Raw genomic sequence first — 56,983 nt, 5'->3', positions numbered from 1 at the left:
CAACATGCCTCCCGCCGAGGCGCAAGCGCGCTATCATGCCCAGGCCGAGGTCCAAGCCTTGGCCGCCTGACCCAAACCAAACGGCCTCCGAAAATCCCGGCGCGGTTCACGCTCGACCGTGCCGTTGGCCTTTGGCGTGTCGGGCCGGGTGCCCTTGTGGGTGATGCCGAGCGATCGCAGAATGTCCGCTTCACCGCCTTGCCCGCCCCCAAGAAGACCGGCAGCTATCGGCCAGCTTCGGCCGCCACGCGGGGCTCGCGTGAGTGTCTCAGATGGGTGGTTTACCGCCGGTCTGATTTCAGGAATCAAAGCTGAGAAACCGGACGTTCGCTCGAATCGCGACGCATGACTGCTTCGAGCCCATCCCGGCCGCTCAGCCGATGCAGGCGGCTTGTCCGAAACGGACGGTACAGCAGCCCAGCTTATCGGTCTGCGGAGCGCCAACAGCGGAAGTTGGCTGGAGGCGCGACAGCCGACATTCGGTTTCGAATGACCGGCCGCTTGGTATCGACCGTTCCCGGACTTTCAGAAGGTCTGCTTGCGCTGCAATCCGGCGACGCAGGATCGTCAGCGAAGAAGGCCCGGGGGCACCGGCGGACTCGCATTGAGCAGGGTGATCGTCACCCGTCGGTTCGGCGCGATGTAGGGATTGTCGGGGAAAACCGGCTCGGTGTCGGCGCGTCCCACCACGGAAGCGAAGTTGTCGTTGGGAACCCCGGCACCCGACAGGATCTCGCGCACGGCGAGTGCACGCCCGGCGGTGAGGTTCCAGGGTTCGACGGCCCGCGCCGAGCCCGGGCGCGCGGCGGCCGTATGGCCGGTGATGGACAGGCGATTGGGCAGCCGGCGCAGGGTGGGCGCGAGCGCCTCCAGCACGCGACGGGTGCGCTCGTAGGGGTCGACAGAGCCCTCGCGGAACATGGAGCGGCCGTCCTCGTCCACGAGGGAAACGTTCACGCCCTCCTTGGTCGTATCGAATACGATGTTGCGCGACAGCTCGGCAATCTCGGGCATCTTCTGGAGCGCCTGCCGGAGGCTGGCGATGGCACTGTAGTCGGCCTGCATGCTGGCGGCCGCACGGCTGGCATCGAGATCGCTGGCGCGGCCCAGACTGGTCGGGCGTGCTCCAACCTTCCGCTCGGCAGAGCCCATCTCTGCGTCGCGGGGCGTCGTCGGCTTGTTGCCTGAAGTGTCCAGGGCGGTGCCGTACAACATTCCGCCGGAGCCACTGGTTGCAGGGCTTATCGCCGCCGGCGCGAAGTACTCGGCCAAACCGATTTTCTGCTCCTGCGTCGTCATGCTGATGAGCCACATCAGCAGAAAAAACGCCATCATGGCGGTCACGAAGTCCGCATAGGCGATTTTCCAGGCCCCGCCGTGGTGTGCATGAGCGGCCTTCTTGACCTTCTTGATGACGATCGGCTGGGGGGAATTGGCCATCGCGTCCCTGCTGGAGATTAGGTCAGATCTAGGCGGGCAGAGCGGCGGTTGCCGCTTCCACTTCATTGAAGGTCGGGCGGACGTCGCTCATCAGAGCCTTGCGGGCAAATTCGACCGCCATCACCGGCGGCTGGCCGGCGATGTGGGCGAGGAGACCCGCCTTGAGTGAAAGGTAGTATTTGGATTCGGCCTCGAAGAGGCTCTTGAGCGACTGCGCCATGGGCCCGAAGAAGCCATAGGCGACGAAGACGCCAAAGAAGGTGCCTACGAGCGCGCCGCCGATCAGATGTCCCAGCACCTCCGGCGGCTCTTTGATCGCCCCCATCGTCTTGATCACGCCGAGCACGGCGGCGACGATGCCGAGCGCCGGTGTTCCGTCGGCGAGCGACTGCATGGCCGAAACGACACGCTCCTGCTCCTGGTGGTGCGTCTCAAGCTCCTCATCCATGAGAGCGTCTATCTCGTGGACGTTGGTGGCGCCCAGCGTCACCATACGCATGTAGTCGCAGACGAACTCGACCGCGTGATGGTTCTCTGCAAAGGTCGGGAAGGCGTTGAACAGCGTCGACTCGCTCGGATCTTCAATGTGAGGCTCGAGCGCCATCAAACCCTTCTGCTTCACCAGTTTGTACAAGGAATACTGCATGCCCAGCAGTTCGACATAGGATTGCTGATTGTATTTGGGCCCCTTCACGAGCGTGCCCAGCATGGCGGGCACGGCCTTGAGCACCGGCCCGGTGTTGCCGATGACGAAGGCACCGATCGCTGCACCGAGGATGATGACGAACTCGTACGGCTGCCAAAGGACTTCCAGGTGGCCACCCATCGCCGCGTAGCTGCCAAAGACGCAGGCGAAGACGATCAGTGCGCCGACGATCAGCCGCATAATTTTCCATCCTTGCGCGGCGGAAGGTACAGCCCGCGCGAAGCCACTCACGATCCGACAAGTTACCGATTAAGGTTAACGGCGAGTTTAGAGTTGTGGCCGGGCTTCCACTCGGTGACCGTCTACGAATTGATCCCGTAGCGCTTCGCGCGCGCCCTCAGGCTTGCCTGACTATCCTGTATCGCTCGACGGATCGCCCACGCTGAAGGGTATCGCCGACGCCTTGAACGCCCAGGGTATTCCGACCGCGAAGGGCGGCCAGTAGAGCGCCGCGCGGGTCCAGCGGGTCGAGGCGCGGGCTACATGGGCGAGGATTTGCGCGGGGCGATGTTGGAGATGATGGCCGTCCTCCGCTGACCGCGGTATGGTCGAGGCGTTGAGAGGCAGCTACCGCTTTCGCTACCCTTAGCCCTGCTCGTTGCCGGGTCACGAGATCATAGCCCTCTGGCGTCGTAGCCTGGCCCTGGAATGGGTCAGGGACTTCCACCGGATGACGCTCCGGTTCATGCTTCGCGTCGATGCAGGGTTCGGGGTATAGCGGCATGCTGTTGTGGGTCTGGTTCGACTCCCTGTCACTTCTCGACCAACTCGTGGTCGGGGCATGCATCGCCGCGATCCTGTCTGGCATCTATAAGGCCGGCTACAAGCATGGGTTTGCGGCCGGTGCATCCTCCACCAGGACCCAATGGAAGATCCCATGGCCCTGATTTCAACGCCACTCCGGGTCAACCATCACTCGCCGCCGTCCCATGCTGCCCCCCACGAGAACAAATGAGGAACTTAGGCGGTCGCAAGTCCGTTTCTGGCTCGATGGCGAGCGGCGCGTGCGCGACCGTGCCATGTTCGACCTTGCCATCGACAGCAAGCTGCGCGGATGCGACATCGTCAAACTGAAGATCGGTGATCTCGTGAGTGGCGGCTGTGTCCGCTCGCGGGCTATCATCATCCAGCGCAAGACTGGGCGGCCCGTGTAATTCGAACTGCTGGAACCGACCCGCACCAGCATGCTCGCTTGGCTGGAGTGTCGGGGTGGTGCGCTCAATGAGTTCGCCTTTCCGTGCCGCACCGACCATGCGGCTCACATCAGCACGCGACAGTACGCCCGGCTGGTGGACGAGTGGGTGTCAGGTATCGGCCTTCGGCGAGAGGATTATGGGACGCACTCGCTACGGCGGACGAAGGCTTCGTTGATTTACAAGCGGACCAGTAACTTACGCGCGGTTCAGATCCTGTTGGGCCACACGAAGATCGAGAGCACCGTGCGCTACCTTGGCGTCGACATTGAGGACGCGCTTGCGCTGGCGGAAGGCACCGAAATCTGAGTGTCGGGCTCCTCGGCGCAGTCGAGGAGCTCTCAAATTGCCGGACCGCTTCGCGCCCATTTCCGCCTTTCAGCCGATTCTCGCGGCTTCGCCGAAGCAGATGGGGTGGATGGCTCCCGCTCCCGACGCTGCGGCGCCAAGATGGTGCTGTCACGCAGCAGGAGCTTGGAGCCACTACGATGGCGATCACAACCGTCGGCATCGACTTGGCCAAGAATGTCTTCCAAGTGCACGCCATCAACTGCACGGGCGAGGTTCTCGTCCGGCGCGCGCTCAGGCGAGCGCAGGTGATGCCCTTCTTCCGCAAGCTCCCGCCATGTCTGATCGGCATGGAAGCTTGCGGCACGAGCCATCATTGGGCGCGCGAACTCACGGCCCTCGGTCACGAGGTGCGGCTGATGCCGCCGGCCTACGTCAAACCGTACGTAAAGCGCGGTAAGACTGATGCGGCGGACGCCGAGGCGATCTGCGAAGCTGTCACGCGCCCGACCATGCGCTTCGTGCCGATCAAATCGGTCGAGCAGCAATCAGCTTTGTCTCTGCATCGGACACGCGATCTCCTGGTCCGCCAGCGCACGCAGTTGGTCAACATGGTCCGCGGGCTGCTGGCCGAGTTCGGAATCGATATCCCGAAGGGTCTCACGCACGCCCTCGCCTTCGTACGGCGTGCGATCGCTGGTGAGGCGCACGAGGTCCCGAAGCTGGCCGCCAAGGTGATCGGCGCCCTGGCCGAGCAGGCGGTCGCGGTGCAAGACAGCATCCACCGGCTCGAACGCGACCTGCTGGCCTGGTACCGCTCGAACGATCTCGCCCGACGCATCGCCACCGTGCCCGGCGTCGGCTTGCTCGGGGCGACAGCGTTGGCCGCCACCGTCACTGATCCGAGCCCCTTCCGATCCGGGCGTCAGTTTGCGGCCTGGCTGGGTTTGACACCGCTCAACAACTCCAGCGGCGGTAAGGAACGGCTCGGCCGGATCTCGAAGATGGGTGACCAGTACCTGCGCCGGCTCCTCGTCACCGGCATGACCTCGCTCGTCCGGCGCAACAAGCATCATCCCAGCGCGGCCGACCCGCGCCTGAACGCACTGCTCGCTCGCAAGCCGGTCCGCCTCGCCACGGTCGCGATGGCCAACCGCGCGGCGCGGGCGATCTGGGCCATCATGGTCCGGGGCGAGGTCTACCGGACGCCCGCACTCGGCACCGCGGCGGTCTGAGGAGGCGCTTACCGATCGGCGCGGTACCGCGCGAAGGAGGTTGCGAGGACCCTGTGAAGTGATGGCGCACCGGTCAGACCGGGGACGAGGACAACCCGCTAAATGTCGAGGGCGTCGAAGCCCGCGAAGCAGAATGGGACCCCATCCGCGGAAACCATCACGGCCAGCGGTCGATGACCGCGCAAACAGGCCGAACACAAGACGGCACCCGACCGAAAAGCCGAACCGTCACAGATCCCCTTGCAACGCGGGAGCCATCCACACAGGACGTGAATGGTTGCGGCGGGCTGCTTCTGCGAAGGTTCCGGAACACCGACAAGGCGGCTGGGTTGAGCCGGGAAGATCGTGGAGGATTTCCGTGACGACCGACCCGCTGCACAAGTACCCGCGCCCGCCGTTCGAGCCTCAGCCACAGAGTTTTCCGGGCAAGACCGGCCGCATGGCGCCCGAGCCAGACCATGGCGAGGACAGCTACAAGGGCTCGGGCAAGCTCGACGGCCGGGCCGCGCTGATCACCGGCGGCGACAGCGGCATCGGCCGCGCGGTCGCCATCGCCTTTGCCCGAGAAGGGGCCGACGTCGCCATCTCCTACCTGCCCGAGGAGCAGGAGGACGCTGAGGCGGTCGGCAGCTGGATCGAGAAGGCGGGCCGGCGAGCCCTGCTGCTGCCGGGCGACCTGAAGAACGCCACTTATGGCCGCGAGATCGTCGCCCGCACCGTCGAGACCTTCGGCCGCCTCGACGTGCTGGTCAACAATGGCGCCTTCCAGCAACCGAACGAGGGCCTCGACGGCATCGAGGACGCGGTGTTCGAGGACCACTTCCGCACCAACGTGTTCGGCCCGTTCTACGTGACCAAGGCCGCCCTCGCCTACATGAAGCCGGGGACGTCGGTCATCTTCACCTCGTCAGTGAACTCCAAGCACCCAATGCCGTCTCTGCTCGCCTACAGTGCCACGAAGGGCGCCCTGAGTAATTTGGTGCTGAGCCTCGCGCAACTTCTCGCCGAGAAGGGCGTCCGGGTGAATGGCGTCCTGCCCGGCCCCATCTGGACCCCATTCATCCCAGCGGGCATGGACCAGGCTTCCGTGAGGAACTTCGGCTCGATGGTGCCCTTCGGCCGGCCCGGGCAGCCAGCGGAACTCGCCTCGGCCTACGTGATGCTGGCCTCCGACGAGAGCAGCTACACCTCGGGCGCGCTTGTCACGGTCGCAGGCGCGATGCCAGTTCTCTGAGACGGAGCGCGCGCCTCACCTGAGGATGGGTGCCCGACGAAACCGGGCCCCTGCGCGTAGTCCTCTGGGACGATGTGCCTCGGCACCTTGAGCAATAACCTCGAGTCGCTGGGAGGTGAGATGAGGTCCACCGCTCAGGGCAGTCCCACGGTAAGGTCTGCCGAACAGACCCTCCGTAGGCCCAACGACCCGGAGCGTGTCGCACTCGCGATCTGGAACAACCTGCAGGCGACGGAGCGCAGCGCCAAGCTCACGGCGCGGTTGCTTGCTTTGCACCCAGAAACACGAGCTCCGCACCACTGACGTCACCAGCCTGATCGCGTCAAGGAATTAAATCCTATTGAGCTCGGCCGGCCTCATGGTCAATGTGACCAACGGTGTCGGTCGACTGGGCCTCGGAGTGGTCACGGACCCGACGTAGCTTGCAATGCCTCTACTTGCGAACATCCATACAGCCTCATCCCGTCAGGCCAGCCCGCCCTGGCCGCGCGCCGTGGAGCCGAGGCTCGGCCGCAAGGGAGGGCGCTATACGTCCTTTCCGCCACGCGGGGCCTCGTCGCGTTCAGCACGGAATGGACGGTGGCGGCACGCGAGGGCGGAAGACGCCGACCCTGGCCGAGCCCCGGACGGTCAAACGCGTAAAAACAGCACGGGCCGCAACGCTTTGCTCGTTCATGCGTAGCCCCGGGCTCCCCGCACAGGGATTAACGTGAACAGGGACACGCATTGCATGAGACGCAAGCCGCTACGCGAACAGGTCATCGTAGTCACCGGGGCGTCGAGCGGCATCGGCTTGGTCACCGCACGCATGGCAGCGGATCGAGGCGCCCGGGTCGTGCTCGCCGCGCGCAGCGAGGCGGTCCTCGCTCGGGTCGCCGAGGAACTCGGTGACCGTGCCGTCCACGTGGTTGCCGATGTCGGTCGGCTTGAGGACGTGCAGGCCATCGCCGACAAGGCCGTCGCGACATTCGGCGGCTTCGATACCTGGGTCAATGTTGCCGGCCTGACCGTCTACGGACCCCTGCGCGAGATCGCCTACGAGGATCATGAGCGCCTGATCCAGACCAACCTTTGGGGCACAGTGAACGGCTCCCTGGTCGCGGTCGAGCACCTCCGGAAGCGCGGGGGCGCGTTGATCAACGTCGGCAGCATCGCCTCAGACCTCGCCTTCCCGTTCCAAGGCCTTTACGCCACCTCGAAGCACGCCGTGAAGGGGTTCACCGACACGCTACGTATGGAGCTGATCGCGGAGCGCACGCCGGTGTCCGTGACCTTGGTGAAGCCTGCCTCCATAGACACGCCGCTGCCGCAGCGGGCGCGCAACTACATGGACCGCGAGCCTACCCTTCCACCACCGATCTACCCGCCGCAGGAGGTCGCAAACGCCATTCTGCATGCGGCCGAGCACCCGCAGCGCGACATCATCGTGGGCGGCGGCGGCAAGCTGTTCGTAGTCGGCAAGGAGTTCGCCCCGGGCGCCTACGATGAACTCGCCCCCGCCGTCATTGCCCTGCAGAAGCGGTCCGAAAGCCCAAGGAACCCACAAGGGGCGCTGCATACCCCGCGGGACGCCGGGAACGAGCGGGGCGATCCTCCGATCTACGTCATGCGGACCAGCGCCTACACCCGCGCCACGCTGCACCCCCTGGCAACGGCTAGCGTGCTCGCCGTGGGCTTGGCGGCAACGGCTGCCGTCATCCTCGGCACGCGGCGCAAACCAGTCCGCCGCTGAGCAGGCCAAGGACACCGCAATCGGGGATACGCTACATGAGGCAGCTGATGGCGCGCATTGAGAACGGGAAAGCAACTCCCCTTCATCATCAGCCATCGCTCGGCCAATCTAGTGTAAGGCTTGGTCTGGTACAAGGCATTCCGCAACAAGACCGACGATTGCTCCAAGGCGCTGTTCAGGCCAAACGGCCAATGTCGAACCAAGCGACTATCCAGGAAGGGGTGCCCATGTATGATCTGTGGTGCACTGCTTCAAAGCCATTGCCGGCGTCGGAGAACGTTCGGAGCTCTGATAGGGATACGACCAGTTAATCTTCTAATATACGAAAGCAAGAATGCCGGAAATCGAGCGCGATCTCGCTATGATCTTTGCCGGCGGCAATGCCGTCGGTGCCTATCACTCCGGTGCCTACGAGGCGCTGCACCATCAAGGGCTTCGACCCGGCTGGGTCGTCGGCGCCTCCATCGGCGCGGTGACCGCCGCCATCATCGCAGGCAATGCGCCCGAGGACAGGGTCGACAAGCTCCGCACATTTTGGGACGAGGCCACCCAGGGCACTGGCCCAAGCCCGAGCGCGTTGCTCAAGCCGCGTCAGGTCTACAACGGTCTGCATGCCCTTCTGGCTCTTGCCTGGGGGCGACCGAACATCTTCCGCCATCGATTGCCAGGGTTGTGGTCGGCCCTGCCATGGGTGCCGAACGACGTCGCGCTGTTCGACAACGCCCCCCTTCTCCAGACCCTGAACCGCCTTGTCGACTTCGAGCGGCTGAACCGGGGCGACACGCGTCTGACGGTCTGCTGCGTCGATATCGAGACAGGCGAGGAGGTTTACTTCGACACGAGCCGGGAGGTGGTTCGGCCAGAGCATATCCTCGCCAGCACGGCCATCCTCCCTGCATTCCCGCCCGTTGAGTTGGACGGACGCGTCCTTTGCGATGCCGGTTACACGAACAACCTTCCCCTCGATCCGGTCTTCGCGGCCGAGCCGCCGAGGGATCTCCTCTGCATCGCCTCGGACCTATTCTCATTAAGGGCGCCGCGCCCTGCCTCGCTTGACGCAGTGCTGGAACGCGCCAACGACCTCATCTTCGCCAGCGCGCCTCGCCGTGCGATTTCGGGCCTCCGGCGCGAGTACGACTTACGGCAAAGGCTCGATCCGAACGGACCGACAGTGACGCTGCTCCACCTCATCTATCAGGCTGGCGCGGATGAACTCGCCGCCAAGAGTTTCGACTTCTCGCCCTCGTCGATCCGCGACCGCTGGGCCGCAGGCGGTCGCGACGCGGTTCATGGCCTGAGGCTGCTGGCATTGAGCGAGCCCGACGCCGGCCGCTTCAACTACGTCACCCTCCCTGGACGACCTCACAACCCGTTGGTCGCACACCCGGACCGGTGATGGGCCGACCGGATGGCCGAGTTGCCGTCCTGAGGATAAGATTTAGCTCCGTTACATAAGGACGGCTCGACAAGGGATGGGTGAGCCTCAGGCAGCATTGGCGAGGGCGTGGCGGCGGCAATGGTCGAGGTAGCCGACCTCATGCCGCCCCGCGAGCTCGACCACGCTCGACCACAGCCACGACGGTGCACCGTCTTCCCCGCCGTTGCCTCGCGTGACTTCGGCTCGCCAATCCGAGAGGGCTGCCTTGTCCATCTGGCGGCCGTGCGCCTTACCGATCACGTAGGCGAGGTAATGCGCCGCTCGGACCGCCTCCTCTCGGGTGAACTGGTCGACGTCGAGCTTTAGGTCCTGCGGCGCGAGTTCTCGCATGACCACGGGCTTGCCGAGAAGTTGCACCGGCAGCATGCGTTCCCCGAGGTTCGGCGACAGAGCCCTCGCCCCGGCTACAACCCGCTCCGCTGGGTTCATGGGCATCTCGACTCTCGGGGCAGCTGGCGCTGCGGGCGCGACCGCCTCTTTCAGATCAACCAGCGCCAGCTTTCGCTTGCCTCCCGGTTCGACGATGCGAAGCAGCGCGGCGTGGCGCAGGAAGCCTAAGGAACTGCAGCCCTTCATCCAGTAAGCCGCGTCGAGAAGGTGAACCTCGGATCTCTCATCGCGTCGGTTGAGGGTCAGCACGAGGCGGCGCACAGACCCCTCACGGAAAAGGTCGTCGAGTGCCGAGCGCTCCTCCTCGTCCAGGGCCCAGAACTTGCGCCCGAGCGGAATGGAGGGCTCCACGTCCTTGATGCGCTCGCGGGCGAGGTGCTTCCACTGACGGCCCAGGGCCCGTTTCCGGATCGTTCGCACCGCGTCCGGCTCGGGCGGCGCCTCGTTCGCCCTCAGCGTTTCCAAGCCGAGCGCGTAGCCCCTAACCATCTCTTCCAGCATCCTGGCAGTAACGATGCCGGGCAGGTCCGAGCCACGCGCCGCGCTGGCCAGCGATAGGCCGAGGCGGACGAGGTCGTGGGTCGGATTGCCGATGACGGTCTGGTCGAGGTCACGCACCTGGACGTCGACGCAACCGTCGGCATTGGCGAGTGGTCCGAGATTGCCGAGGTGGCAGTCGCCGCAGACCCAAACCGGAGGCCCCTCGGGCAGGGTGCCGCGCGCAAGCCCGTCCAACCATTCGTAGAACTGCAGGGTGTTACCGCGGACATAGGCATGCGCGGACCTCGCCATCTTGAGGGTTCGCTGGCGCTGCAGTGCAGCCGCCCTTTGGTCGGGCCTATAATCCGCTGCGTCACGCATCCACGAACCTTCAGCTATGTATCGCCGCTCGCCCCGGCCTTGTGGGCTTGGCGCAGCACCAACGCTCGGGAACAGGTAGGCAACACGCGGCGGATCGCCTCCGCTGTGGATTACGGCAACATGAAGCACGTAGGCCATGCGCCGGCATTGAGAACGCGGCGCGTTGCAAAGTGGAATGGCTCTTCGGCGTGCGGTGTTGCCGGCGCGCGGAACTCGGCACTCTGACCTGCGATGCCAGTCCCGAAATCGTGCATCAGATAGAGATCCGGGAGATCTTCGAACCTATCAGCCCTCGGCTTGCCTCTTACCGGAACTCGCGACAAGGCGTTTCGGGGCGACCTCGCGCCACCGACGCAATAGGAACGGCCAGAGCCTGTCAGGCTCCAAGTTTGCCATCCGAGCTAGAACGATAGGATACCCTTCATAGTGGGGCGTGATGTGAAACACCTGAGGCTCGACAGCCATCAACAGGTCGCGTTCGTCCGGCGGGACGCCGTGGAGAACGAGGCTGTCGTCCTCGGTACGCAGGCGTGTCACGAGTTTGCCCCTTACCTTGAGGGCAGGTGCGCCGTAGGAGTTCGACGCCTCCATGGCAGTTAGCTTCATACCGAGTGCGAGCACGTCATCCCAGGTCATGGAGCGATCTATCGCCGATTGTGGATTAGGGCGGAAGGTCGCCTCCGGCTCGAATGGAGCGCCCTAAGCCCGCCGCGTAGCGATAGCCAAGCTCCAGTTACCTACCATTGAGGCCGGCAGCGGCTAACGAGCTGGGACCGCGATCGCAGCCGGAGGAACGTCGCCGTCCCCACTCTCTGCCGTCGCAATGGATCCCATGAGCGAGCGCAGGGTGGTGGCCAAGTCTACCATGCTCAGGCCTCCCTTCTGCAGCACGCGGTCGGCCTGACCGGCCAGCCGGCGCCGGTCGTCGGCTGTGACGTCCTTGGCCGTCAGCACTACGACCGGGATGTCTCGACACTCCGGCCTGGCCCGGAGCTCCCGCAGGAATCCGAAGCCATCCATCTCCGGCATCATCAGATCGAGCAGGACCAGGCCGGGCTTTCGGGCGCTCACTGCCTCCAAGCCGGCCCGGCCGTTCTCGGCCGAGGTCACGCGCCAGCCCTCGCGCGTCAGCAGCGTGGTCATGCGCTCGCGTACGTCGGGGTCATCGTCCACCACGAGCACCGGTCCTTCGTGCACCGCCGGCCGGAAGCGCTCCATCGCCTCCTTCAGCTGCCCCCACTCCACCGGCTTGTGAAGATAGTCGGTCGCGCCCAGAGAGAAGGCGAGGTTCTGCTCGGCAAGTACCGTCACCATGATCGCCGGTGTCGATCCAAGCTCCGGGTCGGAACGCAGTGCCCGCAGCACTTCCCAGCCGTCCATGCGCGGCATGGTCACATCGAGCAGGATGACGCGGGGGCGCAATGCTCGCGCCTGTTCCAAGCCCGCCCGTCCGTCTGGGGCAGCGGCGACCTGGAAGCCTTCCCGCTGCAGGAAGCGCGTGAGCAGGTCCCGCGTAGCCGCATCGTCATCGACGACGAGCACCAGGTCGGAGCCGTTGTGGCCCGTCGCCTCATCATCCTCGGTTGGAGCTAGGTCATGCGCAGCTGCAGTCGCTAGGTCCGCTGAAGCGCTCTCCTCATAGCGTGCGGGCAGCTCAAGCGTGAAGGTCGTGCCTTCCCCTTCCTGGCTCGCGACGGTAATCTCGCCGCCAAGCATCCGGGCAAAGGCTCGGGTGATGGCGAGGCCCAGACCCGTGCCGCCGAACCGACGGGTGGTCGAGGCATCCGCCTGGGTGAAGCGTTGGAATAGCCTCGCCTGCTGCTCCGCGCTCATGCCGATGCCGGTGTCGGCCACGCTGAAGCGAAGCCAGTCGATGCCATCCCGCTGCGTGCGTTCCGCCGTGAGGGTGATGCGCCCGTCCACCGTAAACTTGGCCGCGTTGCTGAGCAGGTTGATCAGGCATTGGCGCAGCTTGGTCACGTCGGTGTGGCCCGAGCCGAGATCCGCTGCGATCCTTAGGTCAAGGGTGTTGGCCTTCTTGCCGACGAGCGCCCCGACGGTCGAGGCGACGTCGTTGACCGTGCCGGCCGCGTCGAACTCCTCGGGGTAAATCTCCATGCGCTCAGCCTCGATCTTTGAGAGGTCGAGGACGTCGTTGATCAGCCCGAGCAGGTGGCGGGCGTTCGACTCGATCTTGCGCATGTCAGCGAGCAGGCTCTCCTCGCCGAGATCCTCCATCTCCTCCTGCAGCATCTCCGAGTATCCGATCACCGCCGAAAGCGGCGTCCGCAGTTCGTGGCTCATGTTGGCCAGGAACTGGCTCTTGGCCCGATTGGCTTCCTCCGCCGCCTCCTTGGCTGCCTCCATCTGCAACTCGGCCTCTTTGCGAGCCGTGATGTCAGTGTGGGCACCGACCCACTCGCGAACGCTGCCGTCCTCCTCTAAGACCGGCACGCCGCGCACCTCCATGTAGCGGAAGACGCCGTCATGCCGGCGCAGGCGGTGCTCGATGGCGTAGAGCGCACGGCTCGCCACGGCGTGCTCCCAGGCCTCGCGCGTCGCCTCCCGGTCCTCGGGGTGGACCGCCTCCAGGAAGCCGTAAACGGCGGCCTCGGCAGGGCTCTGGCCGGTGAAGCGCGTCCATTCTGAGGTAACCTTCGGAAACTCGCCGTTCGGCGCCGTGGTCCAGACGACGGCGGAGGCGGCCTCGGTGAGCGAGCGGAAGCGCTCCTCGCTCTGGGCCAGCCGCTTCTCGGACAGCTTGCCCAGGGTCACGTCGGCCATGACGACGCCAACGCCATCCGCCTGCTTTCGCCCGCTCTCCTCTCGGCGCAGCGGGAAGAAGCTCATCAGGAAGTGGCGTGTGCCCCCGGGCGCGCTCGGGGCCGGCACGCCGACCTCGACGTTGGCGGTAACGAGGCCCTGGTCGCGCGCTGCCGCGAGCTTCGAGGCGAGCTCGTCCTGAAGGGAAGGCAGTAACACCCAGATTGGTGCTCCGACGTCGGCGCCAAAGCCGCGTTCGCTCATGCTGTCGAGGGCGCGGTTCATGTGCCGGATGTTGAGATCGCGGTCGAGGAAGCCAAGGCCCACGGGTGCGTTCTCCAGCACACTCTCAAGCAGGCCGGCCATGCGCTGGCTCTCACGGCGGCGTACCAAGGCGAGCCGGGCAAGCAGGCCGACGGCGGCCAGGACAGCCGCCAGCGTGACCAGCGGCAGCAGCGGCGAGCGCAGGCGGTCCGCCGCCGCGAGGCTCTCCAAGTCGGCACCCGCGCGCTCCTGGACCCGCTGCGTGAGGCCTCGGATGGCGTCCATCGTGCGCTTGCCTTCACCCCCACGCAACAGGTCAACGGCAGCCTCTTGGCCGGCCAACCTGCGGAGATCGATGACGCGGACGGCATAGGCCTTCTCAGTCTCAACTAGAGCCCTTCGCTGCTCTCGCGTGGCTGGATCGATCGTGAGGGCATCGAGTCTATCGAGCTCTGCACCGAGATGGCGGAGCGCGGCCTCGTAGGGCTCCAGGTAGTCCTCGCTGCCGGTTAGGACGTAACCTCGCAGACCGGTTTCCAGATCCTTCATGGTCGAGAGCACGCGCTCGCTACGGGCCATGACACCGTTCAGCCGTTCCCCCTCGGCCCGGCTCTGCGCCCCCGCGACGTAGTTCCAGCCACCCGCCGCGAGGGCGAGGGCGATTAGGAGGAAGGCGAGTGCCGAGCTCGGGAGGCGCTGTCGGGAACTGAGGAAGCGCCAGCGCTTCGATGGTGTGGTGTCGATGTTCATAACGGCGGCGTTCTACCAGGAAGGAGGTCCCCGGAGCCAACTCTCGATGGGCGCGCTTCGGACATTGTGCTTCGCCGACTGATCCACGACCGCAGCAACACGGCGCACATCTCAGACTACTTCGACGGCTTCCTCCAGGCTCGGCGGGTCGACGCCGCGACGGATACGAGCGCAGCTGCTCAAGCGCCACCGCGACCTGCTCGCCGCCGAGCTGGCGCACCGGATCGAGAACAGCCTGATGGTCATCGCCCCGTTGGTGTCGGGTCGGAGGAATCTGTCCGCTTTTCCGGTCAACATCCCCCGAAGCAGACCAGCGGCCTTCGGCCAAATTCCGTTGATGCCGATCGTCCCGCGAGCGTCTCAGTCGGGTGGTTTGCAGATCGTCGGCTTCGGGGCAGCGACGCCTCAAAGCCGACATTGGCGACCGCCTGCTCAGATCTGAGCTTGTCCGCCATCGACGAAGAGCTCGACGCCGTTGACGAAGCTCGCCTCGTCCGAGGCCAGGAACAGCACCGCCTTGGCGATCTCCTCCGGCTGACCGATACGCCCGGCCGGGATCAAGCCAGCGAGGTAGTCCTTCGTGCCCTTCGCTTGGTCACCACCACCGAACAGCTCGTTCAGGCCAGCTGTCTCCGTGAGGCCGGGGCTGATGGCGTTCACCCGGATGTGGCGATCCTTGAGGTCGAGGATCCAGTTGCGGGCGAAGTTGCGCACCGCCGCCTTGGTCGCCGAGTACACGCTGAAAGCGGGCGTGCCTGAGATGCTGGTGGTCGACCCGGTGAGGACGATGGAACCACCATCCTTCAGCAACGGCAGGGCCTTCTGAACGGTGAACAGCACGCCCTTCACGTTGGTGTCGAAGGTCTGCTGATAGTGCTCCTCGGTGATCGCACCGAGCGGCACCATCTCACCACCGCCGGCATTGGCGAAGACGACATCGATCTGCGCGTGCTTCTGCTGGACCGCATCGTAGAGGCGGTCGATGTCGGCCAGGCGCGCCATGTCGCCCTGGACGGCGGACACGCGCCCGCCGATCTGCTTCACCGCCGCATCGAGCGCCTCCTGTCGGCGGCCGGTGATGAACACCGAGGCGCCTTCCTCGGAGAAGGCCTTGGCTGTGGCGAGCCCGATGCCGCTCGTGCCGCCGGTCACCACCACGACCTTGTTCTCGAACCTGTTCGCCATCGTCGTTCTCCATCGTTCGGCTTCGTTTGCGCCGTTGACGACAGAGATGATGTGAGAACGATGCTGCGAGTAGACGGCAAACGTGGCACGTAGCGTTCCACAAGAGGAACGATGATGCGTACCGACCTCAACGACTACCGCTACTTCGCTGAGGTGGTCGCCCATGGTGGCTTCGCCGCCGCGGGCCGCGCGCTTCGCGAGCCGAAGTCGAAGCTCAGCCGCCGGGTCGCGGCCATCGAAGCGCGGCTGGGCCTGCGCCTGATCGAGCGGTCGAGCCGGCGCTTCCGCGTCACCGAGGTCGGGCAAGGCTTCTACGAGCGCTGCCGAGCGATGATGCTCGAGGCCGAGCGGGCCGAGGCGCTGGTCGCGGAGGCGCAGGCCGAGCCGCACGGGCGCATCCGCATGAGCTGTCCGAAGGGCCTGGTGGAGGTCGTCTCGGCCACCGTGCGCACCTTCCTCGCCCGCTACCCGAAGGTCAGCCTCCAGATCATCGCCAGCGACAGGGCGGTCGACCTTATCGAGGAGCGCATCGACGTGGCCGTGCGGGTGCGGCGGGAGCTCTCCAGCGACGCCTCGCTGACGATGCGCTCACTCGGGCATTCGCGCTGGATCCTGGTTGCCAGTCCTCAGATCGCCAGCCGCCTCGGCGCTGACATCGCGTCGCTCGGCGCCTTCGCGACGCTCGGCACGAGCGACGACCCGGGCGAGGTGGAGTGGCGGTTCGAGCAGGCAGGCGGGGCGACGTACAGGCTGCGTCACGAACCGCGCATGACGTGTAGCGACTTCGCCGTTCTGTGTGATGCGGCCGCCGAAGGCATCGGCATCGCCTATCTGCCCGACCATGTCTGTGCCAGCGACATCGCCGCGGGCAGGCTCGTTCACGTCCTCCGGGATTGGCGCGGCCAAGCCGGCATCGTCCACCTCGTCTTCACGACTCGTCGCGGCCTGCCGCCGGCCGTGCGTGCCCTGATAGACCACCTAGCGGCAGCCTTTCCGAAGCTATGAGCGCGAAGACGCAGCCTATTCGTATCATCAATCAAGTGGCGATCCGGCGATCCCGCCGATGTCTGCTTTCCAGATTGAGGGACAGCAAGCGAAGCGGCCGAGTTGGGTCGCAGGCGGAACGTCCGTTTGCGAGCGGTTGGTCAACTTCCGCATCCCACCCCAAACGAACTTTCATCGGATGCAGCTCAAGAGTCCGCTCAGGGTCAATCTGGGGCCTTCACCTGAGCCGCGCCGAATGTCTGCTGACCCACGACCTGATCACCGAAGCGGACGGGTCGCAAACGGCCAAGACCGGCCGGACCGCTTCGCGCCCAACCCGGCCATTCGGCGGCCCTCGCCGGCATCTCCGAAGCGGACATCGGCTCGTGCCGAATCTGAGGTCTCGGTTGCGCCGGGCTTCGTGTGCGTTTTGTGCAGCTTCGTGCCAGCATTAGAACTTTGAGTTCCAGCGGCAAATTTCCCCTTCGCGCCAGTTGTCGCCATCCAACTGCAATCGATAGCAAGCGCTATGATATATTACATTTTTATTTAATCTTACTCTTGAAAATAGAAAAATTGAACGTAAGTATCTGTTCGCCTGCCAATGGACTCCGTTACCTTGGATTTGAGTATTTTTAGGCATTTATTTTTACGTCGCTGCGCAACGGTTACATTGAAATCTAGATCGACATCTATTCTGGAGCGAGCAGGCAAGACGCGCTGAAATATCTTCAGCTTGCCGCGCGCTGCATCGCGCCCTGGTGCGGTTCCAGATCCGCGTCTGGGAGGCTCGCCCCGGTCATCCGACGCTCGACAGCAGCCAATGTATCGAGCAGGCGCTTTCGGAGACGCACCGCGCCGTCCGCTTCCAGCGCGTCAACGTCGATGTAGAAATCGATGCCTCGGGCATGCTCGGAAAAGATCGATTCTTGGGTGGCAACGCTGAGATCGCCTTCGATTGCGTAAGGGACGACCTCACGGCTGATGCCCTTCATACGGATCGCATCCTGCGGACTAGCCCGGACGACGTCGCTGACGAGGGCGTAAGTTTCATAGCTCAAGGTGATGCCACCCGGTGCTGCGACCGATTGCAAGCGGGCAGCGAGGTTCGCCTCTGCGCCGATGATCGTGTAGTCCATCCGCTCGTCACTGCCGAAATTGCCGACGTTGCAGTAGCCGGTATTGATGCCGATTCGAGCCTGGAATGGGCGCTCGATGCCCGATCGGCGCCAGCGCGCGTTCAACTGGCCAAGGCGCTTCTGCATCTCGATGGCCATCTGGACACAGGCCTGAGCATCCTCCCGGACGCCCCTCGTCTCCGGGTCGCCAAAGAAGACCAACATGGCGTCGCCTATGTACTTGTCGACTGTGCCGCCGTGTTTCACGGCAATGGCTGTCATCTCGGTCAGATACTCATTCAGAAGCGCCGTCAGCTCTTCAGGTTGCAGGCGTTCGGTGGTGGCGGTGAAGTCTTTGATATCGGAGAAGAAGATTGTCAGCTTTTTGCGCTCGGTCGCAACCGCCACGTCCCGTTCGCCGCTGAAGATGCTCTTGTAGACCTGAGGCGAGATGTACTTCGCGATCTGCACCGAAATGGATGCCAAGAAACCGTTCGACTCTGTCAACTCGTGGTTCATGCGATTGATCAGGCCCGTCTGGCGGCGCTGGAGCACAAGCATCGTCGCACCGGCAAGACCGGCCAGGACGAAGTAGCTCAACAGGTACTTGAAGGCGAGAACGTTCGCGGCAATCGGCTGGCGTAGGACGATCTCTTGGATGCCGCGAACGTCGCCGACCTTCCAGTCGGTCTTTGGGCTCAAAGGATGCGTGTTGTGACAACGCACGCAGGCGGACTCCATCCGAATCGGAGCAGCGATGCGGACTTGACGATCGAAAATCGAGCCGCTGACATCGATGGCCGAGCCCGCTTGCGGGTTGACGCGAAGGTTCGACAACGCAATCTGCTCGAAGGCGTCGAGGTCGTGCGGTTTGCGATCTTTGAACGGCAGGTCCGAGACAAAGCGGTACTTGATCGTGCCATGCTCACCGCTGATGCGCTCGCCCAGTTCGAGGGACAGCGTCGCCGGTATCGGAATGGCGTTGCTGACGCCCTTGTAGTCGTGTCGCGTCTCGATGCGGCCTGTCGCCGAGTTTACGGCCTGAATCACGTCGCTGGCGTAAAAGCTGCGCATCTGATCAATGATGCGACCGGTCTCGCGGGCTTGCGCCTCTAGCATGCGCTCGGACAGGCTGCGCAGGTCCAGCCACACGGCGAGTGGTAGACCCGCCAGCCCGAGAAGGACGGCAACGATGAGCAGCGGGCCGATAAGCCGCTGCTGCTGCGTCATCGATGCGTTTAGACTTGGCATGTTTGTGACCCTTGGGCTTCTGTCGCTCGGATCTGATCCGTGTTCGAATATCCCGTTCGAGTATCTATTGCCTGGCGAAGTAGTTGTTCCTGATCTGCTGCTGCAGGCTAGGCGCGCTGGCGACGGCAAGGTCGAATCCAGCTTTGTCGAGGGCGTAAGTTGCCCCTTCGCTTCGGGCAACGATCGTCGCGTTGCGAACCTCTCCGGTAATGAGGGCGCGCTCGCCGAAATAGCGGCCATTCCCCAGTGTCGCGACCACCGCGCTGCCAACGGTGCCGTCAACATGCACGTCGACTTCGCCCGCGTGCAGCAGGTAGAACCGATCGCCAATCTCGCCCTGACGGATGATGACATCGCCGATCCGGAAGGGGCGCCGCTCCATCTTCTCCGCCACCTGTCCCAGCTCTGCCGCGTCAAGTCCGGAGAAGAATTCGATCTTCGAGAGCATCTCGCAGAGAATTACCTGCTCGCGCACCATCACGTCCGAGACGATACGGCCGTCCACCAGTGAGACGATGCGGTCGGCACGGTCAAGGATGCGATTGTCGTGCGTTACCATCAGACATGACGCCCCAGTCTCGGCGATGTGCTCTTGGAGCAATCCGACAACCTCGCGCGTCGAGGCAAGGTCGAGGGCGGCGGTCGGCTCGTCTGCCAGGATCAGGCGCGGCGCGTTAACAAGAGCACGGGCGACCGCAACACGCTGGCGCTGGCCGCCAGACAGGGCGCTCGGCTTGTGGTGGGTGCGATGACCAAGCCCCACGCGCGTCAGCAGGCGCTCCGCCCGCGCCCGAGTTTCATCGGCAGGTCCGCGGCGCAATTGAGCGGCCATCATGACATTGTCGATCGCGCTGAGGGAGTCGAGCAGGTTATGCAACTGGAAGATGAAGCCAATTTCGCGACGCAACTCCATCAGTCCGGCCTCCGGGAGGCCGACCACGTCACGGCCGAGGACGCGCAACGTGCCGGACTGCCCGCTGCGAAGGGCACCGAGTAGGGTCAGCAACGTCGTCTTTCCCGAGCCGGACGGCCCCGTCATGATCACCAGCTGACCCGGGGGAATGGCGAGAGTGATATCAGTCAGAATTGGCGTGCGCATGTCGCCCGTCCCGAAGGCGTGCGACAGATCCGTTGCCGAGGCGAGGTTCTCCCCGGCCCGATCTAGCCGCCGCATGTTCGACATCCGAGAATCCCGTGTCAGAAGAGGTCGACCGGATCGACGCGCCTCAGCTTCTTGGCGCTGAAGATGGCGGCGGTGAGCCCCATTGCGACGACGATCGCCAGGATAGCGACCAAGTACTGGCTCTTGAGATCGAGGGGCAGCTTCGTCACCGAAGCCGCCACATGGTAGATCAGCAGCGTGACCGCGATCGACGGCAGGTAGGTCACGACGGCGAGCGCCACGGCGATGAAAGCGACGAGGTAACGAAAGAACGTGTGATCGTAACCAATTGCACGCAAGGCAGCGTATTCGCGGACGTTGTCGGCAATGATGCCATGCAGTACCTGTGAGATGAAGACGATGCCAACGAACACGCCGACGGCCAGCCCAACGTTGAAGATAAAACCAATCGGCGTGCGGTAGGCGTAGAAGTTGATCTCGTTGGCGATGAACTCATCCTTCAGGAAGATGCGGGCCCGCGGGCCGAGCTGACGTTGCAAAGCTTGCTTCGTCGCGACCGGATCAGCCCCATCCGCCACGCGCACGATCCCGAGCGACACGCGGTCCAGCGGCGCATGTAGATACCTGTAGAAGTTCAGATCAGAGGTGATGATGGTGCCGTCGGCACTGATCGTCGGCCCGATCTCAAAAGACCCGACCATCGTCAGCACGTACTGGGTCTCCGCTCCGGAGGCCGGCAGAACGAGATCGAGGTTGCCTGACCGGACAACGCGAGCAGCCAGATCACCGAGTTCGTAGCGCGAGTGCCGGTCGATGATTGCCGCGTGGGCCTGTCGCATCAGCGGAATGGCGCGATTGACATCGGGCAGGGTGAGGACCGGCTGGTTCGGGTCGAAGGCGTAGAGCCACGTGGTCAGGAAGTTGCCATCGGAGGGGTTCGCCACCTGTATGGTGCTCGCGTAGAGCGGCGAAGCGGACCGCACGCCAGCAACGCCACGTGCCTCGTAGAGCAGGCCACGGGGCATCCACGGTGGGTTGTAGGACATCGTCTGAAAGTCCGGCGAGGCGAGCACAATTTCACCGTCGAACGCCTTGGCGACGGCGACACCGCTGTCGTAAAGGGCGCCTTTGAAGCCGAGCTGTGTGAACATCAGAACGACAGCGACCATCACGCCGAGTAAGGCGGCCAGCAGCTTGGCACCGCGGTGGGTGAGCTGCCGGTAGGCAAGGCGCGCCGCCGCCGCAAGTTGGAAGGCCTGACCGAGGCGCGTGGTCATCGCTCGCCCTGAGCTGCGCTCAGCCGCACGGTCACCTCGGCGCCGATGATGGGCAGCAGTGGCTGGAGCGGCGTCACGTCTACCTCGACGATCCGGGCATCGCGGCCGACGAGGATGTCGGAGGACGATCGCTTCTGGCGATGAATCTCGTTCGCCACGCGGGTGACGGTGCCGGCAATCGGCGTCGGGAACTGCGGCCCCTCGATTGAGGCCTGCATACCAGGATGCAGGCGCCGCACCTGACCTTGATCGACCTCGGCGACCACGATCAGCCGGTCGAGGTCGCCGAGCCGCAAGATGCCCTCGCTCGCGACGACCTCACCGCTCCGGGTCTGGATCGATAGGATCGTCCCTGCCGATCGGGCCCGGATCTGGAGGCGCTCCATCGCCGCTTGCGCCCGTGCCACGTTTGCCTCGGCGACGGCCACCTGCCCTGCGGCGAGCTCGTCGTCTACCGAGCGCACCTCAGTCAGGGCCTTGAGGGCGTTTTGCGCCTGCTCGACCTCCTGTGTCAGTTGATCGAAGTTCGCCTTCTGTATATCGAGGGTCTGGATCGACCCGACGTTCCGTTGCACTAGCGTGGTCGCGCGGCTCCATTCCTTCTCAGCCCGGACGAGTTGCGCCCGGCGTGCGGCGAGCACGTTTGTCTGAGCGGCGACCTCTGCCTTCTTCCCAGCGCCGGCCTGGACCTGGGAGCGCTGCAGACGCGCAACCTGCAGGTTAGCGGTGGCGACCTCGAAGTCGGCGCGGGCCAGATCATATCCATTCAGGATGGCTAGCATTTGCCCCGGGGTGACCTTGGTTCCCGGCTCGACGAGAAGCCTGTCGATGATAGCCACCGTGCTCAGGCTCTCAGGCGGTCCACTCACGGCTATGACGCCGCCCTGCGGCTCGATGCGCCCACGAGCGATTACACTCTCGACAGTGTCCCCCCGCGCAAAGGCCGGGGCTGTCATTGTGCGTTCCTGCGCGCCTCCATCCGTCAAAGATAGTGAGGCCAGAAAGGCAACGCAAGACATTGCGAGAAAAACAACTGAGCGAGACATGATTATTAGTGCATTTGGCCAGCGATAAGTTCCAATATAAACTTTCATAATTCGGTTCTTGTCAAGATACTTGCTCGGATTGATTTGGCTTTGTCCGACGAGTCCAGTACGTATGAGCTTGGTGTAGTTAATTTTTCGCTTCGCATGAAAAAATGTTATATGGAAAAGGAAAGCAAATCTTCACTGATGCCTCTCGGACACACCGTTCGGCATTCGTAACGATCGACGAAACGGGAGCGAGGGTCGCCGACTCGTGAGGCTACAATTTCAACCTACACAAGAAATATCACAAGCAAGACGTCAACATGTTTGAGAATAAGACCGCACCGGCACGGGCGGACTAGGATCTAACAACCACTTTTTAAGTGGCGATCAGATTTCTTATACGCGCATGAGCGAGCAAATCCTCATCGCGCTGTTGCGATTTTCAACAAAATACGCCCATCCCGGTCGTACAACGTATCCTGCTTCATGCCTCGAAACGGACATCGGTCAGTAAGTCGGATTATGCCGGCTATAGTCGTTGAGACGGCGCATAGGGTCTGCATCAGGTACATCTGCTTGGGCAGGCAAGCATTGCTCGTCCATACCCTGAGGATCACAGCGTCGGAAACCAGTTTCCGTGAAATCCCGGCGGGATCCGGTGCGGCAACCGAATCGTGGCGATGGGTGGCGCGTCAAAAGATTGTGCGTCGAGAATGGCGAAGTCTGTCGTCTCGTTCACGGTGTCGATGACGAGCCCGACGAGCCATCCCTCATCCTCGCTTGCCTCCGCGGCGGCAGGTACGAATACGAACTCGCCCGGGATGTGGTGAGCGCCAAACTCGTGCACACGACGCTCGCCTGTCTCCAGATCATGCTTGTAGATCTTCGTCGCACCGGCAAGCTGCGGGTTGGCGTCGGACGGGACTGAGACCGTGTAGGCATAGCGATGGCTCTGCCCGAAGCGGCGCTCGTCGATGCGAGGGAACTCCTGAGGCGTGTGGTCGATCACGCGCCGTTCGACGTGCTTCGTCGAGGGGTCCACGGTCCAGCGTTCGAGCCGACCCAGCGTGTCGAGCTCACCGCCCGCCGAGGCGAACATCGTCGGGTAGGCGATCACGTCGAGGATCACCTGCCCGTCCGCAGCATCGAAGGCGTTGGCAGCGTGAAAGACGTAGCATGGCTCGACATCACACCAGGCGATCTCAGCGGCATTGCCGTGTCGTGGCAGCAGTCCCACACGCGCACGATGAGTCGGGTTCCAGCGAAACGGGAAGCGATGACCGGCGAGCACGGCCCGCATCGAGAAGGTGACGGGAAGATCCAGCACGATCGTGAACCGGGCCGTGATCGCGCAATCGTGGATGCAAGGACCATTTTCGACCGCGATCGGGACGTCGCGGACCACCCTGCCTTCCGCTGAGACGACAATGTGGTGGATGCTGTCCCAGACCCGCCCGTCATAGGCGATCGCGTGGGTCTCGCCGGTGAGCGGATCGCGGTGCGGGTGCCCGGAAAAGGGTCCGGCGAGCGTCCCGTCGAAGGGATTGTAGCACTGCTCCTCCAGGGTATCGGAGAGTTCGACGGGAAAGCTGCCGGCTTCCACCACGGCGAATACGCGGCCGCCGATGTCGACCACGTTGGTGTTGACGGTGTCGTTGCCGCCCCGACGCGGTCCGGGTGCGGCGGGCTGGCCGAGGGCCGCGGCCGCGGTGCGCGAGCCGATCCACCGATTGCGGTACCACAGGGCTTTGCCATCCTCGATGGAGAAACCGTGCACCATGCCGTCACCGAGAAACCAGTTGCTGCCCGCCGCGATCGGACGAACGGGATTGGCCCCCATCTTGAGGTACCGACCATTGAGCTGTGCCGGTATTGGCCCGATCACGGCGAGGTCCTGCAGCGTCAATTCCTCTCGCATCGGCTCGTGGACGCCGACCACGAAGGGATTTGGGCTCGTCAGCCGCCTCCGATTGTAGGCCGCCACCAGTTCGACGCCGCCCTCAAGGACGGCACGAACGACCGACTGAATGGGATTCGGCATGCGGTGCAATCCTGAGGCGTGTGGCGGGCAGGGACGCCCTCAAGCCGAGGACGGACCCTTTCCGATGACCGAGAGCGGGCGTGCAAACGCGTTCTCCAGCCTATCCGACGAGGACGACGGCTTTCCCCTCATGGGACGGATGGTCGATCTGACCGACGATGTATCCTGCCACGTCGGCGCGGGAGATCAGGCCATTTCGCCATGCCGACGGCTCGGTGAGGACCTTGTAGCGGCCCGTCGCGGCACCGCTCGTCAGGACGCCGGGTCTCACGAGCGTCCAGGCGAGGCCGCTCCTGCGGATCCGCATCTCCTGAGCGTCCTTGTCGTCGTAGGCGCGCCCGAAGACGAGCCGGAACGGCAGTCGCTGCAGAAGGCCGATCGCTTCCCGGCTGTCGCCCGCTCCGAAGCCCGTGACCGCGATGAGCCGGTGAACCCCCGTCTTCTCCATCGCGGGCACGAGCACGTTTGTCGCGTCGGAGAACAGGCGCACGGGACTGAAGAGATCCCGGCCCGGCACCCCGAGTGCCTGGACCACGACGTCGATCCCATCGAGGGCCTTTGCCACATCGCCGGAATCGACCGCGTCCCCGGTACAACATTCGAGGTTGGGGTCCGACAGCACCATGCTCGCCGCGGACCGCGCGAAGGCGCGCACGCGGTGCCCGGCCGCCAAGGCTGCCTTCGTGGTTTCCAGGCCGATGCCCTTACTGGCGCCGATAACGAGAACGTGAGCCATGCGTGCTTCCCGGGTGCCGATTAGCGAGAAGACCCTAGAATGGGATAGCACGCCATGTGGCCGCTTGACCGGTTCCGGCCGGCCCGTGACGAGCCTGAAGGCCGGAACGAATGCAGGTCTGAACGACTACGGACCGGGGGCCTTTCGTTTCCGTCTCCGAACAACCGCCTTCATCGGCCATGGACAAGATCGCCTACTTCGCCATCGCCCTGTTCGAAGCGGTCCTGGGCGTCTTCGGGATCCGGGGCCTGTACGAGCAGCCGCGCTACACCGTCGTCGAGCAGCTCGATCGCGGCGTTGAGATCCGGGCCTACGACGAGCGCCTCGCCGTCGAGACGAATTCGCGCGGGCAAGGCGACGGTGAGGCGTTCGGGCGGCTCTTCCGCTACATCACGGGCGCGAACCGAGGCGGCGGCCTCATTGCCATGACGGCTCCCGTGGAGGTCGGCGGGCGGCGCATCGCGATGACAGTACCGGTCGAGCAGGGCACCGCCGGCACCATGCGCTTCTTCCTGCCTCGCAAGGTCGCTCGAGCCGGGGCGCCCGAACCCACGGAAACGGGCGTGCGGCTGGTCCATGTCCCGGCCGAGTGCATGGCGGCGCTCCGATTCTCAGGGATCAGCACGCCCGAAGCCCGGGCCGAGCAAGAGCGCATCCTCTCCGAGGTGCTTGCGGCAACGTCCCGGAAGCCCGAAGGCCCTTCCATTTTCATGGGCTACGACCCACCCTTCTCGCTGCCGTTCCTGCGCCGAAACGAGGTCGCCGTGCGGCTCGAGCACGACCGACGGTGAACTCGCCACGGGGGCACCGGTACCGGGTCTAACATCGGCAGACGATCGCCGGCTGAGCCTGGCGTCTCCTCAAACCTTGATCCTGACATCTACTGTTCGAGGATCCAGTTCACCGCCTGTCGAAGATCCGGGACGGTCGCCGTCGGCGCTGGATCGACGCGGGCCTCATCGCCGGTCTTGTACTTGCCGGTTCTGACCAAGATTCCCGCTATGCCAGCCTGCATCGCGCCCGCAACGTCCGCCTCCACATCGTCACCGATCATCACCGTCTCCCGTGGTGAGGTCCCCAGGTCGGCCAAGGCAGCCGCGTAGAACGAGGCCGACGGCTTTCCGACGAGGAGGGCATCACGACGGCTTGCGAACTCCAGGGCCGCGACGAACGGGCCGGCATCCAGGCTCAGCTGCCCATCGGTGTCCTTGAACGTGCGGTTGCGCGCGAGCGCAATGAACGCGGCACCGGCCTCGATGAGGCGGAACGCTTCGTTGAGGGTCTGATAGGAGAACACCCCGCCGGCATCACCGACGATGACCGCGTCGACAGCGCCCTGGGATGGGACGTCGAAGTCTTCGAGCAAGGCGGGATGCACGAGGAAGTGAGGGGACAGGCCACGCTCCTGCATGAGCGTCCGTGCTGCGATCGCCGGAGTGAAGATGTCGCCACTGGCCGCCTCGATCCCCAGATGCTGCAGCGTTACGAGCAAGGCGCGACGCGGCTGCGATGTGGTGTTCGTGACGAAGCGAAGCGGTATGCCGTTTGCCCTCAGGTCCTTGATGCTGGCGACGGCATCGCCGATCGGCTCATCACCGATGAACACAACCCCGCTCAGATCGAGGAGGACACTGGCAAAGCGAGACATGGGCGGCAATAATCCCGTATGTGAGACCAGCGATCAGGGTTGGTAACGCGCCGACCGACCGCCGCGATGCCTGAACGAAGGTGACTGCTTCAGCTTCGCGCCCATCGTGGACACTGAGAGTGGCTCACTGAGCTCTCCAAAGCGGACGTTCTCGCTGACCGAGCACTTCGCCAAACAGATCATGTGCTCGGGCCCGCGCATTTGAGAAATTCGATCAAGGCCCTGAGCGGCGGAGGCACCTGCCTTCTGCCCGAGTAGAACAGGTGAAATCGCGGTGCGACCGGGCACCAATCCTCCAAGAAGCGCAGCAAGCGGCCTGCCGCGAGATGATGGGCGACGAGTTCCTCGAACATGAAGCCGATGCCGACCCCGTCGAGCGCAGCCCGCAGCATCAGGCGCGTCTCGTCCACGACGAGCGGCCCCGTCACCTCAACCTCGACGGCCTCACCGTCCTTCGCGAACTCCCAGGCGTAGCGGGACCCGTTCGGAAATCGACGTTCGATGCAGAGATGCGCCTGCAGGTCGGCCAGCGTACGGGGAGGCTCCCGGCCCTCCATGTAAGACGGGGCGGCGACGACGGCGAAGCGCCGGGCCGGGCCGACCGGAACGGCGATCATGCCAGGGGCGAGGCGCCGGTCGCGCCGTATTCCCGCATCGAAGCCTTCGCCGACGATATCCACCAACCCGTCGGTCGTGACGACTTCCAGCCGGATCTTCGGGTAGGCGGCTAGGAAACGGGCCACGATCGGCTCGAAGACGAGTTCCGCCACGATCCTCGGGGCGTTGATCCGAAGTGTCCCGGCAGGCTCGTCACGCAAGCTGCCGACCCTGTCGATCGCGGCGCCGACCTGATCGAGCGGTGATCCGATCCGCTCCAGCAACAACCGACCAGCCTCGGTCAGGGCGACCGATCGGCTCGTGCGATGGAAGAGCCGAACATCGAGGCCCTCCTCCAGGCCGCGGATCAGGTGGCTGAGCGCGGATGGCGTGACACCGCGGGTGGCGGCGGCGCGCCGAAAACTGCCGAGCCGCGCGACGGCCAGGAAGACCTCCAACGCCTGCAAGCTCGGGCGCGCCACGTTGAACCTTCCTCATCAATCTGGTGAGCAAACGCGGTTCTTTTCACCACGGACGGAACGCCGATCTCAAGCTCGTGCGGCAGGATCGATGCCGCGACAAGGTGGGAGGGCGATCTTGGCAGCCGACATTGGTGTTGGAATGATCGGGGCGAGCCCCGAGCGCGGCTGGGCGAAGCTGTCCCACGTGCCTGCCGTGCAGTCGCTGGCCGGGCTACGGCTAGCCGCCGTTCTCGGAAGCACGCGATCTTCGGCGGAGGCCTCTGCGCGAACGTTCGGGGCGACGCGGGCCTATGCCGAACCCGCCGATCTCTTCGGTGATCCGGCCGTCGACCTCGTGACGGTGGCTGTGAGGGTTCCGGCGCATCGCGAGCTGATTCTCGGCGCGCTCGCGGCCGGCAAGCACGTCTACTGCGAGTGGCCGCTCGGCCGGGATCTGGCCGAGGCCGAGGAACTGACCCTTGCTGCGCGAGATGCCGGCCGGACCGCTGTCATCGGGTTGCAGGCGCGGCGGAGCCCCGCCTTGCGGCATGCCGGAGACCTGGTCCGGTCAGGCGTTCTCGGGCGGGTGCTGAGCGCTCGCATCATCTCCGAAACCATCGCGTTCGGGCCGACCATCCCGGCGGCCGAGACGTACCTCGAGGAGCCTCGCAACGGCGCGACCCTCGTGACCATCCATGCCGGGCACGCGCTTGATGCAGCCTCCGCGGTTCTGGGGCCGCTGCTCGACGTGCAGGCGCTGACACGACGGCAGTTCGAACGCGTCGCCGTCGTGGGCGGGATGGACCCGATCGCTCGATCGACCCCCGACCTGATCCTGACCCAGTCGTCTCTGGAAGGCGGTGGCGCGCTGTCGGTCGAGATCGCCGGTGGCCGGACGCGGGACGCGCTGTTCCGCTTCGAGGTCATAGGCGACGGGGGAACGCTGGTGCTAGAGGGCGCGGCGCCGCGAGGCTTCCAATCCAGTCGACTGAGGCTGGCGCTGAACGGCCTGTCCGAACCCACCGATGAAGGCGAACTCACCGACTTGCCCGACGAGGCCGTGAACGTGGGCGGCGTCTACGCCGCCCTTAGAGAGTCCATCCGGACCGGATCAACGGCTACGGTCGGATTCGACCACGCCGTCCGGCTAACGCGATTTCTCCGCGACCTCGAAGCGTCAGCGAAGGACGGCCAGCGTCGGCTCGCCAGAGGATGGCCCGAGCACGTCGCGGGATCGGCAGGCTGAGGAGCGAACGATGCCTTTCGAGGATGCAACCGAACAGGCAGCTCTCGTGGCTGCGAAGGCGATTACGCCCGTCGAACTCGTGCAATCGCACCTCGACCGGATCGAGGCGGCCAATCCGAGGCTGAACGCGATCGTGACACTTGTCGCCGAGCGAGCCCTCGCCGAGGCACAGGCTGCGGAACGAGCGATCATGCGCGGTGATCCGCTCGGCCCTCTTCACGGCGTGCCGTTCACCGTCAAGGACTCGCTCGATACGGCTGAAGTGCCGACCCAGCGCGGCTCTCCGATCTTCGCAGGGCGCGTACCGAGCACCGACGCGACGAGCGTGGCCCGCTTGCGGCAGGCCGGCGCCATCCTGCTCGCGAAGACGAACCTGCCGGAGTTCTCCTTCGCGACCGAAACGGACAACCTGCTGATCGGGCGCACGAACAATCCCTGGAACCTGGAGCGCACCCCCGGTGGCTCCAGCGGCGGAGAATCGGCGGCCATCGCGGCCGGCATGTCGCCGTTGGGGCTGGGCAGCGACGTCGCCATCTCGTTACGGGGACCGGCCGCGCATACCGGCATCGTCGCCCTCAAAGCCACGCACGGCCGCATTCCCACGACGGAGCACTGGCCCCAAGTCCCGCGCCGCCTTTGGCATGTCGGGCCGATGGCCAGGAGCGTCCGCGACATCGCCCTGAGTTACTCGCTGCTGGCGGGGCCGGACGGGTCGGACGGCTACGCGAACAGTCCGCTGTCGTTCGGTGCGGGCTGCACTTCCGACCCTGCGCGAGCCCTGCGCGTGGGCTGGCTCGTCGCGCCGGGCTTCGGGCCGATCGCGCCGGACGTCGCGACGACCGTCGGCGATGCGGCCAGGGCGCTCGCCGAGGCTGGGTGTCTCGTCGAGCCCGTTCGCATCCCGGTCCTGGAAGAGATCAACGGCATCGACCTCTACCTGAACCTCCAGGGCCCGGAGACGAAACCGGTCATCGCCGAGGCGGTAGAGGGCCACGCCGATCAGGTCTTCGAACATGCCAAGCGGATCCTGGCGATGCCGGACCCGAGCGCTCGGGACTACGTCGCCGCCACTCAGGCGGTCGAACGCCTGCGCAGCGGGTTTGCGGATTACTTTCGGCGCTACGATGCGCTCCTGTGCCCGGTCACCCTGCTTTCGGCTCCGCCCCATGACCTGGCCGAGTTCGTGATCGGTGGCGAGACCGTCACGTCGCGTCACATCCTGCGCGCAACAGTTCCCTTCAACTTGACCGGCCTGCCCGCGCTCTCGATGCGTTTCGGCACGAGCGGCGACGGGATGCCGATCGGGATCCAGCTCGTCTCCCGCTGGTTCGCCGAGTCCACCGTCCTGAACGTCGCCGCGCGACTGGAAGCAGTCAGCAGGGTCGCGGGATTGCGGCCACCGCATTGACGTCGCCGCGCGGTGGTCGTGGACTGGCGCTCGACTGCGCCGGAGCGCCGAACGCTTGGATCTGGTCGCTTGCGGCCTGAAGAGTGAACGGTCGCGTTCAACATTCGATCGAGTCGAACGTCGAAGGATCGTGACATGGATATCGGACTGATCGGGCTCGGCGCGATGGGACGCGCCATGGCGAAGAACCTCGTGGCTGCGGGACATGGCGTGAAGGCCTGGAACCGCTCGGGCGGCCATGTCGAGGGCGTGACGATGGTGCACGCACCCGCGGACGCGTTCCGAGGTGACGCAGTGCTGACGATGCTGTCAGAGGACGCCGCGATCCGGACCGTGCTGCTGGACACGGGCGTCCTGGCGCAAGCCAAATCGGGTCTCGTCCACGTCGTGTCGTCCACGATCTCCGTGGCGTTCGCGCAGGAGCTTGTGCGAACGCATGAGGAAGCCGGGCTCGGCTACGTGTCCGCTCCGGTGCTCGGACGGCCCGATGTCGCCGCCAGGGGAGAATTGAACGTGCTCGCCGGCGGACCACCCGCGGCGGTCGTGACGGCGCAGCCAATCCTGGAGGCGATCGGCGGGCGGATCTGGGACATGGGCCCGGAGGCGCCGACCGCCAACGCGGCCAAGATCGCCTGCAACATGATGATCACCATGGCGATCGAGGCCATGGCCGAAGCGGTGGTCCTGACGGAGGCGAACGGCCTCGCCCGCGACCGCTTCTTCGAGGTGATCCTTGGGACGCTGTTTGGCAGCCGCTCCTATCAGGTCTACTCCGCCAACATCGCCAAGGGCGACTACGAGCCGGGCTTCAAGGCGACCCTCGGCCTGAAGGATCTTCGTCTCGCCCGCGAAGCCGCCGAAGCGGTCGGCGTAGGATTGCCAATGCTCGATGCGGTTCATCGGCAAATGTCGAAGACCGTCGATGGCGGTTGGGGCGACCGCGATTGGTCCGCGATGGCCGAGTTCACGATCCAGCAGGGGCGGCGGATATGACGGCCTCACCAGAGCCCGATGCGCCACACCTCCCTTTGGAGGCACGTGCATGACCAAAATGCTTGTCGTCTGCGCCGGAGATCGGACGTCATGGTTCGATCGGGACTACTACGCCACCAAGCATCTTGCTTTGGCGATGGAGTGCTGGGGCTCATACGGTCTGCAAGCCTGCGACGCCTTCTATCCGTCGAGCGGCGGTGACGGCTGGCTCTCCATCGGCGTGTACCGCTTCCGGGATGAAGCATGCATGGAGCGGGCGCTTGGTTCGGCGGAGACGGCGTGGGTCATGGCGGATGTCAAAAACTTCACTGATGCCACCATGATCATGCGCAGCATCTTTTCGCCGATGTGACCTGATCAGGGTGACTGATTGCTGGCTCGACAAGCTTAAGTGTTCGATCCCAAGGTGACGTCGGACGCACGGGCTGCGGCGACCGCGAGCCTGAACCGAAGCTTCGCCCTGATCGAGCAGACACTGTCGGATGGTCGCCCCTTCCTCACGGGCATGAGTTCCGCCCTGCCCGACGGATACCTGTTCGTTGTGCAGGCTTGGGCCCCGATGACCGGATTCGACCTGGGCCCGTTCCCGCGCCTCACCGACCTCGCCGGACGCGTCGCCACCCGACCCTCGGTCCGGGAAGCCCTGGCTGCGGAGCGGAAGCGGGAGGAACGCGCGTGACGCCATGCCAGCAGGTCGTTGATCCGACCCTGATCGAGGGCTGGAGCCGACGCGCGGTGCTCCTTGGATTGAGCATGGCCGGCTTGTCGGGCAAAGCAGGGGGATGTCCTCCACCGAGCTTGTCCCGCGTTCGTTCGGCACCCCTCGCCATTGGACGCACTACCTAGGATCCGGTCCGCCCGACGGACCACTGATGGTGTTCCTCCACGGCTGGCCGAGCATCGCCTTGATGTGGCGCGCCCAGATGGAGGCGTTCGCCACCGACGGGTGGCGCTGCATCGCTCCGGACCTGCGCGGCTTCGGTGGCTCGTCCGCACCCACGGCGAACGACGCGTATACCATCGAGAACGTCGTCGCCGACATGGCGGAGCTCCACGATCATCTGGGCGGCAAGCCCGCGATCTGGATTGGCCATGACTGGGGTTGCGTTGTGGCCGGCGCCTTGGCCGCGCATCATCCGCAGCGCAGCCGCGGGGTGGTGCTGACCTCGCTGGCCTATCAGCCCGCCGGGCACGCCCTGGAAACGCTCGTCCCGCTCGTCGACCGGACGATCTATCCGGCCGACCGGTATCCGGACGGCCATTGGGACTACTACCGCGACTACAACACGCACTTCGAGGCGGCGGTGGCGGACCTCGACGCGGACCGCAGGTCATCGCTGGCCTCGATCTTCCGCTCGGGCAGTCCCGAAAGCGTCGGCAAGGTCGCGCCGCTCGCGGTGGTCACGCGACGCGGGGGACGCTTCGGCGATGCGCACCGCGCCCCGCCGACCGCGCCGGACCCGGCGGTCTGGCCGGCGGCGGACTTCGACGCGCTGGTGCAAGCGTTCGAGGTCATCGGCTTCCGTCCGTCCTGCGCATGGTACCTGAACGACGATGCCGCGGTCGCCTACGCGCGGCAGGCCCCCGATCACGGCCGCCTCTCGCAGCCGGTGCTGTTCGTCGACGGCGACTTCGATCAGGTCTGCACCATCGCCGGCAACAGCCAGGGCGGCCCGATGCGCGCGGCCTGCCCCGACCTGACCGTCGTCAGCGTGGCCGCCGGACACTGGCTGCCGCTGGAGCGGGACGCGGAACACATCGACGCAATCCGCGCCTGGCTCCGGAGCAAAAGGCTCGACGGAGACGCACGATAGTGTCGGTCCGATCATCGAGCACTGCCCGTTCCACCCTCTTACTGGCTGCAGCGTCCACCCCCGGAGCCATCTCATGCCGCATGAACAAGTGACCGTCCGGACCCAGGATGGGGAGTGCCCCGCGCAGGTGCTGACGCCCGAGGGCGCCGGACCCTGGCCTGCCGCGATCATGTACATGGACGCCGGTGGGATCCGGCCCGCCATGGTCGAGATGGCGCAGCGGCTCGCGGATGTGGGTCACGTCGTGCTTCTGCCGGACCTCTTCTACCGCTACGGACCCTACGGGCCGTTCGTGCCCGCGGAGGTGTTCAAGGGCGACTTCCGCGCGATCCTCGGTCCGCTGATGGCCACGACCGGGAACGACAAGGCCGCCGAAGATACGGGCGCACTCCTCGCATACCTCGACACACGCAGTGACGTCGCGGGCCGCCAGGTCGGCGCGGTCGGCTTCTGCATGGGCGGGGGCATGGCGCTCGCCGCGGCGGCCGCGTTCCCGGACCGCTTCGCCACCGTGGCGAGTTTCCACGGCGGGAACCTCGCCACAGACGCGCCGACCAGCCCTCACCTGGGCGCACCGCGCATCAAGGCGGAGGTCTACGTCGCGGCCGCCGAGAACGACCGCAGCTACCCGCCCGAGATGGCCGCCAGGCTCGAAGCCGCGCTGACCGACGCCGGCGTGACGCTCCGCACCGAGACCTATCCCGCCGAACATGGCTGGATGATGCCGGACTTCCCCGTCTACGATCATGAGGCCGCCGAGCGTGGCTGGCGCGAGCTGAACGCGATGTACCATCGCGCGCTCCGTTGACCTTCGGGGCGGCAGGCGGTTCACCCGCGGAGAGAAAGCATGTTCACCCACGTCATGATCGGCAGCAACGACCTTGAGCGGGCCAGGGTCTTCTACGACGCCACCTTCACCGCGCTGGGCGGCAAGCTCGGTGCGATGGATGCCAGGGGCAGGTTAATCTACGCGCACGAAGGCGGTCGGCTGATGGTTTCGAAGCCGATTGATGGCAATCCGGCGACCGCGGCCAACGGTGGGACCATCGGCATCGCCGCCGCGAGCCCGGATCATGTTCTCGCGTGGCACAAGGCAGGCACCACGCACGGCGGCACCGCAATCGAGAGCCCACCCGCCGAGCGCCCGAACGGGGCCTTCGTCGCCTACCTCCGAGATCCGGACGGAAACAAGCTGACCGTGCGATCCAAGCCGTTGAAGTGACCAAGCTGCTACCCCGGTCTCAAATGGTCCTCGCAACGGCAGCCTGCGCGGATCGCAGCATGGCGTCCAGGGCCTCGGCGGGCGTTGGCCACCCGAGCGTCTTGCGCGGCCTGCCGTTGAGGGCTGCGGCGATCGCAACAAGGTTGAGGCGTCCCGTCCAGTCCCTCGCCAAGGTTGGCGGCAGCAGAAGAACTTAGATCCTACGCCGTCAAGTTGGGTCGGACTGGGTCAGCGAAAGATTTTGCCAAAGCTACAGCCGCCGAGATCAGCGCGCGATCCTCGCCGGGCCAACCGACGAGTTGCAAGCCGAGTGGAAGGCCCAAAGGAGACAAGTACACGGGCAGCGTGATCGCGGGAAAGCCGAGCGTTGTCCATGGCGTGCAGAACCGGGCGTCGCCGGTGGATTCAAGACCTCGCGGAGCCTCGCCGGATGCCGGAATAGTCAGCACCGCGTCGAGACCATTGAGGTATCCCGCCACGGTCGAGCGGAGCTCACGTTGGGCGTCGACAGCCTCCCAGTACTCGGTCTCGGACGTAGCCTCACCTAGCACGATCAACTCCGTCAGCACGGCGCTAACCTTCCTGGGGAAACGCTTCGTCAATTCCCCGAGGCCGCGTGCCGCCTCGTACGCCACCAGCGTGTCCGCCACGCGCTGGAGCTTGCGCCACGGTTCGGGCATCTCGACGGCCTGAACCTGGGCTCCCGCGTCGACGAGCCGTTGCCGGACAGACTGAAGAGTGACCTTCTGTTCCGCGTCGGCCGGTTCGCCGGACGGTGCGAGGATTCCGACCTTCAGGTTTCCGACAAAGCAGGGCGCCATCGGCGTTCCACCGAGGTGCTGAGCGAGGAGCGGGAATGCCACGGCGACGTCCTCGACGGTCCGCGCGAAGATCCCGACATGGTCGAGCGACGGGCTCAAGGGCTGCACGCCATCGCGTGGCAGGACGCCGAAAGTCGGTTTGAACCCGACGACGCCGCAGAACGCGGCCGGACGGATGACCGAGCCGAACGTCTGGGTTCCGAGAGCGAGCGTCACCACCCCGGCGGCGACCGCGGCGGCGGAGCCGCTCGACGAGCCCCCAGGCGTATGGTCAAGGTTCCACGGGTTGCGTGTGGGGCCCGCACGGCGCCAGGCGAACTCCGTGGTCACCGTCTTGCCGAGCACGGTGGCGCCGAGCCCGCGCAGCCGGGCGACGATCTCGGCGTCCCGCCCGGGACGACGGCCCTCGTAGATCGGGGATCCGCAGGCAGTCGGCATGTCTGCGGTGTCAATCAAGTCCTTGACCCCAACCGCCACTCCCGCGAGCGGACCGGCCAGAAGGGCGTCGGGGACCCTGTCCGGTAGATGAGCGAAGGCGTGAAGCCTGGGCTCCAGCGTCCGCGCGCGTTCCCACAGAGGGGTGACCAGCGATTGCGGGTGCCGGCCTGAGGCGATGCCCAAACGGATCTCCGCAATTGACGCGGCGACAACTGAAGCGTGAGCATGGTCCGACATGGGCTCACACGCTGAGATGTTGGAGCACGCGGGCGCGCGCGTCGGGCGCGGCCGGCCCCTCGTCGTCTATCTCGCCAAGCTTCAGCACGGCCCAACGGTCCGCGACCTTGAGCGCGAAATCGAGGTTTTGCTCCACAATCAGGATGCTCACACCGCTGGTCGCCCGCTGGTTCAGGAGGACGGATGCGATCTTGTCGATCACCGAAGGCTGCAGTCCTTCCGAAATCTCGTCGATGAGGAGGAGCCGCGGCCTCAGCATCAATGCGCGGGCGAGGATCAGCATCTTCTGCTCGCCGCCCGACAGCGTACCCGCGGGCTGTTTTAGGCGGTCCTTGAGAAAAGGAAAGTAGTCGAACACGCGCTCAAGTGCCTGCGAAAGCTTGGCGTCGCTAGCGACCGCGAGCCGGAGGTTGTCGCGAATCGAGAGGTCCTGGAACAACGGCTGCTCCTGCGGGGCATAGCCGAGGCCGAGGGCCGTCAGCTTCGACGGCGACAAGCCGGACACCGACGTTCCGTCGACCGCTATAGATCCGCCGCGAAGCGCCACCATGCCGAGGATGGTCTTTAAGGTGGTCGTCTTGCCCATGCCGTTCTTTCCGAGCAACGCGACGATCTCCCCCGGGCGGACGTTGACTGACACGCCCTGCACCACGGAGATCGCGCCGTAGCCGCTGACCACATCCTTGAGGACGAGGTCGGCGCCGCCTTGCGGACCGAGCCTTCTTGCGGCCTCAGTCATGCCCGCCTCCCGAATAGATGGTCTTGACCGTTTCGGAGTTGACGACCTCGTCGACCGTGCCGTCGAGCACGAGTCTTCCCTGATGGAGGACGACGATCCGCGAGGAGATCTGCCGCACGAAATCGAGGTCATGCTCGACCAGCACAGCCGCGATGCCGAGCTCACCGGTCAACGTCCTCAGAACCGTACCGATGGTGGTGCGCTCGGCCTTGGTGAGGCCTGCCGTCGGCTCGTCGAGCAGGATCATCCTTGGCTCCAGCGCAACTACCATCGAGAGTTCGAGCGCCTGTTTCTGGCCGTGAGAGAGCAGGTGCACCGGCGAAGCCAGCATGCGGTCCAGCCCCGTCATTCGCATCACGTCGATCGCTGCTTGTGGCAGGCTCAATGCCTGGGCTCGCCCAACCGGACTCAGGCCGTCGTGCGAAGCGCGCGCGAGCAGAAGGCAATCCGCGACGGTCAGGCTCTCGAACACGCTCGCGACCTGGAACTTGCGGCCGATGCCGAGCGCGACGATCCGGTTGGGCGTGAGGCCGGCCGTCGAGGAGCCGTCGATGGCAATCTCGCCTTTGATCGGCTCCGTCCCGTCGCTGAGGCAGCGCATCAGCGTGGTCTTCCCGGCACCATTGGGACCGACCAAACTGACGAGTTCGCCGGGGCGGACTTCAAGGTCGATGTTTTCGAGGACCGTCAGGCTGCCATAGGACTTGGCGAGGCCGGAGACCTTGAGCAGCGGATCGGCGTAGTCGCGGCTCGCCGGCAGCGAGGCGCGGGCCCTGAGTGTCGGTGCGAAGCCCTCCGCGCGTCTTGATGGCAGCCATCCGACGACGCGGCTGGCGAGTTCCGCGAGCCCACCGGGCAGCAGGATGATGACCGCCACGAAGGTGGCGCCGAGCAGCAGCTGCCAGAGGAACGGCAGGTTGCCCGAGAGGTTTGCAGCCAAGTAATCGATTGCGACCGTGCCGACCACCGGACCCAGCAGCGTGCCGCGGCCGCCGAGAGCGACCCAGATCACGAGTTCCGTCCCGAACAGGAAGCCGGCGTTCTCCGGCGCGACCACGCCGGATGCGTTGGCAAACATGAAGCCCGCAAGCCCCGCGACGCCGGCCAGCACGGTCGTCATCAGGATCTGAAGCCGCTTCGGGTTGAGGCCGAGATAGGCGCAGCGCGCATCGTTGTCGCGAACCGCGACGAGCGCGCGGCCGGCGTCGGAGCGCACGAACACCCAGGCGGCCAGCGTCACCGCGACCAGAACCATCGCCGCGAGGCGGAAGAACCCCGCCGGCTCGAACGGAAGCACGTCGAAGCCGACGAGGCCACTGCTCGAACCCGTGAGTTCCCCGCCCGAATAGATCAGCTGCGTCACGACGATGGGGAACACGAGCGAGATCACGGACGCGTAGAGCGCGGTCGAGCGGTGATAGAACGAGAGCCATCCGACTGCGAGCCCGAGCAGGGTCGAGGCCGCGACCGCGACGCCGAGTGCCGCCGCGATCCATTCCGGCGCCCCGCCGAAGCGTCCGAGCATCATGGCGGCCGCATAGGCGCCGACGCCGAAGAACGCGGCCTGGCCGAAAGTCAGGATGCCCATGAAACCCCACAGGAGGTCGACCGTGACGGCGAGGACCGCGTAGATCATCGAGCGGGTTAGGACGTTGACCGCGAAGGGGTCGAGGAACAGTGGGGCGACCCAGAGCGCGGCCACGGCGACCGTCGCGGCGACCAGCGGCGCGAGGCGCGACAATCGCATCGACCCGCTTAATACGGATGCGGCTATGGCCGGTGCGGAGGTTTCCTTAGGCACGGGAGAATCCTTTCGGGTTGATCCGCAGCACCAGTGCTGCGAGGACCGCGATGGCGATGCTTCCGAGGATCGGGCTGACGAAGGTGCTGATGAGCACCTGGGCCGCCCCGAACGCGAGGCAGGCGAGGGCGAGAGCAGGCAGCGAACCGTTCGCCACCATGACCAGCATGAAGGCGCCGATCAGCCAGCCCACGCCCATGTTCGGGTCGACGCTGGAGAGCGGCGTCAGCAGCACACCCGAGAGCGCCGCGAGCCCCGCGCCGATCATGAAGGTGAGCAGCCTGACGCGGGCGGTATCGATGCCGAGCCCCCGCGCGAGCGTCTCGTTCATGATAACCGCGCGGGCCGACAGGCCGAGGCGCGTGCCCTCGATGGTCGCCGCGAACGCCACGCCGACGACGATGGCGGCGGCGAGCGCCACGAGGCGGTAGGCCGAATAGTCGACGCCCAGCAGGTTCACCGTTCCGGACACGAGGTTCGGGGTCAGCTGGACATCGCGACCGAAGCCGAGCGTGATCAGTTGCCCGATGACGATGCCGAGTCCCCAGGTCGCGAGGATCGCGTCGAGCGGCCGCCTATAGAGCGGGCGGATGATGAACAGTTCCGACAGCGCGCCCAGGGCGCCCCCTACGACGAAGGCGAGCGGCAGCGCGACCCAGGGGTTTAGCCCAAGATGCGTCGTCACCACGGCGCAATAGGCCCCAACCGTGATCCACGCCCCGTGGGCGAAGTTGATGATTTTCAGCACGCCGAAGATGGCGAGGAGACCGATTGCGACCACGAACAGGACCGCCGCCGTAGTCAAAACGTCCAGGATCAGCAGCATGACGCTCTCCCGATCTTTGATGGGGAGCCGGCCCACCCTCGGCGGGCCGGCGCGAACTCAGTTGAGCTTCGGGCACTGCTCCCCGGGATCGACGTCCTTGAACGTGCTCACGACCTTGACCGAGCCGTCACCCTGGACCTCGCCGAGGTACATCGTCAGCGGCGCATGATGCTGCTTGCTCATGCCGATCAGGCTTCGCGGACCGGTAAAGCTGACGGTCGGAAGTGCCTCCAGCACCTTGGAGGCGTCGGTGCCACCGGCCTTCTCGACGGCAGCCTTGTAGAGGTAGATGGCCTCGTATTGAGGAACCGAGAGGTCGTTCGGAGTCCTGAGGTCGCCGCCGAACTTGGACTTCATCGCGGCAAGGAACTTCTTGTTCTCGGGACTGTCGATCCCGGTGACGTAAGAGGCCGACAAGTACATGCCCTCGGCGCCGGCGCCCATGCTCTTGGCGGTCCCCTCATCGACCGCGAGGTTGGCGAAAGGCAGCGAGACGCCCGCACCGCGCAGCTGCTTGATGAGCGTGACGTTGGGTGCGCCGCCAGCCGTTGAGGTGATCAGTGCATCGGCCTTCGACTCCTTCAGCTTGGAGATGGTTGACGTCCAGTCGCTGCCGTCCATCGGCAGGTATTCCTCGCCCACAACCCTGCCGCCGGTCTTCTCGATGTAAGCCCTCGTGAAGGCGAGCATGCCGCGCCCGAAGGCGTAGTCGCTGCCGATCAGGAAGAAACTCTTGGCGCCTTTATCCCTGGTAAAGGCATCGACCACCGGGGGCACCTGCTGCTCCGGCACCCACGCGTTGACGAACATGTTTTTGTTGCAGGACCGGCCCTCATAGAAGGACGTGTAGATGAACGGCTTGCGCCCCTTGGTGACGGCCGGCAGGCCGGCATTCCGAGCCGCGCTGGTTTCCATCGAGATGATGACGTCGACCTTCTTGGAATAAATCAGGGCGTCGAAGGCCTTCTGTGCGCCCGCGGCACCGGAGGCGTCGTCGGCGATCTCAAGCCTGAGCTTCCGGCCGAGCACGCCGCCCGCCGCGTTGATCTCCTCGACGGCGAGTTCGGAAGACTGGACGACGGACGGCGCGACGACGCTGTTCGCGCCCGACAGGCCGACCGGCACGCCGATGACGATGGGGGCATCGTCGGCACGGGCGAGGGCGGTGCTCAATGCGAGGGCGGCTGCGATGCCGACGACGTGGCGGATTGGCATGGTGTGGTTCCTTCCGGTTCGTTGCAGGGGAGCGGGGATCAACCGTAGACGTCGGTGCGGCGGTCGCTCAGCACGGAGTTGAAGTCGCTCAGGTCCTTGCGTCCCGCCTCGTCGAGGTCGACGGTTGCGGTCAGGATCTCGGGCCGGTCGCGGCTCGCGGGTCCGGAGAGCGTCCAGCCCTTCGTGCCGATGATCAGGCTCTGGCCCTCGAAGGGCTGCCCGCGCTCGACGCCGACGCGGTCCGCGCAGGCGATGAAGACACCGTTGGAATGCGCGGCCGCCCGGTGGAGCGTGTTGGCCATCGCGGCCTCGCCCTCGGGTTGGCCCGGCATCGGCACCCAGTTCGTCGGCACGCAGACGATCTCCGCGCCGGCGAGCGCGAGCTGTCGGAAGGTCTCGGGGAACCAGCCATCGTAGCAGATCGCGACGCCGATCTTGCCGAGCCCGGTGTCGAAGACCGGGAAGCCGACATCCCCCTTCACGAAGAACAGGTTCTCCCGATTCCACAGGTGCGCCTTGCGGTAGACGCCGATGAAGCCATCCGGGCCGGTGACCAGCGCCGCATTGAACAGCCTGCCGCCCGAGCGCTCCGCGATGCCGGCGACGATGTGGACGCCGAGCTCGACGGCGAGCGCGCTCCAGGCCGTCGCGGTCCTCCCTCCCGGGACGGCTTCGGCCAGCGCCGAAGCCTCGTCCGAGGACTCGAAGACGTAACCGGTGTTGGCGAGTTCCGGCAGCACGATCAGCTTGGCGCCTGCCTGCGCGGCAGCGCGGATCAGCTCCGACGAGCGCGCGACATTGCCCTCGACGTCGCCGAACTTCGGCTCGAATTGGATGCAGGCGACCTGTATTGGTGGGCGAGCGGGATCATTCGCTTGGATCATGATAGCTCCAAAACGCAAAAAAGCCCCTGGACACGGAAGTTATCCGCAACCCAGAGGCTTCATAGCCAAGATGTAAGAGCAGCAATCCTGCTGCAGGGCAATCTTGCCCAGTCCGCTCATCCTATCAGCATTCCGCCGTCACGCAAGCAAACAAAAATCGCAGCGGCTGCCTCGGTTATGGGCGTGGGGCCAAGGAGATGTGCAGCCCTAGTCCACCCATAGCTTCGTGGGCTGCGACGACACTTTCGGCGACCCTTGTCATTGTCATGCAAGCTGAGGTCGCACGTTCGCGAAGTAATCGGTAAGCCGCGTCCTCGTTCATAGCGTTCATTTCCGTGAGGAATCGCACCGCTTTCTCTACGGTCCGACGGCCTTTCATGGTTTCCTCAAGTTTCTCGATCTTGTTGGTCAGGCGCGTCTCGTAACCCCGGCGGTATCGCGCCAACGCGAACTGGGAAAGGACGCCGCGAGCCCTCAAGGGCTTGTTGAGCACGCCATGAGCGTCAAATTCAACGAGCGCCTTCAGCGACGTCGGACTCTCGTACGTGACAATCGCGATCACCGCCGGGCGCATCTCCTCGATGGCGGGCAGGAGGTGGGTCACGTCGAGATCGTCGAGCTGGATAAACAGCGTGTCGACTTCGGGCGGGAGTGCCGCCGGCGGCGGCCAAGTGACCTGCACCTCGCAGCCAAGCCGGCGCAGTTGATCGACAAGGATTGTGCCTTCTTCGTCTTGCGGATGGACGACGACAGCGCGGGCGCGGCGCAGGTCGTCCAGGATCTTGCGTGCCTGGCCGCTCAATGGCCGACGCCCTCCTCAAGCCAGTCCTGCTCGAACCGGGACGAAGCGAGATAGGGGTCGGGTCTCACCGGCCGCCGCGCCCGCCAGACGACCTCGAACTGGCCGTCCCCGCGCGCCACGCCGATGCCCGGAGTCACCCAGACATGCCGGGTCTCGGCGTCGAAGCTCAGCTCGCCCTCGGGAGCGGCGAGGACCTGCCGCATTGCGGCCCCACCCAGGCGCTCCGCATCGAGCGTGCCCGCCTGGGCGAGGGCGCGGGCGAACAGGTGGACCTGGGCGTAGGCGGTCTCCGACCACATACTCGTCACCCGGTCCGGTCCAAAGCGCTTCCTGAACGCCGCCACGAACCGTCCGTTGTCGTCCCCGGGCAGCGTCTGGAAGTAATGACCGGCGAGGATGTGGCCGGAACAGAATTCCGGGCCGATCGCCTGGATTTGGCCCTCCGACATCGTCAGGCTCGCGATGGGACAACGGTCGCGCGGTATGCCGGCTGCGGCATAGCTCCTGTAAAGCCGGTCCGCGCCCCGGCCGACCACGGTGGAAAACACGGCGTCGGGCGCCGTCCGCACGATTTCCTCGACTAGGCGGTCATGGGGTTCCTCGCCGGCGTCGAGCGGCGCGTAGAGCTCGCCGACGACCGTGCCCCCCTTGGACTCGATCAGGTCGCGCATGACGCGATTGGACTCACGCGGATAGATGTAATCCGACCCGACGATGAAGATCCGCGGGCCGTACTCGGCGATCAGGAAATTCGCTAGGGCGAAGACGCTCTGGTTGAGGGTGGCCGCCGTATAGACTACGTTCTCTGAATACTCGAAGCCTTCGTAAATCGACGGATACCAGAGCAGGCCGTTGTGTCGCTCTAGGGTGGACAGGACCGTTTTTCGGCTCGCCGACAGCGAGCAGCCGAATACGACCTCGACGTCGTCCTCCGCTAGCAGCTTCCGGGCGAACATCCGATACGCGTTGTTATCTCCGGCGGGATCGTAGCAGACCGGTTCGATCTGCCGGCCGAGCACGCCACCATCTCGATTGATCTCCTCGATCGCGAGGGCTGTCCCGAGGAAGTGTTCCGTCTCCGTGACGCCGCTGACACCGCTGCGCGAGAAGAGGACCCCGACGCGCCACGTCTCTTGCGACGCCTTCATCAACGTCGTCCCTGACATTCGTGCGTGAGGGCTTGGGAAGGCCGGTGTGACCAAGCCTCAGGCCAGTCGCCTTGACCGCATGTTCCGCGCGAGCGCTTCAATTCCCTAACCCCATGCGGTCTTGGCCGTCTGTTCGGCGCCTCCGGACACGACAGCTCACAAAGCTAATGCAAGGGGGTGGCCATGGGTAGCCGGCAGGCCACTTCCTGAACTCTGACCGGCTCGGGCGGCGATGGGTTTGGCACCGGCTTCTCTTGGAATCCCGACAGAGGACGAAGGCCCGCGGACCCATGATCACGATCCCGCCCGCTCGCCCCGGCGCACTGACTCCTCAACAGCGTCATCCTCGTGGCCGGCGCACCCAACACCCCGAGGATGGAAGCGTCTGCTGACCCACGATACTACCTTCAAAGCCGACATACCGCTTTCGGCCAGGATCAGTCCTGGACATCCGTTTCTGGCCTGTCACTGCCTCGAGCGGTTTCGTCGTGCCAGTGGTACGTCTCGTCCTCGTAGCTAATCACGGTGTCGTGGTCTGGCGCGCGCTGCTCGGCTGCAGCGCGCTCGGCTGCAGCGTGTGCATCTGCCCGGGTTGGGAACGTTTCCGAGAACACGTCGCCGACCTTGTAGGCCCAGCCTCCGTCGTGCTCGACGATCCGGTACGTGATGCGTGCCACGGCATACTCTCGCTTCTGCAGGAGGCAGAGCGGCACTCTGCTCTCTCATTCCAGCGAGACGCAACCCTGCGTCTCCATCCGGCCTGTGCCTCTCCCAGGTCGCTTCTCAGTGCGCAGCAACAGGCTGTGCCGTGGTTTCGTCGGAGATGCCGACCTTCGCCCAGACATAGAACGCAAGCAGCGCCACCGGCAGCCCGATCAGCGACGTCCCGACGAAGAACCAAGCGAAGCCGACCCGCTCGATAGCGAAGCCCGAAAAGCCCGCCAGCACGCTGCCCGGGAAGGCGCAGAGCGACGTCATGAGCCCGAATTGGCTCGCCGCATGCTCGGGCGAGGCGAGCGTCGACATGTACGTGATCAGCACAACCGACGCGAAGGCATAGGCGAAGCCGTCGATGCTGACGGCGGCCGCGAAGGTCCAGAACGCCGTTCCGCCGTCGCCGCCATGCGCCGCGAGGTAAGCGAGGCTGAGATGCGAGGCCGAGCCAGCCACAGTCCCGATGAGTAGGCTCGGCAGCATGCCGATTCGTGGGATCAGAGCGCCAGCCAGGAAGGTGCCGCCGAGCGCAATCCAGAAGCCGAAGAGTTTTGTGACGGTCGCGATGTCGGTGTTGGAGAAGCCCTGGTGCTTGAACAATGGAACTGCCATCGCGCTTGCGATGTAGCCCGGCATCCGGAAGCCGGCAACGAGCAGCAGGATGACTGGCGCGGTCGGACCCAGCCGGGTCAGAAGTTCCCGGATCGGTGCCCAGACCGTCTCGATAAAGCCTGTTCGGGCGAGGTGCGGGTGCTTGTCTGACGGCGGCTCGGGCGCGAGCACGGCCGCGATCATCCCCGGCAGCATCAGGGCGCCCATGCAGAGATACGCGCCGCGCCAGCCGATCCTGTCGGCGAGGAACAGAGCGCCGGCGCCAGCCGCGAGGTTACCGACCCGCCAGCCAATCTCTGTCCAGGACGACAGCACAGCCTGCTTCTCGGGAGGTCGAACGCTGGTGATGCGCCAACCATCGATGACGAGGTCGAGCGTGGCTCCAGCAAACCCCAGGGCCACTGACAGGACGATCGTCCAGGTGAGCTGATGCGCCGGATCACCGAACGCGATGCCGGCGAGCGTTGCCATGACGCCGAGCTGCGCGACAACGATCCAGCTTCTCCGTCGACCGAGGAAACGCCCGAGCAGAGGCGGATCGTAGCGGTCCAGGAACGGCGCCCACAGGAACTTGAACTTATAGGCAAGGGTCAGCTCGCTCAGGAGCCCGATCGTCGCGATCGAGATCCCGACATCCGACAGCCAAGCCGACTGTGTCGCGTAGACGAGAAGGAACGGAATACCGGACGTGAAGCCGAGGCCGAGGGCCGGCGCGATCCGCCGATCTGTGAACAGGGCCGACCAGAAAGGCGTCGGCTCCGGGCGTCCCACGGTCGCTGATCTCATGCGCGGTTCTCTCCGGTGCTGCCCGCGCTGAACGGACCGAGGCCGACGTCATCTCATGAACTGAGATGAGCGTCTGGCCGTTCCCGGCACGCCTTTTCGCCGAATCTGTCATTCCGGATGAGCAGACGCACCGCAGATGGGCCGCCGAATTCCCATCAGAGCTGCAAAGCGCTACCCGGAAATCTCCGCCTCTTCACGCGGCGGCAGCGCTCTTTTCGTTTGCCGTCTGCACTTCCACCTGGCGCCGCGTCAGCTCCGTCAGCTCCGCGTTCCACCTCCATCCACGCGTCATCTCCAGGTTCTCTGATCCTCGCATTGAGCCCGGTCCAAGCCAGCCGGTCAGGTTGGTTGTTCAGACCCCCAATTCGAGCGATCGGGGTATTGGAGCTCGCCTTCGTCCCAAGCTGGGGAACCGGTCCGCTCCTGCGATCAGTAGAGATCGCATGAGTTGGATCGTCGCTTGAGCTGAAGCAGATTCCAAATGCTGTTCCTCGATATTTTCCAGGCAGGGGAATAGCTTCTCAAAGGCATGATCGGCCGTGATGCGAGCCATCGACCACTCGGCGAACACGCGCTCCTCCGCATGGACCAGCTCCAGCAGCTCCACCCGCCGGTGACGCAGGTCGCAGCAGATGCGTTCGAACGTCGCCTCGATCGCCGGAAGCGGCCCCTCCAGAGCCTGGATGAACACGCCGCGGGTGTGCAGCAACGCACCCGTGAGATCGTTGACTGCGTTCCGCGCCTCGGACAGGCGGATGATCTCGATCAACTGTTGCTCGATGCTTGCCGCTGTGCCGACCAGATCCATGTCGCTGCGGTAGAGAAGCCGATGTATGGTCATGGATGGTTTTCTTCACGCTGTTTGCGCGATCCGGTTCTCCGGAGAGAACAGCATCGCAATCTTATCCGCCGGGACCGGTCGGCTGATCAGGTATCCTTGCAGCTGGTCGCAGCCTTCACCGGCGATGAAGCTCGACTGCGCGTCGGTCTCGACGCCCTCGGCCGTCGTCTTCATGCCGAGGCTCGCGCCCAGCATCGTGATCGCACGCACGATCGCGGCGCTGTCCTTGTCGTCCGGAGTTTGCCGAACGAAGGACTGATCGATCTTGATCTTGTCGAAGGGAAAGCGGCGCAGGTAGCTCAGCGAGGAGTAGCCGGTGCCGAAGTCGTCCATCGAGATGCGGATGCCGAGCGTCCGTAGCTCCCGGAGAATCGCCAGCGTGCGCTGCTCGTCCTGCAGCAATGACCCTTCGGTGATCTCGACCTCGAGGCGGAAGCCGGGCAGCCCCGTCTCCGCCAGGATGTTGCGGATCGTCACAGCGAGCCTGGCGTCGCGGAACTGGACCGGCGACAAGTTGACGGCCACGGTCAGATGCTTTGGCCAGGAAAGAGCCTCCGCGCACGCCGTCCGCAACACCCATTCGCCCAAGACGCCGATCAGCCCGGTCTCCTCCGCGAGGGGGATGAAGTCGGCCGGCGAGACGAGGCCGCGCTGCGGATGATGCCAGCGGATCAGAGCCTCCGCGCCGTCGTAGGCTCCCGTTCGGGCATCGACTTGCGGCTGGTAGTACAGCTCGAACTCCTGCCGAGCGATGGCTCGTCGGAGATCGAGCTCGAGCGTGCGGCGCGCTTGGATGCGCGCGTTCATGCCGGCCTCGAACAGACGGTATCTGCCGCGTCCTTCCTCCTTGGCGCCGTACAGCGCGAGGTCGGCGTTGCCCATCAGCAGATCCGGTGTCTCTCCGTCGCCGGGCGCGAGTGCGATACCGATGCTCGCACCGACGTTCAGGATGTGCCCGTCGATCAGAAAGGGCCGTGCGAGGATGTCGATGATACGTTCGGCGACCGCCTGAATCGCCGGGAGATCGGTTCCCCCAGCCTTCAGGATGGCGAACTCGTCGCCCCCGAGCCGGGCGACGAGATCCCCGTCGCGCAGGGCCCGCAGCAGCCGATTGGCTACGCGGCGGAGAAGCTCGTCGCCCATGGCGTGCCCAAGGGTGTCGTTGACGATCTTGAAGCGGTCGAGATCGAGCATCAGGAGAGCGAACGTCGCGTCCTCGCCGCGTCGCGAAGCGAAGCGCAGGGCCAGCGCCTCGTTGAACTGATGCCGGTTGGCCAGCCCTGTCAGGGTGTCGTGGTGGGCGAGCCGGTGCATCTCGGCCTCGGCCCGCAGCCGCTCGCGTTGGTCACGGACTGCCACCACCGTGTGCGGCTTGGCCTTGATCGTGATCGTCTGCGCGATCACGCGCACCGGAACCTCGGCCTCGTGGCCGTCGCGGAGGAGGGCATCGATCTCGTGCGTGAGCGGGATCCTGGCGACCGAGAGGTCCGGCAGGATACGCTGGAGCGGCGCCCCGATCAGGCTGTCGCGCGACAGCCCGAGAACGCGCTCAAGGCTGCAGTTGATGCCCGAGATCGTGTCGCCGTCGCAGATCATGAGGCCCTCGACCGCGATATTGGCCAGGTCGTGCAGGCGCTGGTTCTCGGCCTCGTGCCGCTGCCTGTTCATGTGCCAGAGACGCAGCGCCGTTAGCGAGAAGCCGACGATCAGGAGCGCGGCGTTTGCGGTCAGGATGGTGAGGATGGTGGCGTCGATGCTGCCGCCCGGAATCTCGATGCTCGGATCGAACACGATCGTGACGGCACTCATTCCGAGGAAGTGCGTTCCGCAGACGGCGAGAAGCAGGACGAGCGGCGCGACGTTGCGAACGCGCCGGTGTCGGCTGAAGCCCAGCACCATCGACAGGCTGCCGAGAGCAACGCCGACACTTATCGACACGGCCACGGTCGAACTCTCCCACTGCAACGTGCCCTGGACGTGATAGGCGCCCATGCCGGTGTAGTGCATGGCCGAGACGGCCAAGCCGACGATCCCGCCACCGACGATGCGGCCTGGGAGGCTCGGGCGTGCGACGACGACGCCCGTGCCGAGGCCGACCAGCAGGATCGCGACCAGGAGCGACGCGGCGGTCCGACCCGCGGCGAAGCCGAACGGCATGCTCGGCTCGAAGGCCAGCATCGCGATGAAATGGGTAGCCCAAATGGCCGAGCTCGTGGCGATGACGCCCGTCACTCCCCAGATCAGGCGCTCCTTCCCGGCTCCGCTCCGGAACACCTGCCGGCCCATCGCGAAGGTCGAGCAGGTGCCCAATGCACAGATCAGGGCAGCGACTGCGATAAGCCGCAGATCGTGTTGGGTCGCGACGCAGTTATAGAGCTGGGTCATGATCTATACAGGTTCGTGAGATAGGGAAAGATCGGAACGGAAGATTGAGATTTGATGGAGTTCGTAGGGACGATGGACTGTTTCATTCATGTGTGCGGTTCATCTCGATCCGAGTGAGGCACGATGAGTTGGCTTGAGCACGCCCTCCTTCAATCGCTGAACGCAGAAGCGAGGGCTGTCCTCGCGATGCCTCCAGGCACGTATCGCTGGCCGAAGGCGAGGGCTTGTTTGAGCCCGATCAGATGCTGAACCAGATCAGGCCGCCCGGCTTTGCGCGAGGAGATCACTCATCGCCTGCCTCAACATTGTGGCCTGATCCACGAGTGAGCGCGCCACTCCTAGCATCTCACCGGCCCCACCTCCGGCTGTCTGAGCCGCGCTGCTGACCCCGTCGATATTACCTGCGACTTGCTGTGTGCCGGTGGCTGCACGCGCCACGTTGCCCGCAATTTCCTGCGTGGCGGCACGCTGCTGATCAACGGCCGCCGCCATGGTGCCGGCCACGCGGTCCATCTCCTCGATCATCACGGCAATCCGCCCGATGGCGCTCACGGCGTCATGGGTGGCGCTCTGCATCGCGCCCACCTGTGCGGTAATTTCGTCTGTGGCTTTCGCCGTCTGACCCGCGAGGCTCTTCACCTCGGCAGCCACAACTGCGAAGCCCCGTCCCGCCTCACCTGCGCGCGCGGCCTCGATGGTGGCATTGAGCGCCAGGAGATTGGTCTGGCTCGCAATGCTACTGATGAGTGCGACCACGTCACCGATCCGGCTCGCTGAACCCGAGAGGCCTTGGACCGTGACATCGGTCTGCTGCGCGGCTCGATTCGCAGTCTGGGCGATCTCAGCAGCACGGGAGACCTGCTGGGAGACGTCGCTGAGCGAGGCAGACAGTTCCTCCGCGGCTGCCGCCACCCCATCGACGTTGTGCGACGCTTCCTGCGAGGCATCGGCTGCGGTGAGCGCCAGCTTCGAGGTCTCGGCTGTGACCGTCACCATCATCTCGGCTCGGCTGCTGACCGTGCCGGCGCCGCTCGTGACCGCCTCGACGATGGCCTGCACCGTGCCTTGGAAGCCCTCCAGCTGCGACAGCGTCCGTTGCCGGCTCGTTTCCTGAACCCGAGCATAGGTTTCCAGCAGCAGTTCGAGATCGAACCATGCCACCTTCTCGATGACAGACGCGAGGGCCTGCCCGCTGGCGATCTGCGCGAGCTTGAGATGCGTGTTGACGCCAGAGGACAAGGGTCGGTTAAGCCCAAGCTCCTTCAAGATCGCACGACAGACTGTGAAGTGGCAGACTGCAACCGCATAAGCCGGGACGCCGTGCCTGCTGAAGGCGGTCGCCAACCGCTCAGCAGAGGCTTGAAACCCCTCTTTGAGATCACCAGCGGCAGCGCGCACCCAGTGCGCCACGCGCGCCTCGTGCACGTCAGGCAGCATCAGGGCACGCTGGATCTCAGGCCAGCTGGCGAACTCAGCATGCAACTCGGTCAGCAAGTGCGGCAGGCGTGTTCGCGCAAAGGCAGCATGCTGCTGGAGAAGGATAAGATCGCCACTGGAGATGTGGAACGCGGCAAACCGCTTCTGCTGATCCGTCTCACTCATGATCATCCACCCTGCATACCGACAACACGAGCGGTAAGATCACGCGCTTCGTCCATGACCGGATGGCGCAGCCATCCAGAATGTTAGCGCCACAGACTTGCATCTCGTTCACGTTATATTTCAATAAATCTCCTAATTATAAATTAACAACATTGCCAGGGTAGGCCTGCATAAATAAGCACTGCCGTTCTGCCTGTTTTTTGGCGTTTTTTCGAAAATTAAACTCAGAGCTTATGAGTTCAAATTTGCCCACAAATCCCGATTGATTGTAAATGACTTAAAGAATTTCTTCTCAATGATCGAAAGAAGCCCCGGTGTGTCCGCAAGTTGTATGAAAGAAAACAATGTGTCCAGAGACGCAACAGCGTCGATGATGGCACGTCTGGCGAAAGCGTCGGACGTGTCGGAAGGCGCACCGGTCGAGGGCCTTGCAGGTTCGTGGGAGGGCAAGGGGAGAAGTCAACACATTCTGATCTCTTCGGGATTTATCGCGACCGCAGCAGGGAATGACGTCAGTGCGAAAGCTGTGAGCCGTCGTCGTTCTGCTCGCACCAGAGAGCCAGATCGGCGAGACGAGGTCACTCGGAAGCTCCGAGAGCCTTTGGGCATTGAGGTCAAAACCGGAAATGCAAACGGTTCATCACTTCTGCAAATACTGGTAATAGCGTTGATTGATCAAGCGCTTCACATATCGCCTTCTATTCCAAGAAATGCCTCAAATTCCGGCCTGCCCTCAACATCTTGAATGAGCATTCGATTTAGTGAATGATCAGAGGCGTGGACGTCTAACTCTTAGAGATTTTGCGTTGTCATTGAGAATAAGTGTTCATACTTCTGTCGCGCGTTGAGATCAACCTGACCGCGCAGCACGAATTCTTGGATGACGTGCGCACGGTCACCTCGTTCCAGACCTATGCGCCGGCGCTGCTGATCCGCACCCCGACTGGCCGGTTCAGCGATGACGTGTACGGCCGCGTGGCGGGTGGCCTCAACCTGGATCTCGGCAACGGCTTGAGCGGAGTGATCACCGGCTCGACCAGCTTCGCGCGGTCAGGCGGCGATGACCCTACCGTGAGCGCCGGCCTGCGCTATCGGTTCTGAGCCTTCGCCTTCGCCCCGTGAGAAGCACCTGGGCCCGGCTTTAACAGCCGGGTCCTTCTGCTTTTCGGCTTGGCGAGGGCCCATCAGCCGCCCCGCGCTCCGAACTCACGCGCGCGATCGGCCTCGGCCGTGGCGGAGTTGCGGCCCGACGATCGTGTCGGCTCCTTCCACGACCTTAAGGTAGCCCAAGCTACTTAAGATTTAGTACAATTCACGGAGCGGCAGTTTCTTACGGTCCAGGATTTAAGAAGACACAACACCACCCGTTTCCTTTTGCGGCGCAGCATTGGCTCGCAAACGCAAAACCACAGCTAATATTGTATGCAATTCACTTTCATGTTGATCTCTGATGGCTTACGTGAGACAGCACGCTCGTCTATCGAAGGCCTGTTGGGAGAGCCCAGGCTGGCGCAAGTCGGCTATGGCGTCTGTAGAGCAACCGCCCCTGGAAGCTCTGAGGCACAATCTCAACCGGTTGGACGGTCTGGATTGCGGCGCAGCTTTGCGTCCACCGACGAGCTGAACACGACCGAGTCATCGGACGGATGCAGTTCCTCGGTACTCGCGACAGATGGGGGCAGCCGAGGTGCTTGCCGCGGGCATTTTTGCCCGCCCGTCGCGGGAGGTTCAATGTCAAGGCTCTCATCGAAGATCAATTTCGACGCGTTTGACGCGAACTGGAATGCTGAGCCAACTCCCGCCGAGTTATTTCAGTCAATCGACGTGGCGATTTACACGACTGACGCGGATGGCTGGCTGACCTACTACAACGACGCAGCCGCCGCATTGTGGGGTTTCCGACCCGTTCTCAGTAAGGCGCGCTGGAGCGGTGCGTGGCGCATGTACCGTCCGGACGGCTCACTCCTGTCGCATCCCGACTGCCCACTGGCGACGGCGTTGAAGACCCATCGCATTGTCCGCGCCACTGAGGTGCTTCTAGAGACACCGGACGGAGACGATGTGCGGGTCATGACCCGTCCGACCCTCCTCCGCGACGCAGCGGGTACCGTGACGGGGGCCTTCGACGTCCTACAGAGGTGCGCCCGACCTTTAGGTCGAAATCTCCGGATGGATTACCGCGCAGGTCCGTCGCTGGCGATCCGATCGTTGTCAGCGGCAGGGCCGTGATGGGGCGGCAAGAGCTCAGGAGGGGCCTTCGGCAAGCAGCGATCAATCTCTCGCATGATCCAGCGCTTCAGTCGAAGTTTACGAGACCGAGTCATCGCCGCCGCCTCCGAAACCGAAATCGTCTGCCCGGTAGGTTAACCGATAGTTAACGTCTGCGACTGTGTCGGCAAAATGGCGGCCATCGTCCCAAGTGCTGATCAGGCGCACGCCTTCGAGAGCCGGTCCATACGCCATCAGCATCAGCGTGGGAGTTCATGCATGTACTCGGATCTTGACCGAGCCAGACAGGGCTTCAATCGAACCAGCGAAATCCTCGCCGAACTCGAGCGCGTCAGCCCTGACGGGCCGGAAGACGCGGTCCGACATAATGCGTTGCTGCATATCGCCCGACTTCGGGCCTACATCGCATTGGGCCGCGTCGCGGAGTTGGAGCGCAGCACCCACGCGCACAGGGCCTGCGAAGGGCCGCCGACCAATCGCTTGTTCTGACCATCGTGAGAATTCGAGCCGGCCAAGGAGGCGCTGAAGATGCAGCGACCTTCGACCGACGGAAATCTGAAAGTGATGGCATGGCATGAGCGGAGGCTCTCGGCGCTCGGCCCCGTCCGGCGCGGGACCTACTCGTCGCCGGGCTGGCTTACCATGAGCACCGTGGCTTCCAGACGCCCACGATCGAGCGCGCCGGTCGGGCTCCTGCGTGCTGTGGTTCCGCTCGTGAGTGCAGGAGGCGTTTGAGCCATCCTCACCGTCTGCAAAGCGTGATCGAGCTGAGCCCGCGTCGAGACGTCAGCGAGAAAGGTCAGTCCGGCGATGAAGACGGCCGAGACGAACCCGCTTGTGAGGATGGTCGAAGGGGTGAGCACGGGCGCGATCCTGATGACGCGCAAGCGTACCTGGCCTTGTGCGTCCCGGATGCAGCGGCGCCGACACATGCGGCGAGGGATCGCCCTGCCGGCCGTTGCCATCCCCACGAACCTGACGCCAGTGCTGCTGTGATGGCCGCATGAGCAACGTCATCCGCCCGCAATTCGGCCAAAGGCAACGACGAGCCTTCCGGCGACGATGAGAAGGGTGTGGAGGCGCTCGGTATCAACGGCGTGGAGGCCGGCTACCGGGTCGGGTTGGTACAGGACGACAGTGGCCCGGAGGGCTCGGTGTTCCGGGTGTTCGTCGGAAGACTCGACAGCGATGATGTCGAGGCTGCGGCTGTCCTGACCCTTTACGCCAGAGGGTGGGGATGATGCCGACGCGATCGGTCTCGCCATCCTGCGCACCCTGGAGATCCGTCGGGCGTGGTCCGGATGATACCGGCGCGACGTGAGAGGCACGGCGCGCCGGACTTAGCCTCACTCGGCCAGGGCCGGTTCTGCCGCCTTGCGCCTGGCGGCCCGCTTCCTGGGTGTCTCCGCAGCCACAGGCGCGTCCGCAGCCTTCTTCCGGCCGCCGCGGCCCTTCGGCGCTGCGACAGCCTCCGAGACCTTCTCAGGTGCGGCGCCGGCCTTTGTCGCCGGCTTGCGGCGCTGCTGACCGAGTCCAAGGCTCCTGGCGAGCGAGGAGCGCTGCTCAGAATAGGAGGCCGCGACCATCGGGTAGTCGGATGGCAGACCATGCTTGGCGCGGTAAGCCTCCGGCGACAATCCGCGGATCGTCAGATGCCTGCGCAGGGTCTTGTAGGGCTTGCCGTCTTCGAAGCTGATCAGCGCATCATGGCTGATCGACTTGCGGATCTGCGCCGGTGTGGCCTTGATCTCCGGCTCGCTCGTCGCGGGCGCCTGGCCGAGGCCAGTCACGGCGGCGTGGACGCTCGCAATGAGAGCCGGCAAGTCGCCAGCGGCAACGTGATTGTTCGAGAGGTAAGCCGACACGATGTCAGCTGCGAGCTCGATGTGGTTGGTCTGAGGGGTTGTTTCGGTGTGAGGACCTACTTCGGCTTCGGACATTTCGAGACCTGACTGTTTCGGAGGTCTCGATTACTACGCGGTTTCCGTGCGCTGGCAATTCGCAATCGCTATAACGCAAAGACTTTTTAGGAAGAAGTTCGATTTGGCACGGCGCTTTATGTGAGCCTATCACGCCTGATCACGCCACCGCAGCTAATCGCGCAAATGCGGATGGTCGGATGCTTCCGCCGATGCTGAAGCAGTACGGTCGAGCTTGCAGAGCCCAACTCCACGTGGAGGCGGCGCACGGGCCAAGATCGTTACGCTCCCGGACGTCACGCCCCGCACGCCGTGGACCTGCGGTGCGAAGTGATGCTGCTCTCACCCTGTTGCTGCCTCTCCCGCTCCAGCCGCAGCGCCCTCAACGGCTCGGGTCGTTCATCGCGGGTGCGCTGCTGGTTTTCGGGTTCCATCCAAGCAGCTTGCGCGACGTGATCGCGGTCCGCTGCCCTGGCGGCCCTTGTCTCAGCGCGGTCGAGAACGTGGCTGGGGGGATTTGGCATAGGCTCTCCCGCGTTTCGGCACAGGAGAGTGAGGGCATCCGGAGTGAGGGCCTGGCCAAAACAACAATTTTCCTCAGCGAACCGAAAATTGTTCATTTAGGAGCCGATGGCATTCGGATGCTTCCTTATTGGACCCGAACGTCCTTCTCAGTTTTCAACCTGCGAAGGGCTTCTGTGAGCATGACATGTAGCTGCTCAAGCGACCTGTGACCGAGCGGGATCCCCAGCTGAGCACCATCGGCGGTTTCAAGCAGAATGATGGCGGTCTCCTCGCCGAGCATCATCTCTGCCTTGGCCATACACATGGGCAGAAGGAAGGAGTCGTCGCGATCGAACTCTACATCGGTCGCCTCTCGAACATCGAAGCCCTTGGCTTTGCTGGCCATTGCAGCCTCCGTTCCTGCCACTGCGTGGCCCACCGATGTCGAGGGCTCATGCTGGCAGCCAAATTTCAAAGCTTCCTGAACGCGGCGGCGTTGCGGCCGTCGAGGCCGTATTCGCCGAAGAGCGCCACAGCTAATGGGCACCGGGGCCGCCGAGGGACTGCAGAGCGTGCAGGTCAAGTGCTCGGCTGTTCCGCACCGGGCGTGGGCGCGCGCCAGTTCCGTCGACGCGTTCTCTCTGCCTGCGCCCGGAGAGCATGCATCTCCTTGGCGTGCGCGCAGATCTGATTGAGTTGTGCTTTGAAGCGGGCGTCCTCGAACCAGCGACATGCGTCGTGCAGGATGTCGTTGCCGCGAAGCGTCTCGACGATGCTGCGGTGATCAGCGTGCAGCCCTGAACGAGCCAGCGATCTCGCCTCGTTCAGGGCCTTGGCCCGGTGCCTTGCCTGATCATCGCCCATGGAAAGATCTCCGATCCGAGGCACATTCGCGAAGTATGGTTAACGATATCTAAAACGCGGCTCACAATGGCGTTGCTACTGCGATCAGTTTGTCCACGAACGTTCACGGACGAAGGGACCTGTTCCGCGCAAAGGTCGATGGGTCACTGCGCGACGGCAGGCTCGTTGCGCTCGCGCACCTCAACCGAACCGCTGATGAGCGCTGCGTCCGCGATTACACGCAAGCGGCCGGCACCGCTGCCTCAGCCCTTCGTGATATACTCAAGCATGACCTGCTCCTCGGCCTCCATGGTGAGGAGGCGATGCTTCACCACGTCTCCGATCGAGACAATGCCGACAAGCTTGCCGTGCTCGCAGACAGGCATGTGGCGGAAGCGTTGGTCCGTCATCAGCCGCATGACCTCATCGTTGGTGGTCTCGCGCCGGCAGATGACCACCTCACGGATCATGTGGTTCGAGACGGGAGCGTCGAGTGCGGCGGCACCCTGCCGCGCCAATGCCCGCAGGATGTCGCGCTCCGAGATAATTCCAACGAGGGTCCGGGCCTCGTCCGTAACGACCAGGGCGCCGATGCTCTTCTCGGCCAGCAGGTGGATGGCATCATCAAGGGTGCGGTTGGGCTGCACCATAGCGACGGCGGAGCCTTTCTCGGCGAGGATGTGGGCGACGGTCATGGGTCTCCCTCCTAGAGAAGCAGGCGCGCCGTCAGCCCGCAACGCGCTCAGTGACAACGGTCGATTTTCTGGTACCCTTTTCCAAGCTTAGACAAGTTTTATTGCATGACAAAGCGAATGTACGCAAAAGCATACCCCTGCAGATTCTCCGGACGGATCTGAGAAGAGCATTTGCTAGGATCGAAACCGTTCAACGGACAGGAATTTCTGCGGACAGGCGTCCAGCGGACGGACTTCGGGTCCTGCGGACGACCGTTCGGGTTCTCGGCCCTGGCCTCGGCTCGGGCTTTTTCTTGTGTGGAGGGGGCCTCAGCAATCGGAACGCCTGGTGGATGGCAGGGGTTCTGCCAAGGTTGCAGCGAGATGCTGCCCGGAGGGCCGACGCATGATCACGATCCTTCTGATCCTCCTAATCCTCGCCGCGTTCGGCGGTGGCTTTTACGGAACCGGGGGCGCCTATCCCTACCGCACCGGCGGCTGGAGCCTCGGCGGCATTCTCGTCGTCGTGCTCAT

General features: G+C 64.6%; 49 protein-coding genes and 2 pseudogenes (1 of these 51 only partly in view). 19 read left to right on the top strand and 32 right to left on the bottom strand.

Annotated elements, in window-relative coordinates; translation table 11 throughout:
* Positions 1–567: 567 nt before the first annotated feature.
* Together F6X51_RS12115 and motA are read right to left on the bottom strand one after the other, a co-directional pair.
* Positions 568–1,440 (bottom strand): flagellar motor protein MotB, encoded by an 873-nt coding sequence (locus F6X51_RS12115; RefSeq protein WP_150963917.1) that lies wholly within the window; start codon positions 1,438–1,440, stop codon positions 568–570.
* A 28-nt stretch (positions 1,441–1,468) separates the two neighbouring features.
* On the bottom strand, positions 1,469–2,326 hold the full coding sequence (gene motA / locus F6X51_RS12110) for a flagellar motor stator protein MotA (protein WP_150963916.1): 858 nt from the start codon (positions 2,324–2,326) through the stop codon (positions 1,469–1,471).
* 749 nt (positions 2,327–3,075) lie between these two features.
* On the opposite strand from motA, the pseudogene F6X51_RS12105 reads away from it, so the two are divergent.
* From F6X51_RS12105 to F6X51_RS12085, 5 genes and pseudogenes are all read left to right on the top strand, one after another.
* A pseudogene (locus F6X51_RS12105) lies at positions 3,076–3,648 on the top strand (tyrosine-type recombinase/integrase).
* Between the two features lie 179 nt (positions 3,649–3,827).
* A complete protein-coding gene (locus tag F6X51_RS12100; protein WP_150963915.1) occupies positions 3,828–4,862 on the top strand; it encodes an IS110 family RNA-guided transposase in 1,035 nt (344 codons plus the stop codon).
* Between the two features lie 358 nt (positions 4,863–5,220).
* Positions 5,221–6,096: an SDR family oxidoreductase gene (locus tag F6X51_RS12095; protein ID WP_150963914.1), complete on the top strand. Its 876-nt coding sequence runs from the start codon at positions 5,221–5,223 to the stop codon at positions 6,094–6,096.
* A gap of 730 nt (positions 6,097–6,826) precedes the next feature.
* The gene (locus tag F6X51_RS12090; protein WP_150963913.1) at positions 6,827–7,828 is read left to right on the top strand and encodes an SDR family oxidoreductase; all 1,002 of its coding nucleotides are present in this window, start codon (positions 6,827–6,829) and stop codon (positions 7,826–7,828) included.
* Between the two features lie 334 nt (positions 7,829–8,162).
* Positions 8,163–9,224 (top strand): patatin-like phospholipase family protein, encoded by a 1,062-nt coding sequence (locus F6X51_RS12085; protein ID WP_150963912.1) that lies wholly within the window; start codon positions 8,163–8,165, stop codon positions 9,222–9,224.
* 87 nt (positions 9,225–9,311) lie between these two features.
* Here F6X51_RS12085 and F6X51_RS12080 read toward each other — a convergent pair whose 3' ends face one another.
* The 4 genes from F6X51_RS12080 to F6X51_RS12065 form a co-directional block, all read right to left on the bottom strand.
* Positions 9,312–10,517 (bottom strand): DUF2252 family protein, encoded by a 1,206-nt coding sequence (locus F6X51_RS12080; RefSeq protein WP_150963911.1) that lies wholly within the window; start codon positions 10,515–10,517, stop codon positions 9,312–9,314.
* A gap of 285 nt (positions 10,518–10,802) precedes the next feature.
* Positions 10,803–11,153, bottom strand: a complete 351-nt coding sequence (locus tag F6X51_RS12075; protein ID WP_150963910.1) for an MmcQ/YjbR family DNA-binding protein — start codon at positions 11,151–11,153, stop codon at positions 10,803–10,805.
* A 123-nt stretch (positions 11,154–11,276) separates the two neighbouring features.
* Positions 11,277–14,294 carry a response regulator gene (locus F6X51_RS12070; protein ID WP_150963909.1) on the bottom strand — a complete coding sequence of 1,006 codons (3,018 nt, stop codon included), beginning with the start codon at positions 14,292–14,294 and terminating at the stop codon, positions 11,277–11,279.
* A gap of 432 nt (positions 14,295–14,726) precedes the next feature.
* Complete coding sequence (locus tag F6X51_RS12065) at positions 14,727–15,479, bottom strand: SDR family NAD(P)-dependent oxidoreductase (protein WP_150963908.1); 753 nt, start codon at positions 15,477–15,479, stop codon at positions 14,727–14,729.
* Positions 15,480–15,590: 111 nt separating this feature from the next.
* Between F6X51_RS12065 and F6X51_RS12060 the strand changes: the two genes are divergently transcribed.
* Positions 15,591–16,484: a LysR substrate-binding domain-containing protein gene (locus tag F6X51_RS12060; RefSeq protein WP_150963907.1), complete on the top strand. Its 894-nt coding sequence runs from the start codon at positions 15,591–15,593 to the stop codon at positions 16,482–16,484.
* A gap of 710 nt (positions 16,485–17,194) precedes the next feature.
* Here F6X51_RS12060 and F6X51_RS12055 read toward each other — a convergent pair.
* The 6 genes from F6X51_RS12055 to F6X51_RS12030 all read right to left on the bottom strand — a co-directional run bounded on the left by F6X51_RS12055 (position 17,195) and on the right by F6X51_RS12030 (position 25,040).
* Complete coding sequence (locus F6X51_RS12055; protein WP_246696764.1) at positions 17,195–18,811, bottom strand: adenylate/guanylate cyclase domain-containing protein; 1,617 nt, start codon at positions 18,809–18,811, stop codon at positions 17,195–17,197.
* 85 nt (positions 18,812–18,896) lie between these two features.
* Entirely contained in the window at positions 18,897–20,015 is a 1,119-nt protein-coding gene (locus F6X51_RS27865; RefSeq protein ID WP_191970090.1) for an ABC transporter ATP-binding protein, read from the bottom strand.
* Positions 20,016–20,029: 14 nt separating this feature from the next.
* A complete protein-coding gene (locus F6X51_RS12045) occupies positions 20,030–21,232 on the bottom strand; it encodes an FtsX-like permease family protein (RefSeq protein WP_150963905.1) in 1,203 nt (400 codons plus the stop codon).
* Positions 21,229–22,188, bottom strand: coding sequence for an efflux RND transporter periplasmic adaptor subunit (locus F6X51_RS12040; protein ID WP_191970089.1), 960 nt, complete (start codon positions 22,186–22,188; stop codon positions 21,229–21,231). The genes F6X51_RS12045 and F6X51_RS12040 overlap by 4 nt, the downstream gene beginning before the upstream one ends.
* A 688-nt stretch (positions 22,189–22,876) precedes the next feature.
* Positions 22,877–24,304: an 8'-apo-carotenoid 13,14-cleaving dioxygenase gene (locus F6X51_RS12035; protein ID WP_150963903.1), complete on the bottom strand. Its 1,428-nt coding sequence runs from the start codon at positions 24,302–24,304 to the stop codon at positions 22,877–22,879.
* 100 nt (positions 24,305–24,404) lie between these two features.
* Positions 24,405–25,040: an NAD(P)-dependent oxidoreductase gene (locus tag F6X51_RS12030; RefSeq protein ID WP_150963902.1), complete on the bottom strand. Its 636-nt coding sequence runs from the start codon at positions 25,038–25,040 to the stop codon at positions 24,405–24,407.
* 179 nt (positions 25,041–25,219) lie between these two features.
* On the opposite strand from F6X51_RS12030, the gene F6X51_RS12025 reads away from it, so the two are divergent.
* A complete protein-coding gene (locus tag F6X51_RS12025) occupies positions 25,220–25,831 on the top strand; it encodes an SOUL family heme-binding protein (RefSeq protein WP_150963900.1) in 612 nt (203 codons plus the stop codon).
* Positions 25,832–25,920: 89 nt separating this feature from the next.
* Here the strand turns inward: F6X51_RS12025 and F6X51_RS12020 are convergent, their stop codons facing one another.
* Entirely contained in the window at positions 25,921–26,688 is a 768-nt protein-coding gene (locus F6X51_RS12020) for a TIGR01458 family HAD-type hydrolase (RefSeq protein ID WP_150963898.1), read from the bottom strand.
* Between the two features lie 179 nt (positions 26,689–26,867).
* Positions 26,868–27,767, bottom strand: coding sequence for a LysR family transcriptional regulator (locus F6X51_RS12015; protein ID WP_150963896.1), 900 nt, complete (start codon positions 27,765–27,767; stop codon positions 26,868–26,870).
* Positions 27,768–27,882: 115 nt separating this feature from the next.
* On the opposite strand from F6X51_RS12015, the gene F6X51_RS12010 reads away from it, so the two are divergent.
* The 8 genes from F6X51_RS12010 (at position 27,883) to F6X51_RS11975 (ending at position 34,429) form a co-directional block, all read left to right on the top strand.
* Positions 27,883–28,992 carry a Gfo/Idh/MocA family protein gene (locus F6X51_RS12010; RefSeq protein WP_191970088.1) on the top strand — a complete coding sequence of 370 codons (1,110 nt, stop codon included), beginning with the start codon at positions 27,883–27,885 and terminating at the stop codon, positions 28,990–28,992.
* A 10-nt stretch (positions 28,993–29,002) separates the two neighbouring features.
* A complete protein-coding gene (locus tag F6X51_RS12005) occupies positions 29,003–30,400 on the top strand; it encodes an amidase (protein ID WP_150963892.1) in 1,398 nt (465 codons plus the stop codon).
* A gap of 135 nt (positions 30,401–30,535) precedes the next feature.
* Positions 30,536–31,393, top strand: coding sequence for an NAD(P)-dependent oxidoreductase (locus F6X51_RS12000; protein ID WP_150963890.1), 858 nt, complete (start codon positions 30,536–30,538; stop codon positions 31,391–31,393).
* A gap of 49 nt (positions 31,394–31,442) precedes the next feature.
* The gene (locus tag F6X51_RS11995) at positions 31,443–31,745 is read left to right on the top strand and encodes an EthD family reductase (protein ID WP_150963888.1); all 303 of its coding nucleotides are present in this window, start codon (positions 31,443–31,445) and stop codon (positions 31,743–31,745) included.
* A gap of 39 nt (positions 31,746–31,784) precedes the next feature.
* The gene (locus F6X51_RS11990) at positions 31,785–32,072 is read left to right on the top strand and encodes a glutathione S-transferase family protein (RefSeq protein WP_150963886.1); all 288 of its coding nucleotides are present in this window, start codon (positions 31,785–31,787) and stop codon (positions 32,070–32,072) included.
* 193 nt (positions 32,073–32,265) lie between these two features.
* Complete coding sequence (locus F6X51_RS11985) at positions 32,266–33,207, top strand: alpha/beta hydrolase (RefSeq protein ID WP_210250301.1); 942 nt, start codon at positions 32,266–32,268, stop codon at positions 33,205–33,207.
* Between the two features lie 73 nt (positions 33,208–33,280).
* Positions 33,281–34,015: a dienelactone hydrolase family protein gene (locus tag F6X51_RS11980; protein WP_150963874.1), complete on the top strand. Its 735-nt coding sequence runs from the start codon at positions 33,281–33,283 to the stop codon at positions 34,013–34,015.
* 39 nt (positions 34,016–34,054) lie between these two features.
* Entirely contained in the window at positions 34,055–34,429 is a 375-nt protein-coding gene (locus tag F6X51_RS11975; RefSeq protein WP_150963872.1) for a VOC family protein, read from the top strand.
* A gap of 19 nt (positions 34,430–34,448) precedes the next feature.
* Here F6X51_RS11975 and F6X51_RS28565 read toward each other — a convergent pair.
* The 14 genes and pseudogenes from F6X51_RS28565 to F6X51_RS11905 form a co-directional block, all read right to left on the bottom strand.
* Positions 34,449–34,574, bottom strand: a pseudogene (locus tag F6X51_RS28565) (IS30 family transposase); the annotation flags it as partial.
* Between the two features lie 55 nt (positions 34,575–34,629).
* Complete coding sequence (locus tag F6X51_RS11965) at positions 34,630–35,871, bottom strand: amidase (RefSeq protein WP_246696763.1); 1,242 nt, start codon at positions 35,869–35,871, stop codon at positions 34,630–34,632.
* Between the two features lie 58 nt (positions 35,872–35,929).
* Entirely contained in the window at positions 35,930–36,664 is a 735-nt protein-coding gene (locus tag F6X51_RS11960; RefSeq protein WP_150963869.1) for an ABC transporter ATP-binding protein, read from the bottom strand.
* The gene (locus tag F6X51_RS11955; RefSeq protein ID WP_150963868.1) at positions 36,657–38,411 is read right to left on the bottom strand and encodes a branched-chain amino acid ABC transporter ATP-binding protein/permease; all 1,755 of its coding nucleotides are present in this window, start codon (positions 38,409–38,411) and stop codon (positions 36,657–36,659) included. Before F6X51_RS11955 ends, F6X51_RS11960 begins: the two co-directional genes overlap by 8 nt.
* Before the next feature lie 46 nt (positions 38,412–38,457).
* Positions 38,458–39,291, bottom strand: a complete 834-nt coding sequence (locus tag F6X51_RS11950; protein WP_150963866.1) for a branched-chain amino acid ABC transporter permease — start codon at positions 39,289–39,291, stop codon at positions 38,458–38,460.
* Positions 39,292–39,348: 57 nt separating this feature from the next.
* Positions 39,349–40,506 carry a substrate-binding protein gene (locus tag F6X51_RS11945; protein ID WP_150963864.1) on the bottom strand — a complete coding sequence of 386 codons (1,158 nt, stop codon included), beginning with the start codon at positions 40,504–40,506 and terminating at the stop codon, positions 39,349–39,351.
* 38 nt (positions 40,507–40,544) lie between these two features.
* On the bottom strand, positions 40,545–41,390 hold the full coding sequence (locus F6X51_RS11940) for a nitrilase family protein (RefSeq protein ID WP_150963862.1): 846 nt from the start codon (positions 41,388–41,390) through the stop codon (positions 40,545–40,547).
* A gap of 175 nt (positions 41,391–41,565) precedes the next feature.
* Positions 41,566–42,192: an ANTAR domain-containing response regulator gene (locus F6X51_RS11935; RefSeq protein ID WP_150963860.1), complete on the bottom strand. Its 627-nt coding sequence runs from the start codon at positions 42,190–42,192 to the stop codon at positions 41,566–41,568.
* The gene (locus F6X51_RS11930; protein WP_150963858.1) at positions 42,189–43,340 is read right to left on the bottom strand and encodes a transporter substrate-binding domain-containing protein; all 1,152 of its coding nucleotides are present in this window, start codon (positions 43,338–43,340) and stop codon (positions 42,189–42,191) included. The genes F6X51_RS11935 and F6X51_RS11930 overlap by 4 nt, the downstream gene beginning before the upstream one ends.
* 437 nt (positions 43,341–43,777) lie before the next feature.
* On the bottom strand, positions 43,778–44,017 hold the full coding sequence (locus F6X51_RS11925) for a DUF2188 domain-containing protein (protein ID WP_150963856.1): 240 nt from the start codon (positions 44,015–44,017) through the stop codon (positions 43,778–43,780).
* A gap of 106 nt (positions 44,018–44,123) precedes the next feature.
* Positions 44,124–45,452 (bottom strand): AmpG family muropeptide MFS transporter, encoded by a 1,329-nt coding sequence (locus F6X51_RS11920; RefSeq protein ID WP_150963854.1) that lies wholly within the window; start codon positions 45,450–45,452, stop codon positions 44,124–44,126.
* Between the two features lie 352 nt (positions 45,453–45,804).
* Positions 45,805–46,293, bottom strand: a complete 489-nt coding sequence (locus tag F6X51_RS11915) for a BLUF domain-containing protein (RefSeq protein ID WP_150963852.1) — start codon at positions 46,291–46,293, stop codon at positions 45,805–45,807.
* Positions 46,294–46,305: 12 nt separating this feature from the next.
* Positions 46,306–48,525, bottom strand: a complete 2,220-nt coding sequence (locus F6X51_RS11910) for a bifunctional diguanylate cyclase/phosphodiesterase (protein WP_246696762.1) — start codon at positions 48,523–48,525, stop codon at positions 46,306–46,308.
* 408 nt (positions 48,526–48,933) lie between these two features.
* A complete protein-coding gene (locus F6X51_RS11905) occupies positions 48,934–50,280 on the bottom strand; it encodes a globin-coupled sensor protein (protein ID WP_191970087.1) in 1,347 nt (448 codons plus the stop codon).
* Between the two features lie 822 nt (positions 50,281–51,102).
* Between F6X51_RS11905 and F6X51_RS11900 the strand changes: the two genes are divergently transcribed.
* From F6X51_RS11900 to F6X51_RS27860, 3 genes are all read left to right on the top strand, one after another.
* Positions 51,103–51,381 (top strand): hypothetical protein, encoded by a 279-nt coding sequence (locus F6X51_RS11900; RefSeq protein WP_150963846.1) that lies wholly within the window; start codon positions 51,103–51,105, stop codon positions 51,379–51,381.
* A 1,386-nt stretch (positions 51,382–52,767) separates the two neighbouring features.
* Entirely contained in the window at positions 52,768–52,998 is a 231-nt protein-coding gene (locus F6X51_RS11895; RefSeq protein ID WP_150963844.1) for a hypothetical protein, read from the top strand.
* Positions 52,999–53,582: 584 nt separating this feature from the next.
* Complete coding sequence (locus tag F6X51_RS27860) at positions 53,583–53,750, top strand: hypothetical protein (RefSeq protein ID WP_191970086.1); 168 nt, start codon at positions 53,583–53,585, stop codon at positions 53,748–53,750.
* 105 nt (positions 53,751–53,855) lie between these two features.
* Here F6X51_RS27860 and F6X51_RS11890 read toward each other — a convergent pair whose 3' ends face one another.
* From F6X51_RS11890 to F6X51_RS11870, 4 genes are all read right to left on the bottom strand, one after another.
* Positions 53,856–54,449, bottom strand: coding sequence for a MucR family transcriptional regulator (locus tag F6X51_RS11890; protein ID WP_150963842.1), 594 nt, complete (start codon positions 54,447–54,449; stop codon positions 53,856–53,858).
* Positions 54,450–55,077: 628 nt separating this feature from the next.
* Positions 55,078–55,338 carry a hypothetical protein gene (locus tag F6X51_RS11880; RefSeq protein WP_150963839.1) on the bottom strand — a complete coding sequence of 87 codons (261 nt, stop codon included), beginning with the start codon at positions 55,336–55,338 and terminating at the stop codon, positions 55,078–55,080.
* A 173-nt stretch (positions 55,339–55,511) separates the two neighbouring features.
* Positions 55,512–55,796, bottom strand: a complete 285-nt coding sequence (locus tag F6X51_RS11875; RefSeq protein WP_150963837.1) for a hypothetical protein — start codon at positions 55,794–55,796, stop codon at positions 55,512–55,514.
* A 242-nt stretch (positions 55,797–56,038) separates the two neighbouring features.
* Positions 56,039–56,470, bottom strand: coding sequence for a CBS domain-containing protein (locus F6X51_RS11870; protein ID WP_150963836.1), 432 nt, complete (start codon positions 56,468–56,470; stop codon positions 56,039–56,041).
* A 385-nt stretch (positions 56,471–56,855) separates the two neighbouring features.
* On the opposite strand from F6X51_RS11870, the gene F6X51_RS11865 reads away from it, so the two are divergent.
* Positions 56,856–56,983, top strand: partial view of a DUF3309 domain-containing protein gene (locus F6X51_RS11865; RefSeq protein WP_150963834.1) — the 5' portion only. The gene runs 28 nt beyond the window's last position; 128 of the gene's 156 nt are visible here — the first part of the coding sequence; the start codon lies at positions 56,856–56,858; the stop codon falls past the right edge of the window.

Source organism: Methylobacterium planeticum (assembly GCF_008806345.1).
Lineage (GTDB): Bacteria > Pseudomonadota > Alphaproteobacteria > Rhizobiales > Beijerinckiaceae > Methylobacterium > Methylobacterium planeticum.
Note: the sequence above shows the minus strand (reverse complement) of the source record. Positions and strands in the feature narration are given on the sequence as shown.

What these genes read in the sequence shown, in the direction of transcription:
- F6X51_RS12115 (WP_150963917.1), bottom strand. Translation starts at nt 1,440, where the DNA reads ATGGCCAATTCCCCCCAGCCGATCGTCATCAAGAAGGTCAAGAAGGCC.
- motA (WP_150963916.1), bottom strand. Translation starts at nt 2,326, where the DNA reads ATGCGGCTGATCGTCGGCGCACTGATCGTCTTCGCCTGCGTCTTTGGC.
- F6X51_RS12100 (WP_150963915.1), top strand. Translation starts at nt 3,828, where the DNA reads ATGGCGATCACAACCGTCGGCATCGACTTGGCCAAGAATGTCTTCCAA.
- F6X51_RS12090 (WP_150963913.1), top strand. Translation starts at nt 6,827, where the DNA reads ATGAGACGCAAGCCGCTACGCGAACAGGTCATCGTAGTCACCGGGGCG.
- F6X51_RS12085 (WP_150963912.1), top strand. Translation starts at nt 8,163, where the DNA reads ATGCCGGAAATCGAGCGCGATCTCGCTATGATCTTTGCCGGCGGCAAT.
- F6X51_RS12080 (WP_150963911.1), bottom strand. Translation starts at nt 10,517, where the DNA reads ATGCGTGACGCAGCGGATTATAGGCCCGACCAAAGGGCGGCTGCACTG.
- F6X51_RS12075 (WP_150963910.1), bottom strand. Translation starts at nt 11,153, where the DNA reads ATGACCTGGGATGACGTGCTCGCACTCGGTATGAAGCTAACTGCCATG.
- F6X51_RS12070 (WP_150963909.1), bottom strand. Translation starts at nt 14,294, where the DNA reads ATGAACATCGACACCACACCATCGAAGCGCTGGCGCTTCCTCAGTTCC.
- F6X51_RS12065 (WP_150963908.1), bottom strand. Translation starts at nt 15,479, where the DNA reads ATGGCGAACAGGTTCGAGAACAAGGTCGTGGTGGTGACCGGCGGCACG.
- F6X51_RS12060 (WP_150963907.1), top strand. Translation starts at nt 15,591, where the DNA reads ATGATGCGTACCGACCTCAACGACTACCGCTACTTCGCTGAGGTGGTC.
- F6X51_RS12055 (WP_246696764.1), bottom strand. Translation starts at nt 18,811, where the DNA reads ATGACGCAGCAGCAGCGGCTTATCGGCCCGCTGCTCATCGTTGCCGTC.
- F6X51_RS27865 (WP_191970090.1), bottom strand. Translation starts at nt 20,015, where the DNA reads ATGTCGAACATGCGGCGGCTAGATCGGGCCGGGGAGAACCTCGCCTCG.
- F6X51_RS12045 (WP_150963905.1), bottom strand. Translation starts at nt 21,232, where the DNA reads ATGACCACGCGCCTCGGTCAGGCCTTCCAACTTGCGGCGGCGGCGCGC.
- F6X51_RS12040 (WP_191970089.1), bottom strand. Translation starts at nt 22,188, where the DNA reads ATGACAGCCCCGGCCTTTGCGCGGGGGGACACTGTCGAGAGTGTAATC.
- F6X51_RS12035 (WP_150963903.1), bottom strand. Translation starts at nt 24,304, where the DNA reads ATGCCGAATCCCATTCAGTCGGTCGTTCGTGCCGTCCTTGAGGGCGGC.
- F6X51_RS12030 (WP_150963902.1), bottom strand. Translation starts at nt 25,040, where the DNA reads ATGGCTCACGTTCTCGTTATCGGCGCCAGTAAGGGCATCGGCCTGGAA.
- F6X51_RS12025 (WP_150963900.1), top strand. Translation starts at nt 25,220, where the DNA reads ATGGACAAGATCGCCTACTTCGCCATCGCCCTGTTCGAAGCGGTCCTG.
- F6X51_RS12020 (WP_150963898.1), bottom strand. Translation starts at nt 26,688, where the DNA reads ATGTCTCGCTTTGCCAGTGTCCTCCTCGATCTGAGCGGGGTTGTGTTC.
- F6X51_RS12005 (WP_150963892.1), top strand. Translation starts at nt 29,003, where the DNA reads ATGCCTTTCGAGGATGCAACCGAACAGGCAGCTCTCGTGGCTGCGAAG.
- F6X51_RS12000 (WP_150963890.1), top strand. Translation starts at nt 30,536, where the DNA reads ATGGATATCGGACTGATCGGGCTCGGCGCGATGGGACGCGCCATGGCG.
- F6X51_RS11995 (WP_150963888.1), top strand. Translation starts at nt 31,443, where the DNA reads ATGACCAAAATGCTTGTCGTCTGCGCCGGAGATCGGACGTCATGGTTC.
- F6X51_RS11985 (WP_210250301.1), top strand. Translation starts at nt 32,266, where the DNA reads ATGGTGTTCCTCCACGGCTGGCCGAGCATCGCCTTGATGTGGCGCGCC.
- F6X51_RS11980 (WP_150963874.1), top strand. Translation starts at nt 33,281, where the DNA reads ATGCCGCATGAACAAGTGACCGTCCGGACCCAGGATGGGGAGTGCCCC.
- F6X51_RS11975 (WP_150963872.1), top strand. Translation starts at nt 34,055, where the DNA reads ATGTTCACCCACGTCATGATCGGCAGCAACGACCTTGAGCGGGCCAGG.
- F6X51_RS11960 (WP_150963869.1), bottom strand. Translation starts at nt 36,664, where the DNA reads ATGACTGAGGCCGCAAGAAGGCTCGGTCCGCAAGGCGGCGCCGACCTC.
- F6X51_RS11955 (WP_150963868.1), bottom strand. Translation starts at nt 38,411, where the DNA reads ATGCGATTGTCGCGCCTCGCGCCGCTGGTCGCCGCGACGGTCGCCGTG.
- F6X51_RS11950 (WP_150963866.1), bottom strand. Translation starts at nt 39,291, where the DNA reads ATGCTGCTGATCCTGGACGTTTTGACTACGGCGGCGGTCCTGTTCGTG.
- F6X51_RS11945 (WP_150963864.1), bottom strand. Translation starts at nt 40,506, where the DNA reads ATGCCAATCCGCCACGTCGTCGGCATCGCAGCCGCCCTCGCATTGAGC.
- F6X51_RS11940 (WP_150963862.1), bottom strand. Translation starts at nt 41,390, where the DNA reads ATGATCCAAGCGAATGATCCCGCTCGCCCACCAATACAGGTCGCCTGC.
- F6X51_RS11930 (WP_150963858.1), bottom strand. Translation starts at nt 43,340, where the DNA reads ATGAAGGCGTCGCAAGAGACGTGGCGCGTCGGGGTCCTCTTCTCGCGC.
- F6X51_RS11920 (WP_150963854.1), bottom strand. Translation starts at nt 45,452, where the DNA reads ATGAGATCAGCGACCGTGGGACGCCCGGAGCCGACGCCTTTCTGGTCG.
- F6X51_RS11915 (WP_150963852.1), bottom strand. Translation starts at nt 46,293, where the DNA reads ATGACCATACATCGGCTTCTCTACCGCAGCGACATGGATCTGGTCGGC.
- F6X51_RS11905 (WP_191970087.1), bottom strand. Translation starts at nt 50,280, where the DNA reads ATGAGTGAGACGGATCAGCAGAAGCGGTTTGCCGCGTTCCACATCTCC.
- F6X51_RS11895 (WP_150963844.1), top strand. Translation starts at nt 52,768, where the DNA reads ATGTACTCGGATCTTGACCGAGCCAGACAGGGCTTCAATCGAACCAGC.
- F6X51_RS11890 (WP_150963842.1), bottom strand. Translation starts at nt 54,449, where the DNA reads ATGTCCGAAGCCGAAGTAGGTCCTCACACCGAAACAACCCCTCAGACC.
- F6X51_RS11880 (WP_150963839.1), bottom strand. Translation starts at nt 55,338, where the DNA reads ATGGCCAGCAAAGCCAAGGGCTTCGATGTTCGAGAGGCGACCGATGTA.
- F6X51_RS11875 (WP_150963837.1), bottom strand. Translation starts at nt 55,796, where the DNA reads ATGGGCGATGATCAGGCAAGGCACCGGGCCAAGGCCCTGAACGAGGCG.
- F6X51_RS11870 (WP_150963836.1), bottom strand. Translation starts at nt 56,470, where the DNA reads ATGACCGTCGCCCACATCCTCGCCGAGAAAGGCTCCGCCGTCGCTATG.